This is a genomic window from Polynucleobacter sp. JS-Fieb-80-E5 (assembly GCF_018882015.1).
Lineage (GTDB): Bacteria > Pseudomonadota > Gammaproteobacteria > Burkholderiales > Burkholderiaceae > Polynucleobacter.
Map to the genome: position 1 here is coordinate 173015 of NZ_JACVPH010000005.1, position 56771 is coordinate 229785.

The 56771-nt window shown below is 44.4% G+C and carries 62 protein-coding genes (2 of these 62 running past the window's edge); 35 read left to right on the forward strand and 27 right to left on the reverse strand.

The annotated features are described in order from the left end of the window. The 4 genes from pufM to ICN44_RS09015 form a co-directional block, all read left to right on the forward strand. Positions 1-352, forward strand: the 3' portion of a protein-coding gene (gene pufM / locus ICN44_RS09000; RefSeq protein WP_216860498.1) for a photosynthetic reaction center subunit M. Its footprint begins 662 nt before the window's first position; only the last 352 of its 1014 coding nucleotides appear in the window; the start codon falls outside the window, past its left edge; the stop codon is at positions 350-352. Beyond that, positions 349-1416 (forward strand): photosynthetic reaction center cytochrome PufC, encoded by a 1068-nt coding sequence (gene pufC / locus ICN44_RS09005; protein WP_216860499.1) that lies wholly within the window; start codon positions 349-351, stop codon positions 1414-1416. The genes pufM and pufC overlap by 4 nt, the downstream gene beginning before the upstream one ends. 77 nt (positions 1417-1493) lie before the next feature. Continuing rightward, positions 1494-3011, forward strand: a complete 1518-nt coding sequence (locus ICN44_RS09010) for a phytoene desaturase (protein ID WP_216263612.1) — start codon at positions 1494-1496, stop codon at positions 3009-3011. Further along, positions 3008-4042 carry a phytoene/squalene synthase family protein gene (locus ICN44_RS09015; RefSeq protein ID WP_216263613.1) on the forward strand — a complete coding sequence of 345 codons (1035 nt, stop codon included), beginning with the start codon at positions 3008-3010 and terminating at the stop codon, positions 4040-4042. Before ICN44_RS09010 ends, ICN44_RS09015 begins: the two co-directional genes overlap by 4 nt. Positions 4043-4055: 13 nt before the next feature. Here ICN44_RS09015 and ICN44_RS09020 read toward each other — a convergent pair whose 3' ends face one another. The 5 genes from ICN44_RS09020 to ICN44_RS09040 all read right to left on the reverse strand — a co-directional run bounded on the left by ICN44_RS09020 (position 4056) and on the right by ICN44_RS09040 (position 9439). Further along, on the reverse strand, positions 4056-4769 hold the full coding sequence (locus ICN44_RS09020; RefSeq protein ID WP_255537547.1) for a carotenoid 1,2-hydratase: 714 nt from the start codon (positions 4767-4769) through the stop codon (positions 4056-4058). 158 nt (positions 4770-4927) lie between these two features. Further along, complete coding sequence (crtD, locus tag ICN44_RS09025; RefSeq protein WP_255537548.1) at positions 4928-6493, reverse strand: 1-hydroxycarotenoid 3,4-desaturase CrtD; 1566 nt, start codon at positions 6491-6493, stop codon at positions 4928-4930. After that, positions 6486-7172, reverse strand: a complete 687-nt coding sequence (locus ICN44_RS09030; RefSeq protein ID WP_216263615.1) for a spheroidene monooxygenase — start codon at positions 7170-7172, stop codon at positions 6486-6488. Before ICN44_RS09030 ends, crtD begins: the two co-directional genes overlap by 8 nt. A gap of 10 nt (positions 7173-7182) precedes the next feature. Beyond that, positions 7183-8598 carry a transcriptional regulator PpsR gene (ppsR, locus tag ICN44_RS09035; RefSeq protein ID WP_216263616.1) on the reverse strand — a complete coding sequence of 472 codons (1416 nt, stop codon included), beginning with the start codon at positions 8596-8598 and terminating at the stop codon, positions 7183-7185. Position 8599: 1 nt separating this feature from the next. Beyond that, entirely contained in the window at positions 8600-9439 is an 840-nt protein-coding gene (locus ICN44_RS09040; RefSeq protein ID WP_216263617.1) for a B12-binding domain-containing protein, read from the reverse strand. Positions 9440-9730: 291 nt separating this feature from the next. Here ICN44_RS09040 and bchF point away from each other — a divergent pair, with 291 nt between their 5' ends. From bchF to ICN44_RS09100, 11 genes are read left to right on the forward strand one after another with little or no spacing between them, the layout of a single operon-like run. Beyond that, the gene (gene bchF / locus ICN44_RS09045) at positions 9731-10405 is read left to right on the forward strand and encodes a 2-vinyl bacteriochlorophyllide hydratase (protein ID WP_255537551.1); all 675 of its coding nucleotides are present in this window, start codon (positions 9731-9733) and stop codon (positions 10403-10405) included. 21 nt (positions 10406-10426) lie between these two features. Further along, the gene (bchM, locus tag ICN44_RS09055; RefSeq protein ID WP_216263618.1) at positions 10427-11152 is read left to right on the forward strand and encodes a magnesium protoporphyrin IX methyltransferase; all 726 of its coding nucleotides are present in this window, start codon (positions 10427-10429) and stop codon (positions 11150-11152) included. Positions 11153-11160: 8 nt separating this feature from the next. Then, positions 11161-12603 carry a BCD family MFS transporter gene (locus tag ICN44_RS09060; protein WP_216263619.1) on the forward strand — a complete coding sequence of 481 codons (1443 nt, stop codon included), beginning with the start codon at positions 11161-11163 and terminating at the stop codon, positions 12601-12603. 56 nt (positions 12604-12659) lie between these two features. Next, the gene (gene puhA, locus ICN44_RS09065; RefSeq protein ID WP_215298533.1) at positions 12660-13430 is read left to right on the forward strand and encodes a photosynthetic reaction center subunit H; all 771 of its coding nucleotides are present in this window, start codon (positions 12660-12662) and stop codon (positions 13428-13430) included. Between the two features lie 24 nt (positions 13431-13454). Continuing rightward, positions 13455-14114 carry a photosynthetic complex putative assembly protein PuhB gene (puhB, locus tag ICN44_RS09070; RefSeq protein WP_216263620.1) on the forward strand — a complete coding sequence of 220 codons (660 nt, stop codon included), beginning with the start codon at positions 13455-13457 and terminating at the stop codon, positions 14112-14114. Then, positions 14111-14572, forward strand: a complete 462-nt coding sequence (gene puhC / locus ICN44_RS09075) for a photosynthetic complex assembly protein PuhC (RefSeq protein WP_215298531.1) — start codon at positions 14111-14113, stop codon at positions 14570-14572. The genes puhB and puhC overlap by 4 nt, the downstream gene beginning before the upstream one ends. 25 nt (positions 14573-14597) lie before the next feature. Next, entirely contained in the window at positions 14598-15692 is a 1095-nt protein-coding gene (acsF, locus tag ICN44_RS09080) for a magnesium-protoporphyrin IX monomethyl ester (oxidative) cyclase (protein ID WP_255537553.1), read from the forward strand. 4 nt (positions 15693-15696) lie between these two features. Beyond that, the gene (gene puhE, locus ICN44_RS09085) at positions 15697-16449 is read left to right on the forward strand and encodes a putative photosynthetic complex assembly protein PuhE (RefSeq protein WP_216263621.1); all 753 of its coding nucleotides are present in this window, start codon (positions 15697-15699) and stop codon (positions 16447-16449) included. Beyond that, positions 16431-17348 (forward strand): chlorophyll synthase ChlG, encoded by a 918-nt coding sequence (gene chlG, locus ICN44_RS09090; RefSeq protein WP_255537554.1) that lies wholly within the window; start codon positions 16431-16433, stop codon positions 17346-17348. The genes puhE and chlG overlap by 19 nt, the downstream gene beginning before the upstream one ends. A 10-nt stretch (positions 17349-17358) precedes the next feature. Next, on the forward strand, positions 17359-18714 hold the full coding sequence (locus ICN44_RS09095) for a BCD family MFS transporter (RefSeq protein WP_216263622.1): 1356 nt from the start codon (positions 17359-17361) through the stop codon (positions 18712-18714). A gap of 43 nt (positions 18715-18757) precedes the next feature. Beyond that, positions 18758-19960, forward strand: a complete 1203-nt coding sequence (locus ICN44_RS09100) for a geranylgeranyl diphosphate reductase (RefSeq protein ID WP_215294419.1) — start codon at positions 18758-18760, stop codon at positions 19958-19960. Positions 19961-20125: 165 nt separating this feature from the next. On the opposite strand, the gene ICN44_RS09105 is transcribed toward ICN44_RS09100, so the two are convergent. The 4 genes from ICN44_RS09105 to ICN44_RS09120 are packed head-to-tail and all read right to left on the reverse strand — an operon-like array spanning position 20126 to position 22905. Next, positions 20126-20689 (reverse strand): lipocalin family protein, encoded by a 564-nt coding sequence (locus ICN44_RS09105; protein ID WP_216263623.1) that lies wholly within the window; start codon positions 20687-20689, stop codon positions 20126-20128. A 28-nt stretch (positions 20690-20717) separates the two neighbouring features. Next, the gene (locus ICN44_RS09110; RefSeq protein WP_215283627.1) at positions 20718-21074 is read right to left on the reverse strand and encodes a hypothetical protein; all 357 of its coding nucleotides are present in this window, start codon (positions 21072-21074) and stop codon (positions 20718-20720) included. Between the two features lie 23 nt (positions 21075-21097). After that, positions 21098-21682: an NnrU family protein gene (locus tag ICN44_RS09115; RefSeq protein ID WP_112294359.1), complete on the reverse strand. Its 585-nt coding sequence runs from the start codon at positions 21680-21682 to the stop codon at positions 21098-21100. A gap of 26 nt (positions 21683-21708) precedes the next feature. Then, a complete protein-coding gene (locus ICN44_RS09120) occupies positions 21709-22905 on the reverse strand; it encodes a Coenzyme F420 hydrogenase/dehydrogenase, beta subunit C-terminal domain (protein WP_370624894.1) in 1197 nt (398 codons plus the stop codon). 125 nt (positions 22906-23030) lie between these two features. Here ICN44_RS09120 and ICN44_RS09125 point away from each other — a divergent pair, with 125 nt between their 5' ends. Next, positions 23031-23504, forward strand: a complete 474-nt coding sequence (locus ICN44_RS09125; RefSeq protein WP_216263624.1) for a glutathione peroxidase — start codon at positions 23031-23033, stop codon at positions 23502-23504. A gap of 42 nt (positions 23505-23546) precedes the next feature. On the opposite strand, the gene ICN44_RS09130 is transcribed toward ICN44_RS09125, so the two are convergent. From ICN44_RS09130 to pufB, 5 genes are all read right to left on the reverse strand, one after another. Continuing rightward, positions 23547-23702: a hypothetical protein gene (locus ICN44_RS09130; protein ID WP_158525978.1), complete on the reverse strand. Its 156-nt coding sequence runs from the start codon at positions 23700-23702 to the stop codon at positions 23547-23549. Continuing rightward, complete coding sequence (locus ICN44_RS09135) at positions 23699-23881, reverse strand: hypothetical protein (protein WP_112294362.1); 183 nt, start codon at positions 23879-23881, stop codon at positions 23699-23701. Before ICN44_RS09135 ends, ICN44_RS09130 begins: the two co-directional genes overlap by 4 nt. 239 nt (positions 23882-24120) lie before the next feature. Next, positions 24121-25533, reverse strand: a complete 1413-nt coding sequence (locus tag ICN44_RS09140; RefSeq protein WP_215294424.1) for a PucC family protein — start codon at positions 25531-25533, stop codon at positions 24121-24123. An 88-nt stretch (positions 25534-25621) separates the two neighbouring features. Continuing rightward, positions 25622-25825 carry a light-harvesting protein gene (locus tag ICN44_RS09145; RefSeq protein WP_215294425.1) on the reverse strand — a complete coding sequence of 68 codons (204 nt, stop codon included), beginning with the start codon at positions 25823-25825 and terminating at the stop codon, positions 25622-25624. Between the two features lie 15 nt (positions 25826-25840). Next, complete coding sequence (gene pufB / locus ICN44_RS09150; protein ID WP_112294365.1) at positions 25841-25984, reverse strand: light-harvesting antenna LH1, beta subunit; 144 nt, start codon at positions 25982-25984, stop codon at positions 25841-25843. A 490-nt stretch (positions 25985-26474) separates the two neighbouring features. Between pufB and ICN44_RS09155 the strand changes: the two genes are divergently transcribed. The 7 genes from ICN44_RS09155 (at position 26475) to ICN44_RS09185 (ending at position 32789) form a co-directional block, all read left to right on the forward strand. Beyond that, positions 26475-26714 (forward strand): hypothetical protein, encoded by a 240-nt coding sequence (locus ICN44_RS09155; protein WP_216263625.1) that lies wholly within the window; start codon positions 26475-26477, stop codon positions 26712-26714. A gap of 139 nt (positions 26715-26853) precedes the next feature. Next, positions 26854-28155, forward strand: a complete 1302-nt coding sequence (gene hemA / locus ICN44_RS09160; RefSeq protein WP_216263626.1) for a glutamyl-tRNA reductase — start codon at positions 26854-26856, stop codon at positions 28153-28155. A 14-nt stretch (positions 28156-28169) separates the two neighbouring features. Beyond that, positions 28170-30056 carry a 1-deoxy-D-xylulose-5-phosphate synthase gene (gene dxs, locus ICN44_RS09165; RefSeq protein WP_216263627.1) on the forward strand — a complete coding sequence of 629 codons (1887 nt, stop codon included), beginning with the start codon at positions 28170-28172 and terminating at the stop codon, positions 30054-30056. 11 nt (positions 30057-30067) lie between these two features. Next, positions 30068-30208, forward strand: coding sequence for a hypothetical protein (locus tag ICN44_RS09170; RefSeq protein ID WP_216263628.1), 141 nt, complete (start codon positions 30068-30070; stop codon positions 30206-30208). Between the two features lie 86 nt (positions 30209-30294). Beyond that, positions 30295-30747, forward strand: coding sequence for a TspO/MBR family protein (locus ICN44_RS09175; RefSeq protein WP_255537556.1), 453 nt, complete (start codon positions 30295-30297; stop codon positions 30745-30747). A 42-nt stretch (positions 30748-30789) separates the two neighbouring features. After that, positions 30790-32127, forward strand: coding sequence for an NAD(P)/FAD-dependent oxidoreductase (locus ICN44_RS09180; RefSeq protein ID WP_216263630.1), 1338 nt, complete (start codon positions 30790-30792; stop codon positions 32125-32127). 62 nt (positions 32128-32189) lie between these two features. Continuing rightward, a complete protein-coding gene (locus tag ICN44_RS09185) occupies positions 32190-32789 on the forward strand; it encodes an alternative oxidase (protein WP_216263631.1) in 600 nt (199 codons plus the stop codon). Between the two features lie 37 nt (positions 32790-32826). Here the strand turns inward: ICN44_RS09185 and ICN44_RS09190 are convergent, their stop codons facing one another. The 7 genes from ICN44_RS09190 to ICN44_RS09220 form a co-directional block, all read right to left on the reverse strand. Beyond that, positions 32827-33012, reverse strand: coding sequence for a hypothetical protein (locus tag ICN44_RS09190; RefSeq protein WP_216263632.1), 186 nt, complete (start codon positions 33010-33012; stop codon positions 32827-32829). A 217-nt stretch (positions 33013-33229) separates the two neighbouring features. Then, entirely contained in the window at positions 33230-34204 is a 975-nt protein-coding gene (locus tag ICN44_RS09195) for a tripartite tricarboxylate transporter substrate binding protein (protein WP_216263633.1), read from the reverse strand. An 18-nt stretch (positions 34205-34222) separates the two neighbouring features. Continuing rightward, positions 34223-35212: an acryloyl-CoA reductase gene (locus ICN44_RS09200; RefSeq protein ID WP_216263634.1), complete on the reverse strand. Its 990-nt coding sequence runs from the start codon at positions 35210-35212 to the stop codon at positions 34223-34225. Between the two features lies 1 nt (position 35213). Then, a complete protein-coding gene (locus tag ICN44_RS09205) occupies positions 35214-36185 on the reverse strand; it encodes a tripartite tricarboxylate transporter substrate binding protein (RefSeq protein ID WP_216263635.1) in 972 nt (323 codons plus the stop codon). Between the two features lie 21 nt (positions 36186-36206). After that, positions 36207-37367: an acyl-CoA dehydrogenase family protein gene (locus tag ICN44_RS09210; RefSeq protein ID WP_216263637.1), complete on the reverse strand. Its 1161-nt coding sequence runs from the start codon at positions 37365-37367 to the stop codon at positions 36207-36209. A 30-nt stretch (positions 37368-37397) separates the two neighbouring features. Further along, positions 37398-37880 (reverse strand): MaoC family dehydratase, encoded by a 483-nt coding sequence (locus ICN44_RS09215; protein ID WP_216263642.1) that lies wholly within the window; start codon positions 37878-37880, stop codon positions 37398-37400. A 12-nt stretch (positions 37881-37892) separates the two neighbouring features. After that, positions 37893-39107, reverse strand: coding sequence for a CaiB/BaiF CoA-transferase family protein (locus tag ICN44_RS09220; RefSeq protein ID WP_216263748.1), 1215 nt, complete (start codon positions 39105-39107; stop codon positions 37893-37895). A gap of 156 nt (positions 39108-39263) precedes the next feature. Here ICN44_RS09220 and ICN44_RS09225 point away from each other — a divergent pair, with 156 nt between their 5' ends. The 11 genes from ICN44_RS09225 to ICN44_RS09275 all read left to right on the forward strand — a co-directional run bounded on the left by ICN44_RS09225 (position 39264) and on the right by ICN44_RS09275 (position 48393). Next, positions 39264-40049: an IclR family transcriptional regulator gene (locus ICN44_RS09225; protein WP_216263643.1), complete on the forward strand. Its 786-nt coding sequence runs from the start codon at positions 39264-39266 to the stop codon at positions 40047-40049. Between the two features lie 36 nt (positions 40050-40085). After that, entirely contained in the window at positions 40086-40862 is a 777-nt protein-coding gene (locus ICN44_RS09230; protein WP_216263645.1) for an enoyl-CoA hydratase/isomerase family protein, read from the forward strand. A 126-nt stretch (positions 40863-40988) separates the two neighbouring features. Beyond that, complete coding sequence (locus ICN44_RS09235) at positions 40989-41786, forward strand: DUF455 family protein (protein WP_216263749.1); 798 nt, start codon at positions 40989-40991, stop codon at positions 41784-41786. Between the two features lie 9 nt (positions 41787-41795). Then, the gene (locus ICN44_RS09240; protein ID WP_216263646.1) at positions 41796-43694 is read left to right on the forward strand and encodes a radical SAM protein; all 1899 of its coding nucleotides are present in this window, start codon (positions 41796-41798) and stop codon (positions 43692-43694) included. A gap of 63 nt (positions 43695-43757) precedes the next feature. Further along, the gene (locus ICN44_RS09245) at positions 43758-44459 is read left to right on the forward strand and encodes a hypothetical protein (RefSeq protein WP_216263648.1); all 702 of its coding nucleotides are present in this window, start codon (positions 43758-43760) and stop codon (positions 44457-44459) included. After that, on the forward strand, positions 44435-45163 hold the full coding sequence (locus ICN44_RS09250) for a hypothetical protein (protein WP_216263649.1): 729 nt from the start codon (positions 44435-44437) through the stop codon (positions 45161-45163). Before ICN44_RS09245 ends, ICN44_RS09250 begins: the two co-directional genes overlap by 25 nt. A gap of 28 nt (positions 45164-45191) precedes the next feature. Beyond that, positions 45192-45845 carry a 7-carboxy-7-deazaguanine synthase gene (gene queE / locus ICN44_RS09255; protein WP_216263650.1) on the forward strand — a complete coding sequence of 218 codons (654 nt, stop codon included), beginning with the start codon at positions 45192-45194 and terminating at the stop codon, positions 45843-45845. A 36-nt stretch (positions 45846-45881) separates the two neighbouring features. Beyond that, positions 45882-46346 carry a 6-carboxytetrahydropterin synthase QueD gene (gene queD, locus ICN44_RS09260; protein WP_216263651.1) on the forward strand — a complete coding sequence of 155 codons (465 nt, stop codon included), beginning with the start codon at positions 45882-45884 and terminating at the stop codon, positions 46344-46346. Next, positions 46347-46805 carry a tRNA adenosine(34) deaminase TadA gene (gene tadA / locus ICN44_RS09265; protein ID WP_216263652.1) on the forward strand — a complete coding sequence of 153 codons (459 nt, stop codon included), beginning with the start codon at positions 46347-46349 and terminating at the stop codon, positions 46803-46805. It begins immediately after the preceding gene. Further along, on the forward strand, positions 46802-47746 hold the full coding sequence (locus ICN44_RS09270) for an LD-carboxypeptidase (RefSeq protein WP_216263653.1): 945 nt from the start codon (positions 46802-46804) through the stop codon (positions 47744-47746). Before tadA ends, ICN44_RS09270 begins: the two co-directional genes overlap by 4 nt. Further along, on the forward strand, positions 47743-48393 hold the full coding sequence (locus tag ICN44_RS09275; protein WP_370624895.1) for a heme-binding protein: 651 nt from the start codon (positions 47743-47745) through the stop codon (positions 48391-48393). The genes ICN44_RS09270 and ICN44_RS09275 overlap by 4 nt, the downstream gene beginning before the upstream one ends. Here ICN44_RS09275 and ICN44_RS09280 read toward each other — a convergent pair. Genes ICN44_RS09280 through ICN44_RS09300 form a run of 5 tightly spaced genes read right to left on the reverse strand, consistent with a single transcriptional unit; the run spans position 48390 to position 53947 of the window. Next, positions 48390-49277, reverse strand: coding sequence for a 23S rRNA (adenine(2030)-N(6))-methyltransferase RlmJ (locus ICN44_RS09280; protein WP_216263654.1), 888 nt, complete (start codon positions 49275-49277; stop codon positions 48390-48392). The two genes, ICN44_RS09275 and ICN44_RS09280, sit on opposite strands and share 4 nt — an antisense overlap. 6 nt (positions 49278-49283) lie before the next feature. After that, positions 49284-50075, reverse strand: a complete 792-nt coding sequence (locus tag ICN44_RS09285) for a phosphatase PAP2 family protein (protein WP_216263656.1) — start codon at positions 50073-50075, stop codon at positions 49284-49286. A 5-nt stretch (positions 50076-50080) separates the two neighbouring features. Continuing rightward, complete coding sequence (locus ICN44_RS09290; protein ID WP_216263660.1) at positions 50081-51340, reverse strand: glycosyltransferase family 9 protein; 1260 nt, start codon at positions 51338-51340, stop codon at positions 50081-50083. Positions 51341-51357: 17 nt separating this feature from the next. Further along, positions 51358-52401 (reverse strand): lysylphosphatidylglycerol synthase transmembrane domain-containing protein, encoded by a 1044-nt coding sequence (locus ICN44_RS09295; protein WP_216263662.1) that lies wholly within the window; start codon positions 52399-52401, stop codon positions 51358-51360. A gap of 49 nt (positions 52402-52450) precedes the next feature. Beyond that, on the reverse strand, positions 52451-53947 hold the full coding sequence (locus ICN44_RS09300) for a glycosyltransferase family 39 protein (protein ID WP_216263664.1): 1497 nt from the start codon (positions 53945-53947) through the stop codon (positions 52451-52453). Between the two features lie 47 nt (positions 53948-53994). On the opposite strand from ICN44_RS09300, the gene ICN44_RS09305 reads away from it, so the two are divergent. Next, entirely contained in the window at positions 53995-54792 is a 798-nt protein-coding gene (locus ICN44_RS09305; RefSeq protein WP_216263666.1) for a DUF3047 domain-containing protein, read from the forward strand. Between the two features lie 50 nt (positions 54793-54842). Here the strand turns inward: ICN44_RS09305 and ICN44_RS09310 are convergent, their stop codons facing one another. Then, positions 54843-56771 carry the 3' portion of a cation-translocating P-type ATPase gene (locus ICN44_RS09310; protein WP_216263668.1) on the reverse strand. It continues 339 nt past the right edge of the window, so the window shows 1929 of its 2268 coding nt (coding positions 340-2268); its start codon lies beyond the right edge, outside the window; its stop codon occupies positions 54843-54845.

The window sequence follows — 56771 nt, forward strand, 5'->3', positions numbered from 1 at the left end:
TGCAACCATTCTGGCAGTGAGCCGCTTTGGTGGTGAACGTGAAATTGAGCAAATAGTAGATCGTGGTACAGCCTCAGAAAGAGCTGCTTTATTCTGGAGATGGACCATGGGCTTTAATGCCACCATGGAATCGATTCACCGTTGGGCTTGGTGGTTTGCAGTCCTAACCCCTCTCGTTGGTGGCATTGGTATTTTGCTGACCGGTACTGTGGTTGATAACTGGTATTTATGGGCAGTGAAACACAACGTTGCGCCTTCTTATCCAGATGTGTTTGGCGTTCCAATACCTGACCCAGCTACCTCTGGCTTTGTCCCGCCTGCCGCACCTACCAACATAGGAGTTAAGCCATGAAGCAATTAAGAAAATTTCTGATATTGCCGGCTCTTCTTGCGAGTATTTTGCTGCTGTCTGGCTGCGAGCGTCCTCCAATGGAAACAGTGCAGCATGGTTTCCGTGGTACGGGAATGGATTTAATTTATAACCCACGCATATTGGCCGAACAAGCTGAGAAAAATACTGTTCCAGCCTCTTATGGGGCTGCTCCAGCAGATGGGCCAAAAGCAGGGGCTGTATATAAAAACGTGAAGGTACTTAATAATTTGAGCGTTGCTCAATTTACTTCATTCATGGTTTCAATGACCAGTTGGGTTGCTCCAGAGCAGGGTTGTACTTATTGCCATAACGCAGCAAACTTTGCTGACGACTCCTTGTATACCAAGAACGTTGCGCGCAATATGATTTTGATGACACAACGGGTTAATACTCAATGGCAAGATCACGTTGCTCAAACTGGTGTCACTTGTTATACCTGTCACCGGGGTAATAATATTCCTGAGCAAGTTTGGTTTAAGGAGCCTAAGCAGCAAACAGGTAACGGCCTTCTGGGTAATAAGGATGGACAAAATACCCCAGTGAGCGCTTCTGCGTATTCATCACTGCCGAATGATTACTTTGCTCAGTATCTCAGCAAATCTAGCAATATTCGGGTGCAGGGTAATACGGCGTTGCCAACTGGCAATAAGCACAGCATCAATGAGACTGAGTCAACCTATGCCTTAATGACGCATTTCTCAAAATCTTTGGGTGTCAATTGCACCTATTGCCATAACTCTCGTAACTTCTCATCATGGGAAGAGAGTCCTCCTCAAAGAGCAAAAGCTTGGTATGCGATACGAATGGCACAAGACATTAACAATAACTATATGGAGCCTATTCAGGGATTGTTTCCACCGCATCGTTTAGGTCCAATGGGTGATGTTGCTAAAGCCAATTGCGGTACTTGCCATCAAGGCGCTTATAAGCCTCTGTATGGCGTATCGATGTTGTCGGACTATCCTTTTTTAACTGGACCCGCTAAGACCCCTCAGAAATCAAAAGATTCTGATCCTCCGGCGAAATCAGTGGCAATGAAGTAATCTATAGCTTGTACTAACCAATAGCGTCATAGGAAGAATATGACGCTATTTTTTTATAGAAAAGTTGGTTTGAGGAAATGTTAAAAAAGGCTGACTTAAAGGAAGATGATGTTTCCACTGCTATTGTCATTGGTAGTGGATTTGGTGGGTTGGCTGCTGCTATCCGCTTGTCTTGCAAGGGCTACAAGGTCATTGTTTTAGAAAAGCTAGATGCCCCAGGGGGCAGGGCTTACGTCCACCATCGTGATGGTTATACCTTTGATGCAGGTCCAACCATTATTACCGCACCATTTCTACTTGAAGAATTATGGGAATTGTGTGGCAAGAAAATGTCAGATGATGTTGATCTGCGCCCAATGGATCCTTTTTATCGCATCCGTTTTGATGACGGTACTCACTTTGATTACACGGGTGATCCCGCCAGAATGCGCGCTGAAGTTGCTAAGTTTGCACCACAAGACTTACCAGGTTACGAGCGATTTTTGGCTGAGGCAGAAAAATGCTACAAGCTGGGATTTCAGGAACTCAGTTCAACAGCATTTGACTCGATTGGCGATTTAATTCGTGCAATTCCATCGATGATCAAGATGCGGGCTTGGGAGAGTATCTACAAATTAGTGGCACGTCATCTAAAGAACGACAAGATACGTCAAGTAATGAGTTTTCATCCACTATTAATTGGCGGCAATCCTTTTTCCGTTACCGCAGTCTATGCACTCATCAATTCCTTAGAGCGCCGTCATGGGGTTCATTCCGCGATGGGTGGAACAGGCTCTTTAATTAAAGGCATGGCTGGCCTATTGGCTGGCAGAGGGGTGGAAATTCGCCTGAACTCTGAGGTAAAGTGTATTGAAGTAGTTGATGGCAAGACTCAGGGAGTCACGCTTGCTAATGGTGAATTTATTCCATCCGATATTGTGGTCTCTAATGCAGACGCTGCTTGGACTTATCAGAAACTGATTGCACCAGAACATCGGAAAGTCTGGACCGACGCTAAGGTCAATAAGAGCAAATACTCGATGAGTCTTTTTGTTTGGTACTTCGGCACAGATAATCAGTATCCTGATGTGCCTCACCACATGATCCTGTTGGGCAAGCGTTATAAAGAGTTATTGACGGATATCTTTAAGAAGCATGTGCTCGCAGATGACTTTAGTCTGTATTTACATAGGCCAACTGCCACCGACCCATCTTTAGCTCCTGCTGGAGGAGATGCTTTCTATGTCTTGGCACCAGTACCCAATTTAGAGAGTGGCACAGACTGGGCTACAGAGGCTGAGCCCTATCGTCAAGCGATCGCTAAGTATTTGGATCAAAGTGTTTTGCCCGGGTTTGAAAAGCATATCAAAACATCCTTTTGTATGACGCCTCAAGACTTTCAGGATCGTCTCTTGTCAGTCAAAGGCGCTGCCTTTGGTTTTGAGCCACTACTACTTCAAAGTGCTTGGTTTAGACCGCACAATCGTAGTGAAGATATTCAAGGGCTTTATATGGTTGGTGCTGGCACTCACCCGGGTGCGGGTATCCCCGGTGTTTTATCTTCAGCAAAAGCATTAATGTCTGTAGTAGCTGAACCTAAAAAAGTGACTGCATGAGTCAAAATATTAAAGATCTTCAAGAGTGCGTCGCAACTATGCGAGATGGATCCAAGTCCTTCTTCGCCGCCTCCAGAATTTTGCCTCAGAGGGTGAGAGATCCTGCAACTGCGCTCTATGCATTTTGTCGGATTACTGACGATGTTGCGGATGCAGTAGATGCAGAGCCTGATGCAATTCCTAAGTTGCGTGAACGTCTTGATCGAATCTATCAAGGAACGCCAGACGACATTGCTGCTGATCGAGCCTTATCCATTGTTGTCAAAGAATTTGATCTTCCTATTAGCTTACCCCTAGCGTTAATTGAGGGTTATGAATGGGATACCCGGTTCAGAACCTATAACTCCTTAGAAGACTTATTGGACTACTGCGCTAGAGTTGCCGGCACGGTCGGAGCAATGATGTGCGTCATCATGGATCGTCGGGAGCCAGAGACCTTGGCAAGAGCTTGTGAGCTGGGTCTTGCAATGCAATTGACTAATATTGCGCGTGATGTGGGTGAAGACGCAGCTAACGGCCGTATTTATTTACCTTTGAATTGGCTTAGAGAAGTAGGATTAGATCCTCAAGTTTGGTTAAGTAAGCCTGAGTTTAATAAGCAAATTGCGAGCGTGATCGCGCGTCTTTTAAAGCATGCAGATGTTTTGTACTCACGTGCTGAGAGCGGAATTTCTGATTTACCCTGGGATTGTCGTCCGGCGATTCAGGCTGCTAGACTGATTTATGCAGAGATTGGTCGCCAGGTAGAAAAACTGAACTTGGATTCTATATCGACAAGGGCTTATGTGCCCTCCAAGAGAAAAGTGATTCTTTTAGCAGAAGCTTTTACAGCCATCTCTAAGATATTTTCTCGGAAGCTTGACGTAGATGCTGATAAAGCTATTCAGTATTTAGTAAATGCGGTAGTTGAAGTGCCGCATGAGAAACGCTTTGATGGAACGGCCCACGATCGTTTGCTATGGTTCGTAGACCTCATGGAGCGACAAGAGCGCCGTCGCAGTCCTCGCAAGAGTGGTCGGGCTCTACAGTAGTCATTGGAGTAAATTACCAGGTCTTGCGGGGCATTCTCCAGGGAAGCATGAATTGAGTACTAGCCAAAGTGAGCTTTGGCACGCTTAAGGTTTCATGAAACGACAATACTTTTTCTCCCAATAGTTCAGAATCTAAAACAGAGCGGGTATAAAAAGGAGTGTTTTCTAAAACCTTTTGGACTCTCAGAGTCTCAGAGTTTTGATTGCGCATATGTCCCTGAATTCCCCACATCGTTTTTGGAAGAGCTTGTCTTGGGGGAGGCTCAAAATGATCAATCGTTCCATTAGGGTTGAAAGTCAGTGCCAATAGATTTTCTTGAGCATTCTTTTCTCGCACATCATAGATTACTGAAGTTCTGCCGCCACTCATTTCTGCTCGTGACCAATCCCATTCATGAAAAGCTTCGCTGATAGGTTCATCACCTTCATTTGAGTCCAAATAAGCGTTGCCTTCCCATTGCAAGTCGGGAGAATTTAAGTTCACCTTGACTCGTGCCGAAGGAGCAAGAGGGCCCCAGCGATGTTTGCCGGCAGCATCTAGTGGTGTACTAAAGTTAAATAAGATATTGGGATAGAGTTCAACGGTACCTGCAATCTTTTGCCCAAAAGGTACTGCACGCTCTTGTATCTTAACAATGAGTTTGTTGCCATCCCAATGCAGACTGCTTGGACCAATCACAAAATCGGTAGAGTTTCGGGAGACTTGTTTTTCTCCTCGCTCAGTCATAGCCCAACGATTTTTTCCTGGGCTGTAGATGGCAACATTCAGGGAGCAATGATTTTCAGGATTAACTGCCGTGTTATTTCTTCTGGCCCAGGCATAGTAGGGTGAGAAAACGCTACCAACAAATGCAATCAGTACGATGCCATTCTTACCATCATCACTTAGAGCATCGATGTACCACCAGAGATAAGCGTTCTCCCCGACAGCTTGATCAAACCGAGGTGATCCATCAGGGTTGCGGCCGCCATTCGTCCCGATAGCGCTGCCATTGGCACTCCCGGACCCGGATGTACGCTGCCCCCCGCTAAATAAAGACCCGGAATCGGGCTTTGCGCTGAAGCTCGCCCAAAAGTTTCCATCCAGCCATGATTGGCTTGACCGTAAAGGGCTCCCCCCGTTGCTGGAAAGAGTTGATTGAAAAGAGAGGGCGTTGTGCGTTGACATATTGCGCTATCCAAGTCGATATTAAGACCACATTGTTGTAGAAGACTAAACGTTTCGTGCTCGCATGCTTCAATTTCCTGAGCATCGAATTCTGACTGATCACCTTTTGCTGGGGCATTGACTAGGCACAGCAGTCTTTGTGGTTTTGAGCTGGGTTGATATGCATCACCTTGATCTTGAGCGCATACATAAACCGTTGGCTTTTGGGGAAGGCGTTGTTTCTGGAAAATATCATCAAACTCAGCACGATAATCTTGATTAAAAAATACATTATGTCTGACCAAAGGAAAGCCATCTGCTTTGACATTGATTGACCAGGTCATTGCAGAAAGCGATCTTTTGGCAGCGCTAGGTGGTGTCATTTTTGCATTCAAAGATTGCTTGCTAGCTGGGTTCAGTAAACCCGTTTGAAGCGCAGCCAGATCACCATTAAAAATGACTGCTTGTGCTTGAATGTTTGTGCCGTCAGCCAATCTCACTCCACTAGCACGACCTTGCTCTATTAGGATTTCTTCGCAGGCTTGGCCAGTCATGAATTGGACACCTTTATCTTGCGCTAACTTCTGAAGGGCTTTGACTAGGCTGTACATGCCACCTTCAATTGCCCATACCCCTTGCGCCTCCACATCAGCAATTAACATTAAGGTAGCGGGTGCTTGATAGGGGGATGATCCGCAATACGTTGCGTATCTTCCAAAGAGTTGGCGCAATCTGGGGTCGTGGAAGTAGTCGCCGAGTGATTTCCATAATGTATTAAATAAGCCAATCTCGTACAAGACCTTGGATCCTGATATTCCAAGATCCGTAATCATGCCTCCGAAGCTAGGCTTTTCAGAAAGCATGTAGGGTTTCTCAAGTGCTCGATAGAGTTTGCGGCATTGTTGGGAGAATTGAAGAAAGCGATCTGCTTCCGCCGCAGAAGAAAACTCCTTAATTGCTTCAGCTGATTGATCCACATTAGCAAATAAATCTAGTCGCTCATCTTTGCTCCATGCATGACGGGCCAAGATTTCCAGCTTAGTAATCTTTAGTTCAGATTCTAAGGTAGTACCCGCTTTTTGAAAGAGCGCATCAAAAACCCAGCGCATGGTAAAGACCGTTGGACCAGAGTCTATCGGCGCAGGAGAGAGAGGGTCGCTAGAGCAATTTAATTGCCGAATCTTACCGCCTAGTCGATCCTCTTTTTCTATCAGAATGACTTCCACTCCAGAAGACGCCAGATCGAGTGCGCAACTTAAGCCACCAATGCCGCCACCGACAATAACGACTGGCAATTTAGACAAGGGTGCGACCTTTCCAGCTGCCATCTGCATCAAAAGGGATGTAGCGAGAAAACATGGATTCAGAAAAATAATGACCACTCAAGGACGCGCGAATTGCATTTTGATGGGCGCCTTGTCGGGCATATTGATCCATCGCCGCTTGAGATTCCCAAATGGTGAAGGTTGCCTGTCGAAAGAAAGGCGCTTCACCAACTCCGGCGGCAATAATGCAACCAGAAGATTGCTCAAGTGAGATTTCTGCTGCGGGTTGCTTGCGCCAAAAGGGAACGCAATATAGGGGCTTAATGGATGCTCTGGTAATCGATACGATTGGACCAGCAGAGGGCGCTTCAGCTGTGATGTGTGGAGCGAAGCCTGACCATTGACCTTTAATGGAATAGGCCTTCAGTTTGACTGAGAAAAAATCCTGAGCATGCGCCCTGTACCAGCGAATTAATCTAGAGGATTGGTAAAACTGCTCTAGGCTGGCTATGTCTTGAAAAACGCAAAAGAGTGCCTGATGGGTTCCGCTGGGATGAATCGAGAAGCCACCATTTTTGCCTGAACCCATATGTTTATAGAATTCCAGTCCTGGAGTCCTCCAGAGCCCTAGGCGGGCAAACATGAGTCTGAGAATACCGCTGATTTTTTTTGATAATTGGATATCAACCAAAACCATTAAGGCAACTTGGCCGTTCATTACGGTCTTTCTAATCAATAGCCTTAATGTCGCTTTCTACTAAGCCATATTTTCGCAGCTTAATATATAGGCTTTGACGTGATAAGCCTAAGATTTCAGAGGCTGAAACGCGGTTGTCATTGCTTAAGTCTAGAGCAGCTTTGATGCAGAGTTCCTCAATCAAGTCAGTTGTCTCGGTAAGGATGTCCTTTAGAGGAACTTTTCCAACCAACATTGATAATTCTTCAGAGCTACGCACCAGTTTTTTATCTATGCGTTTATCTTTATTTTCTCTCGAATCCATTTGTCTAAAAATCATACCTACACAAGCGCGTGGATGAGACACGGATACCGCTGAAATATCGACCAATTTAAAGCTGCTACCATTGTTGCTAATCGAGGAGATGCAGGATTGCGCACTAGCTCTTCCCTTGAGAGATTGCATCATCCGATCAAAATCTGCCGTTTCTGAGCCTAGATAATTTTGTATAGAGGTACCGATTAATTCTTGCTCACCCTTGGCACTACTTAACTTAATAAAAGCTTTATTGGCTTTTAGGATTAGGCCTTCCGGGGTGCAAACGACAAAACCGTAAGCATTATTTTCAATGGCCTTCACGGTTAAAGAGTCTGACTCTAATAAAAGGGCTGGTTGGGCGAGGTCCAGTGGCTTCAGATTCAGTAGTAAGTGGGGTTTCCCGCTATTGGTAAAAGAGCTTGCGCTGATATGAATTTTTTTGCCGCCAATAAAGGAGGTATTTAAGTCTCTAGACTCACCTATTTCGAGCATCTCTTGAAAAAAGCTGGTTACTCTACTGAGTTCATCGGCGGGTAGGAGCGATAGAAACGATCTTCCAATGCAATCATTTTTAGCAACCAGTAGTTGCTTGATAGCATTGTTATTCATCTCGACTATTGGGTAACCATCATCCGCTTGAAGAATAATGATGGATTCAGCGCCCATCTCAAAGATAGAGCGAAAGCGTTCTTCCAGCTGATTTATTTGCAGATAGTTTTGACTAATCTTTTTTTGAGCGACCACTAAATCTTGTTGTAGCTGAGAGATTTCTTCAAGATCCCTGCCAATCACAATAATTTTTTGATTCGACAGAGCCTTGATTGAAGTGCACATTATTGGCAATCCAGTATCTTTATAATTGCTGGAGAGATTAATTTGCCTAAATTTGGAAATATTGTCTCGGTTGGCATCGTCCAGCAAGTGCTGAACTTTTTTTCTGCTATCAGGCTCAACTACGTCCGACCATTTTTTCCCAATGAGGTCATCTGGAATATGCTTGGCTAGACTTTGTTTATGGGAGTAGATGTCTTGTATTGATCCAGAGTCATCCAATACAAAGGAGATGTCAGCGGATGCTTGCGCTAAATGGCTAAGCTCTTCACTGCTTAAGTTCTGATAGAGATTATGTGGTTGCTGTGAGATGGGCATCTTAATTTAGGCGAGTTCTTTGTGATAGCAGGTCAGAAACCCTTTTAATGGCCTCTTCTGCTGTGAGGGCACAAACGTCTGCAGAGCAGCTACTGACTAGCTCGGGTTTGAAGTCGAATAACGGACCACCCACCATCGTCAACACCTCTTTATTTTTTGAGACTCTTTTTATTTCTTTTAATAATGATTCCATTGTATCCCACTGAGCCTCAGTTGAGATAGAAATGGCAACTAAATCACAGGCTTGCAAGCGAACTCGATCCTTTAAATCGTCGCTAGAAATTTCAATTTCCACTGTTGTATTCCAGCCGGCGAGTTTGAAAAACTCACCCAACATTAAGATGCCTAGGGTGTGCTGTGATCCTGGCACATTAACAAGAAGGGCATTTCCCTGGAACTCACTGAAATTACTTTGATTTACAAAGATGGGGCTAAGCTGGTGAATCAGATTCTGAGCTCGCCCTAGGGCTAATGTAACCTCGGTAAAACTGTTTTCATCGTTCTCCCAAAGCTCTTGTAAACGCCTAGTAGACGCTGGGATGAGATTCACATAGAGGGAGATAAGAGAATGCCCCGATCTTTGCATCCGCTCTATGAAGGAGAAGCAGTCTTCTACTGGCCCATCTATGAGTGTTTGGCAAAAGTCGACAATTTCTGTCTGTTTTACCTCAATCTCACTAGCTTCTTCTCCATTCTGATCATCGGCAGAAAAAAGTTTATGCCCCATGAGCAAGCGAGGAATGATTTCAGATTCGATGGTTTTATTGAGCCACAGCATCATTTCTGCATTATCTAATTCGCCTAAATTAGATTCGAATGTTTTTTTCAGCGATTCCGACAAAGCACATCTCCCAAAGATGTAATTAGTAATACAAAGCAAAGGGTGCTGAACGCTCACCGAAAATTATGCTGCAGTGCAATAAATAATCCAGTTTGTGTCAAAAGGGATTACTTTGATCCGGTACCATTTAGCCTCCTTTTTCAGGAACTTGCCATAGGGAAAATACCAGTCTAGGGTTATCCCGAGGACTTTCTTTTCCTAAATACCGTAAACTTTCTGTGACACTTTTGGCTTTAAAAAGTGCGTTAACGATTGTCTTAAAGTTGTTTTAGAAAATACAGCAGACTGTGCATGCAAAAAACATATAAACCTCTTTACACCCCAGAGGAGAGGGTAAGAAGAGACCAAACTAAATGGACCCTGGTTCAGGGAATTTTAGCGCCCGTTCAATTCTTAGTTTTTTTAGTCAGCTTATATTTAGTTGTACGTTTTTTGTGGACAGGGGAAGGGGAGTCCGCGGCCAATATCTCCGTAGTGGTGAAAACTTTAACGCTCTACACCATCATGATTACTGGATGTATTTGGGAAAAAGTAGTTTTCAATTGCTACTTATTTGCGCCGGCATTCTTCTGGGAAGATGTCTTCAGTATGTTGGTATTACTTTTGCATACTCTATATCTAGTGGCTTTAGCAACGGGATACTTGGACCAATATCAATTAATGATTTTGGCATTAGCGGCATATGCTACTTATGTGATTAATGCAGGTCAATTTATTTGGAAGTTGCGGATGGCGCGCTTAGATCAAGAAAAGAAGCAGCGCGAATCTCTGATTGGCGCTGAGGCTATTCGCCTTGAAGCCGCTCAAGCGGCGAGTGTTTATAGCTCTCAAGCCACCTTAACCGGTTTAAGTGTGGAGGAGGCGGAAGAGTTGCATCGCAATCTAGTTCAAGGGACACAATTTTTTGGATTTATCGCAATCATTGCGCATCTCCTTGCCTATATATATTCCCCTTGGTTGAAATAATCTAAAAGACTCTGTTAACTAATGCAAAAAAACTCCTACACCCAAAAACGTAGCCAGTTAGAGGAATACTTTGACCGGACGGCAGTTGATGCTTGGGCGAAGTTAACTTCGACTGCGAAAGTGAGTGGTATTCGCGCCAAGGTCAGAGCGGGTCGTGAAGAGATGCGCCACCTATTACTTAGTTACTTGCCAAACGATTTGACTGGGCATCGAGTGTTGGATGCCGGCTGTGGCACGGGAGTGTTGGCAGCCGATTTAGCGAAGCGCGGGGCACATGTTATTGCGATTGACTTATCACCCACTTTAGTTGATTTAGCTCGCGAGAGAATTGGCAATGATTTTGGAACGGGATCTATTGAGTTTCGCTCTGGCGATATGCTTGATCCTGCCTTAGGTGAATTTGATCATGTTGTTTGTATGGATTCGATGATTCATTATCACCATTTGGATATTGCTGATGCTATGGCCAAACTGGCTGATAGAACTCGAGCCAATATCGCATTTACTTTTGCTCCCAACAATGCGGCACTGAGTACATTACTCACTCTTGGCAGCTTATTTCCGCGTAGTGATCGATCACCGTTTATCCAACCGATTTCGATGGATTCCCTCACCAGAACTTTTAGTCAGCATGATGGTCTAGTTGATTGGGCGCCAGTGAGCACCCAAAAAGTACAGCGTGCTTTTTATTTTTCACAGGCTATGCGTCTTAGTAAGAAGCAGGCCAATTCAAGCACAGTACGATAGAGATGAAAATGTTTACTCTGACCTGGCGCGGCAAAGAGCTATTTGAAAATTGGAAGCGAGTGAGTCCAAAATTCTTGCCTTTTGCTGATATCGCCACCAAAGAGTTGCCACTCAGTCGCCTCTTAAGGTTATCGCTATTTCAAGTTTCGGTGGGCATGGCAATGGTAATGCTCATTGGCACCTTAAACCGCGTGATGATTGTTGAGCTGCAAGTGAGCGCCGCTTTAGTTTCGATTATGGTTGCTCTACCCTTACTATTTGCGCCATTTAGAGCCTTAGTTGGATTTAAGAGTGATAGTCACAAGTCTTTCCTTGGCTGGCGCAGAGTGCCTTATATCTGGATTGGCTCCTGGTTGCAGTTTGGTGGTTTTGCCATCATGCCCTTTGCATTAATTCTGTTGTCAGGTGACACCACATGGCCTACTTGGTTTGCACAAGCAGCAACTGGGCTAGCCTTTTTATTAGTGGGTGCTGGTATGCAGACTACGCAAACGGCTGGCTTGGCTTTGGCGTCAGACCTCGCTGAACCTCAGGCCAGGCCTAGAGTAGTTGCGCTCATGTATATGATGCTGTTAGTAGGTATGGCTGTCAGCAGCGCCATCTTCGGCTATTTGCTTATTGACATTACACCTCTGCTGTTAATTCGCGTAGTGCAGGGTGTCGCTGCTACTACTCTGATACTCAATGTAATCGCAGTCTGGAAGCAAGAGCCTCGCCAGCCCCATTTAACAGCCTACTCAACACCAACCCCCAGCTTTAAAGAAACTTGGGCAACTTTTGCAAAGCAAGGCAAAGTGATGCGTTTCTTAGTGGCCTTGGGTTTGGGCACAGCGGCCTTTAGCATGCAAGATATTATTTTGGAGCCGTACGGCGCTGAAGTACTGGGTCTATCAGTTAGTGCAACTACAGTATTAACTAGCCTGACGTCCTTAGGCGCTTTAATCGCTTTTGGTTTCGCAGCCCGTTATTTAAATCGCTCTATTGATTCCTATCGCCTTGCTGCCATTGGCGCTCTATTTGGCATTCTGGCATTTAGTTGTGTGATTTTTTCCGAACCATTACTCTCCCCAACGCTATTTCGTTGCGGTGCATTTTTGATTGGCTTTGGAGGCGGTTTATTTTCCGTAAGTACCTTAACAGCTGCAATGAGTTTTGAGTCAGGTGGCATGAATGGTTTAGTTCTCGGTGCATGGGGTGCAGTACATGCTACCGCATCGGGCATTGCTATTGCAGCTGGCGGCGTAATACGTGATGGGATTTCTAGCTTAGCGACCAGTGGCTTGTTAGGGGACGGCCTGCTATCTACCGCTACAGGTTATAGCTTTGTATATCACATTGAATTTTATTTACTGTTTATTACATTGATCGCAATTGGACCTTTAGTCATCATGAACAAGCAGCCCATGATGAATGTTTCTCAGAAGTTTGGTTTAGATGAATTACCGAGTTAAATAGCGGCACAGTATGTTTTTTCACATTAAGCGTTATTGTTAAAAGGGAGAGCAAGATGGCAACCGGAGCAATTACAGAATATGTAGATGTTGCGCAATTGGTGCTGTATGCATTTTGGGTATTTTTTGCAGCACTGGTCTATTACCTTACTATCGAAAGTAAGCGTGAAGGATTTCCGCTGGAGTATGACATTCGAGGCGAGACGCGACGAGCTGCCGGCATAGCGGGTATGCCAGCACCGAAGACTTTTCATACGGAGTATTGGGGTGATGTAACCGTTCCAAAAGATGAGCCTTTGGAAAAAGTGGCCGCCAGACCTTCAAGCTACCTCAATGGTGCTCCTTTAGTCCCAACCGGAAACCCAATGCTAGATGGCGTTGGACCGGGTGCATTTACGAAGCGCGCAGACATTCCTGATATGACATCAGAAGGTCAAAAGCGAATTCTGCCTGGACGTTTACTCGGTCAATTTACGGTAGCCAAACAAGATAAAACGCCAGTTGGCATGGAAGTGATGGGCGATGATGGTTTGATCGCGGGCACCGTGAAAGAGCTCTGGATTGATCAGGCTGAAGTTGTGATTCGCTATTTTGAAATTGAAACCTTGCCAGAGTTTGGTAGCAGAAGAGTATTACTGCCGATCAATTTCTCACGAATTCATCGGGACTATATCAAGGTTGAATCAATTCTTGCCAATCAATTTGCTTTGGTTCCAGGATTAAAGAGTCAGGATCAAATCACCCTATTAGAAGAAGAGAAGATCATGGCTTACTTTGGTGGCGGCACCTTGTATGCAACACCTGAGCGTCAAGAACCCCTTATTTAAATTGCTATTCATTGAAAGTATTTTGTGAATCAAAAACCACATCAATCAGCAGAGTATGAGTTTGAGGCCGCCTTAGGGCTGCCAGAACCATTGCCACAAGACGAAGTGATCTTGTGGCAGGGCGCTCCAAATTGGATCTCTATGGCTAAGCATGTATTTCGTTTGCAGTGGCTTAGCTTGTACTTTGCAGTGATTGTGATTTGGCAAGCGATTTCAGTATTTAGTAGTGAGGGTGGCTTGGCCGAAGGATGGAGTAGCGTAGCGCTTGCCTTCTTCTTAGCTGTGATTGGTCTTGTGTTAGTTGGACTTTTAGCTTACTGGTCTGCAACGACGACTATGTATACCTTAACGAACCGTCGTATCGTAATGAGGGTTGGCATTGTTTTGACTGTGACATTTAATCTCCCTTATAAGACATTGGGTAGTGCAGATCTCAAGCTATACAAAGATGGAACTGGCGATATTCCGATGCAGATTGCTACCGAGGATAAGATTGCCTTCTTTCATTTATGGCCTCATGTACGTCCATGGCGTTTAGCTTCACCAGAACCTATGATGCGTTGCGTCCCTGATGCCAAGGCAGTTGCAACGATGTTGACAGAAGCTTGGACTGTATCTACCGGACTTAGCAAAATGGAAGTACTCGATGCTCAAGTGACACAAGTGGGAGCGCAGACGGCATGAGCGCTCCAGAAAGAAAAGATTTTTTATCGCCAGTAGCAAAAATACTGGTTGTCGATGTCATCGTCATCGTGCTCTTATTGGTATTTATTAATAGCCGCGATTTAAGTCAGGTGAGAGAACCGGATGCAGCGCCAGTTAAAGTCTTGCAGTTGCGCTTTGAAGATCGGCCAGATGGCTCGATTGCCGTCATTAATTACAAAACTGGACAGCAGATTGAGTCTGTTCAGGGTGAGGCAGGATTTATTAGGGGTACCTTACGCGGGCTTGCCCAAGAAAGAAAGCGTAGGGGCTTGGACAGTGGGCCACCCTTTGAGCTCATTTACAGAGCGGATGGTCGCTTGACTTTATCGGATACAGCAACGGGTCGCATGGTCGATCTGGAGTCTTTTGGGCCTACGAATGCGGGAACATTTTATAAATTGCTTGACCCAGTGCATTTAGCAGCAACAGTTAAATAATTTTTCTTTTTATTTGGAGTAGGAAATGAATTTAGATAGCGCAGAAAGTATGTTGCAAAGTCAAATCCCTGCAAAGGGTGAAATTAATGAATCTACCAAGATGGCATTGGAAGATGCTGTATTGAGCCCGCGCTTTTATACAACCAATTTTAAAGAGATGGATCGTATCAGCATTGATTCCTTGCGCCCGGAGTGGGATGCATTGATGGCGGAGTATGAAGGTGACAATAATCATGATCATTTTCAACGTCCTGCAGATATGGAAAAAGATTATTCCAATCTACACCCAGCTTTATATGACGAGTTTGTTGATTTCTTGATCAGCTCCATTACTTCCGAGTTCTCTGGTTGCATTTTGTATGCAGAGATCAAGCGTAAAGTCACTAATCCAGATATGCGCATGTTGTTCGGTTACATGGCTAGAGATGAAAGTCGTCATGCGGGCTTCATTAATCAGTGGCTCAAAGACTTTAATATCGGTATTGATCTAGGTTTTTTGGCGAAATCCAAGAAATATACTTACTTTAGGCCTAAGTTTATTTTTTACGCCACGTATCTCTCCGAGAAGATTGGTTACGCCCGTTACATCACCATTTTCCGGGAGATGGAAAGTCGCCCCGAAGTTCGCTTCCATCCGATCTTTTTATGGTTTGAGCGCTGGTGTAATGACGAGTTCCGTCATGGCGAATCCTTTGCGCTCATCATGCGCGCCAATCCTAAATTACTTCAAGGTGTTAATAAGTTATGGATTCGTTTCTTCATTCTCGCGGTATATGCCACGATGTATGTTCGTGACCATACCCGTATTGAGCTTTATAAGGCCATGAAGATTTCGCCAACGGATTATGACAAGAAGGTACTTTTTATTACCAACGAAATTATTAAGCAAGTCTTCCCAATTTCTGTGAATTTAGATGACCCCCGTTTCTATCAGTACCTTGAAGAGATGAGGGCGCTGTTCGAAAAGATGGATGCGTATAAAAAAGAGGGTGGCCTGGTCAACAAATTGAAGACTGCTGTTTTAGGTGCTCGTGCTGGCATTGTATTTTTGAAGTTGTATTTCATGCCGGTTCAAGACAACACCTTGCCCGCTGATGTTCGCATGATTCCTTCTTGGTAATTTGATGAGCATTGTTTGGCCCATCCTGTACTCCATTTTTATCTGGTGGTTTAGCACTGGAATTATTCTCTTGTTAAACCAACGACATCCTTCGACCTATAAAAATGCTTTTTGGATAAGTGGGATGGTTTTGGCTTTAGCTTTGGTCGGACTAAAAACCAGCGCCAATTTAAGTACGGTAGCTGGTGCTTATTGTGGTTTTACCTGCGCTATTTTAGTTTGGGGTTGGCAAGAAATCGGCTTCTTATTCGGCTACGTTACTGGTCCTCGTCGAGAGCCTTGTCCTGAGAATTGTCGGGGATGGCAGAAGATGTACTTTGCATTCCAGACTATTCAACATCATGAGATTGCGTTGATTATTTTGGCGCTGGCCGTGACTGTAATGACTTGGGGCGGTTCAAACCAGACCGGGTTTTGGACTTTTATGATTCTCTGGCTCATGAGACAGAGTGCGAAGTTAAATATCTTCTTGGGTGTTTTAAATCTTAATGAGCGCTTCCTGCCAAATCATCTGAAGTACATATTTACTTATTTCACCTGCAAGCCAATGAATCCATTGCTACCAATATCAGTCATTGGCGGCGCTCTCTGCGCAATTCCATTATGGCAAGCTGCGTTCGACCCGAATGCAAGTGATTTTATGGTTGCCTCGATGTCATTGACTGGTGCTATTTTGTCTTTGGCAGTCTTGGAGCATATTTTGATGGTGGTCCCATTTTCTAGTGAAGGCTTGTGGAAATGGGGGATGCGATCATAAATACGCTCACCATGCGCCGCTTTCCTGCGCCATCCGCAATTTTAGAGTTACTAAAACCCATTACTTGGTTTCCTCCAATGTGGGCCTTTGCTTGTGGAGTAATTGCAACTGGCGTTTCCTTTGAGGGGCGTTGGCACTTATTGATCGCTGGTGTCATTCTTGCTGGCCCGATGGTCTGTGCCGCTAGTCAGGCGGTGAATGATTGGTTCGATCGTGAGGTAGATGCTATTAATGAACCACAGCGTCCGATTCCTTCTGGTCGGATGCCGGGGGCTTGGGGTTTATATGTTGCCATTATTTGGACTGGCCTCTCACTCTTATTGGGTTGGTTAATTAGTCCCTGGGCATTTGTGGCAACACTGCTTGGTCTTTTGCTCGCTTGGTTCTACAGCATGCCGCCATTACGCTTTAAGCAAAACGGCTGGTTAGGCAATGCTGCTTGTGGCATCTCTTATGAAGGCTTAGCTTGGTTTACAGGCTCAGCAGTGATGATGGGAGACTTGATCCCATCCACCCCATCCATTCTGTTGGCGATTTTGTATAGCATTGGTGCGCACGGCATTATGACCTTGAATGATTTCAAGGCAATTGAAGGTGATCGTCAAATGGGGGTACTTTCTTTGCCTGTCCAACTCGGTGTTGCAGGAGCCGCTGAGAATGCTTGTTTGATGATGCTGGCGCCACAGTTTGGTGTCTTTGGCCTCTTACTGATTTGGGGCGCCTACTGGCAGGCTGGCGTTATTGTGCTGTTGATAGCCGGGCAGATGGTGATGATGCGCAATTTCTTACTGGATCCAGTCAAGCGTGCATTATTTCTGAGTGGTTTTGGGGTGCCATTGTTTGTTGCAGGAATGATGGTGAGTGCATTTGCAGTGGCAGGACGTTTCTCGGTCAATTAATCAGGCAACCATGAACACTTCCGAATCCACCTATCTCACTTGGCCTCAAATTGCACGGCTTGGTTTAGTCCAAGCGTCTTTGGGATCGATTGTGGTGCTAACTACTTCACTGTTAAATCGCGTGATGGTAGTTGAGCTAGCTCTACCAGCAATCCTGCCGGGTGCATTGGTGGCGATTCATTATTTTATTCAGTTAATACGCCCACGCATGGGTTTTGGCTCTGACCAAACTCGCAGAGCCACTCCATGGATTCGGGGTGGGATATTGGTGCTGGCTTGCGGTGGAGTTTTGGCTGCGGCTTCAACAATCTTATTGAGTAGCTCAGTTGTACTGGGTATTGCGCTGGCTACAGTTGCCTTTTTAATGATTGGTATTGGCGTTAGCTCTAGCGGCACTGCGTTATTAGTTCTTTTGGCGAAACGCGTGGAGCCTAAAAAGAAGGCTGCAGCTGCTACTTGCGTTTGGTTGATGATGATTTTTGGTTTTGCATTTACGGCCAGTGTCAGTGGAAAGTTTCTGACGCCATTTTCATTTGAGCGTCTATTAATAGTGTCATCAACTGTCTCTGTGATTGCTGTGGCAGTTACATTCTTGGCAATTTGGGGAATGGAGTCTCCAGTGTTGAAGGCCAAACAGTCAATCGCTAATGTAGTTGAAGCGCAGTCAGAAGTGACGCCTACCAAAGCAAACTTTCGTGAAGCCTTTGCTGAGGTTTGGAAAGAAGGCAGGGTACGTTCTTTTACCTGGTTTGTCTTTGTATCTATGTTGGCTTATAGCTCACAGGACTTGATCTTGGAGCCTTTTGCTGCGGTCGCATTTGGTTTTACTCCTGCAGAAACAACCTCCTTGTCTGGCATACAAAATGGCGGCGTACTTCTGGGAATGCTTACCTTAGCCTTTATTACAAGCAAGGCTAAATCTCAGACTTTAACTTCATTAAGTAATTGGACTATTGGCGGTTGTTTAGCTTCAGCCTTGGCAATGTTGGGACTTGTTTTATCGGGCCCTATTGAAAGCGTGACTTTCTTTAAGGCGGCTGTTTTCTTGTTGGGCATTTTTAATGGCGCCTTTTCTATTGCCGCTATTGGATCGATGATGCAATTTGCCAGCATTGGTAGCGCACAGCGTGAAGGTGTTCGTATGGGTATTTGGGGGGCATCGCAAGCGATGGCTTTTGGTTTAGGTGGAATTATTGGAACTGGCTTAAGCGATATCGCTAGGATTGTTTTAGGTGATCCTGCTTCTGCGTATGCTTTTGTGTTTTTCTTGGAAGGTGTTTTATTTGTTGTTGCTGCCTACCTGTCATTTCAGACACGTGCGCAAAAACAATCAAACGAACTATCAAAGCAATTGGTTGGCGTGTAATTTATCAATGATGAAGTAATGCACTCAATATATGGAGATCAGAATGAGTACTTTAGAAACTTTTGATGTCGTAGTTGTTGGTGGTGGCCCTACTGGAGCTACTGCTGCAAGTGACCTTGCCAAGAAGGGCCGAAAAGTACTCCTATTGGATCGGATGGGCCGAATTAAACCTTGCGGTGGTGCTATCCCTCCACGCTTAATTAAGGATTTTGAAATCCCTGATGAGCTTTTGGTCGCCAAAGCCAATTGTGCCAGAATGATTGCGCCATCAGATAAGGCGGTAGATATGCATATTGAGGGTGGCTTTGTAGGGATGGTCGACCGCGATAAGTTTGATGAGTTTTTGCGTGTCCGTGCTGCCGATGATGGAGCTGAGAGAAGAACGGGCATATTTGAGAAAATCACTAGAGATCAAGATGGAGTCTCAGTCATTCACTATGCTGTGCGTGGTAAGCATGGCTCACCTGACACAACCGTATCGGTACGTGCTAGGGCAGTGATTGGTGCCGATGGCGCTAAATCAGGAGTCGGACGCCAGGCCATTCCAGGTGCAAAGGATGTGGAATACGTCTTCGCCTATCACGAGATCGTTAAGGTTCCTGAAAACCCGCCAGCAGGTTTTGACGGTACCCGCTGCGATGTGTTTTATCAGGGCGCTTTATCCCCCGACTTTTATGGCTGGATATTCCCGCATGGTAATACCATGAGCATTGGTACTGGAACTGCTGATAAAGGCTTTTCCTTGCGTAGTGCAGTCACCGCTCTTAAAAAGCAGACTGGTCTTGAGAATGCTGAAATGCTGCGACATGAAGGCGCGCCCTTACCAATGAAGCCATTAAAGAAATGGGATAACGGTAGAGACGTAGTGTTGGCAGGCGATGCCGCTGGAGTTGTTGCTCCTGCTTCAGGCGAGGGTATTTATTACGGCATGTATGGCGGCAGAGTCGCTGCTGAGGCTGTTGAAGAGCTGCTCGTTACTGGTAATGGCAAGGTTTTGGCAAAAGCCCGTAAAAAGTTCATGAAAGAACACGGTACCGTATTCTTAGTTCTCGGAATCATGCAGCGTTTTTGGTACAACAACGATAAACGTCGCGAGCGCTTTGTCAAAATGTGTGAAGATAAAGATGTGCAGCGCTTAACCTTTGAATCCTATATGAATAAGAAGCTTGTACGCCGTGACCCTATGGCACACATAAAGATTTTCTTCAAAGATACCGCCCATTTATTGGGTTTTGCAAAAGTCTAAGCTGCAGTACCCATTAATTAGTCTTAACTACTGAAGGGAAGTAAAAATGAAAGATAACAGCGCAACAACTTTAAGAAATAAAACTGGAAAATTATATCTACTTGGCATCGTTGCATTTTCAGGCTTGATTATCGGAATTACCTTTATTAAATTTCTGTTTTCCGTTTAATTTTGGGGTGTCAGGCTCAGCTGCTCAAGACTGAAGCCGTTGTCATTTACTAGGCGATTCAGAAGCGCCTGATATTTTTTGGGCTCTACCGTCTTGGTGCGGGAGAGAATCCAGAGATATTTTCTTCCGGGGTCGCTCACAGCGGCCAATTGGTATTCGGGATCGATATCGATTACCCAATAATCTCCCCAGACCATGGGCAGAAACCCAAGCCATGCTGGTGCAAAGCGAACCTCTAGAGTGGGGGAGGTGGAGTCACCAATCTGTCTTGCGGTTCCAAGTGCCTCACCTTTTTCTCCATTCTCAAAAGTGCAGCGATTAGTAACGCTCACATTGCCATCTTCCTTGATCTTATAGGTGGCATTGGTATCGGCTATACATTTTCTTTGAAACCAATTTGGAAATTTGGCAATCTCATACCAAGTACCTTGATAGCGTGGCACATCGAGTGATGCAATAGTTTTGATGGGCTCAACTGGCTTTTGGCTGCCTTGTGCAATCGCTGTAGTGTGAATTAAGCTAAAAGCCAGTAGGCTAGTAATAGAATAAGTGATTTTCATGATGCCTCCAAAGAAGAGAATGTTTCGGCTATAAAGATTTTAGTTGGGTTGTACACGACGTAATACGCTCTTCAGAGTTGCGTAATTGAATCAACTCATTTCCCATTTTATTGATTTTAAGCTGCCCAATTTGTGGATTAAAACGCATGATGATTTGATAAAAATCTTTTACCTCTAAGAGGTTAATCTTGGATTCCTTACCTTCATAGTACATTGCTGCATCGAGCGAACCCTTAGTAATTTCAATCTTAAGGGGGCTGCCATTCAGCGAGCATGATAGCGACTTATTTTGACTTTCTATGGCCTCTATTTTTGGAGCTTGAGAGTCACATCCCCATAAAACCAGAGTCAACATGAGACCGATGAATCTTGATCTAGTGTTCATGTTGACCGATTTAAAGATAGCGCTCAAGATAGTTGGGCGAGAGGAGAGACTCCGATTAAGTATTGGTGCAACCCAAATATGAAAACTACCCAAAGAATTACCCCAGAAGCAATGGTAATCATCGTTGCCTTTGTGCTGATTTCAGCCTGTTGAGGCATATGAATAGGGCGCTTTCTAGCGGAACGAAAATCCAGTACAGCCCACAGTAAAAAAGACCCAAATAGGATGAGATCTACTAAGGTGCCATTGGATATCAAATGCGCAAGTGCCCAAACTTTAACTCCCAAAATCATGGGGTGCTTGAGTTTGAGGCGAATCGCATTATTTGAAGGCGAGCTTCCTGCTAGGAAAATAAATGCGACTAGGTTAAGCGCTAGAGCGATATAAATGAGTAATGCATTGGGTTGCCACAAAACTAGTGTGTTTTGCCTTGCTTGACCATAGCCAATCACCATGATGATGAATCCAACCAAGGAGACGATGGTGTACAAACCTTTCCATTTCACTTCGCCGATGCGATCAATCATATGATTGCGCCATGACTCTGCAAAGATGCGGCAAGAGTGGCTGGCTAGAAAAATAATAAGGCCGATGAGGAATAAAGCCATGGAATGCTCCAAAAAGAAAATGGGGTTTAGGGTTTATGAATTTCTTGTTCGTTTGGTTTAATTCCGTAAGGCTCTACTAATGGCCAAATATGTTTTGGAATCATGGAGCCCATTTTTGCAGGCTGCTCTCTTCTGAGGTGAAGCACTGTTTCAATTGCTTTCATTTCTACGCGCGTTCTAGCAAACTCCAAGCCACGCGGGCCGACTTTAGGCATCAACCAACCCACAATGGGTCTTAACCAATTCGGCATTTTTCGCAAAGGGAGTCCACCAGCGGCACGCTCGACGTTTTTCATGAACCCCACTACAGCTGAATGCCGTTTACCAGCGCTTCCCGGTTCGGAGGTGCGTACTTCATCTCCCAGTAAGCCTAGCAATTCTTCGCCGCGTTGATTGCGAACAATGAGCCATTGTTCGCCCTGGCCCCCCATATAGCCCACCGTGATATCAGACAACACATTGGTGTAGTCAACACAGGTGCGGCAGGTTAATGGAAAGAAATCATTTGGCAAGGTGGAAAGTGGCAATTGCAGAAATGGAATCTCTCTCTTCTTGCCATTTTTAAAGCGAACCTCTACGTGGTAATCCGCCCTAAATTCAAGATAGTTAATCTCTTCTGGCTCTGAGCTAATCAGCGACAAGAAGTGATGAAAGTTCTCTGTCGTTGTATTGTCTGAACAGGGTGTACCAATGACATACAACTTTTCTAGGCCAAGCTCTTTTTCTAGTGCTCTTAAGGCGTATACCTGGCAGGGGATACCAATAACCGCTATTTTCTTGTAGCCCTTGGCAATAGCTGGCTCTAAGAGAGAGAGCAGTGGCGCATATCCCATTCTCATGCCACGACATTTAGCCATATCAGCTGCTTTATCGATGATGATAGGCAATGGCTTCCAGCGATCGTTAGGGTCTTCGGTCATGGTCAGAATGGCATCAACTGCGCCAGTCTCCAATAAGCGTTCGCCAATACGGGTGGTAATGCCAGTCCACTGTGCGCCTGTGCTCGGATTTTTTAATCCTGCGCGGAGCATCTTGGTGAATGGACCAAAATGGAGTTCATCTGGTCGGTTAAGGTCTCTTGGCCTGCCGTGAACCTGAGTTTCTAATTCGGGGTACTTGGGCTTGATAAATTGGCAGGCATCACCACAGCGTTTTGGATTGCTGCTGCGAGAGATGCCGCAGTCAGTACACAAACTACGATAGGGTGCTGTGTCTGTTGTCACGCAAGCCTTTAATAATCTTGATAGTTTAAGGGGCAAAGCTATATAGCTAAAGCTTCATAATCCATTTATTATGAACTGAGTATAGAGTATTTGCAGACCACTTTAATCCTCTTGGAGAATGAAATATGTTGCCAAATATCCCCCTAAAAAGACTCAATGGAGCCCAAGAAAATCTGCAGGATTATGCCGGCAAAGTTCTTCTCATCGTCAATGTGGCCAGTCGCTGCGGGTTTACACCGCAATACCGAGATTTACAGAATCTCTATGAAGAAAATAAGGCCCATGGCCTAGAAATTTTAGGATTTCCCTGCAATCAATTTGGGGCTCAAGAACCTGGCTCAGCTGAGGAAATTGGACAATTTTGCAGCGCTAATTATGGCGTGACATTTCCGATGTTTGAGAAGGTGGATGTGAATGGTGACGGCACCCATCCCTTATACGCATATTTAAAAGAGCATGCTCCAGGCATTCTGGGAACTGCCGGTATTAAGTGGAATTTCACTAAATTTCTGGTAAGCAAAGATGGTGAATCAGTCACACGCCTTGCATCTGCAGATGGCGCAAGCAAGATGTCGGCTGCGATCAAAAAACTGCTGTAGTTTTAAAGTGGCCTGATGAGTATTACTTCAAGCAAGTAGTACTCACTTCTTTTTCTTCTGTTCGGAATCTAGCCATTCATTGACATCGGGGAAAGCGTCTTGCACCTCTCCCATAAATTCTCGGACCATGTAATAAAGGCCAGCAATTAATAGGCTGAAAACAAAGATGGATACGAGGAGTAATGTTGTATTACTCATTTTTTACGATTCAATAATGCGGATAATTTGAAATAAATCCCAAAGCAAAATATTGAGGGTACCCAAAGCGCCGTGAAGATAGACTGCTCTCGATCTTCGACCACAAACCATAAATAGGCCGAGGTAAAGAAAGAAATCACCACTGCCATGAGAATGAAGTAATCTGATTTTTTAAACATAGTCACTCCTTCACTTCGTTATTAAAATAGTCGCCAATTCCGTAGCCAATTGCGCTGAGGAGGCATCCTATGATAGCGCAGCTACCCAATACGCGAATGCCGGAAGAAAGGCCAAAAGCGAATATTTCTATAGAAATGAAGTCCCACAAGCCCAAGGTAATCAATATAAAACTAATGGAGCTGATGAAGAACCCAAAAAATATTAAAACCTTTTCAATTAATTGCGGTAACTTAGTCAATTAGGCTACCGATTCCACGGGCTTAGTGGGCCAAGTAAAGTTGGCCATTGCCGCTATGGTGATGAAAAGCAGGATGATTTCTAGTAGATAGACGCCGCAATATCCCGTTGCTGGACTATTGAGGTCGGCACCGAAATAATTTCTGGAGGCCATGCCTGCCAAAATATCCCGAAATATTCCTCCTACACCTACCGCAATTCCGGCGGCAGTTGCTTGTACAGCTCCCCAGGCGCCCAATGCTAAGCCACTTTGATTTTCAGGAGCGTATCTCATGGTGGCAGTTAAGGTTCCATGACTAAATAGCCCGTTTCCAAACCCAATCAAGACAACGCCCACAATAAAAATGAGTGTGCTGTCTAAAGGTGCAGCTACGATCACCAGAATGAATGCGGGAATACCAATCTTTGCACCATTGCTAGCCATCTTAAAAGGGTCGTAACCAGCACTTAATACTTTTGAGGCAATGCTAAAGCCAAATAAACAGCCAATGGCTAAAGTGGCAGTTAACACGGTAGTGGCGCTTACACTCATATTGAGTAATTCACCGCCATAAGGCTCCAGCAAGACATCATTCATGCTAAAGGCCATCGTGCCAAAGCCAACAGCAATTAAGCGACGAACGGCTTGCCCACCTTCTTTAAAGGTAGCCCAAGACTCTTTAAAGTTTTGCTCTCTTGCTACTTGCGCTCTAGCGCGCGCTTCCTCGCGACTTTCTTGTTTCCAAAGTGCGATAGCGTTCAAGATAATCGTCACCACAGCACTGCCTTGAATCACTTGTATTAAGCGCCCTGGACTGTACTCTTCCAGTACTTGACCAAAAATAAGTGCGCTACCAATCATGCCGATTAATAACATCACAAACATCAGACCAACAATATTGGGTTGTGCTTTCGGTGGCGCAAGATCACAAGCTAAGGCAAGGCCTACTGTTTGAGTGGTGTGAATACCAGCGCCAACAAATAAAAATGATAGTGCTGCAGCAGCTAATCCAATCCATGCAGGCGCTTCACTGGCATTGCCTGCACCTGCTAAGACCAACAAAGCAAAAGGCATGATAGCTAGGCCGCCAAATTGCACCATCGTTCCCATCCAAATATAAGGAACCCGACGCCAACCGAGGGCGGATTTATGAGTGTCAGAGCGAAAGCCAATCAAGGCTCTAATGGGGGCAAAAATAATGGGTAATGCAACCATGATTGACACCAATGATGCGGGTACGTGTAGCTCCACAATCATTACGCGATTTAAGGTGCCAACCAATAGCACGAGGGCCATGCCTACCGATACTTGAAATAGGGATAGCCTGAGTAATCTAGCGAGCGGTAATTCAGCAGAAGCAGCATCTGCAAATGGTAAAAAGCGTGGGCCTAAATTAGCCCAAGTGCTGATTAATTTTTGACTAAAACGATTCATTTAAAAACGAGTTTAACTGAGCGATGCAGAAAACAAAAAAAATAAGACCCAGATCGAGAGATCCAGGTCTTATGAGTCAAGATAAAACTTATTTTTGCGCTGATGGTGCCGTAGGCGCCGCAGCGACAGTACCAGCTTTAGTAGACTTACCGCCTTCTAAAAAAGCCTTCACCCAAGTTGTGTTATTAAGTAACGCCAAATGAACTGAAAAGGAACCAATTGCTACCGCACCCAAAAATAATGGGATACCAACAGTTGGCTTTACTACTGTCCACATTTTTCCGTAGATCATCTTAAGCTCCTTAAATTACTTCAACCAAGGTGAATAGATGTAAGCAAGTAAATGGGCGAGTGCTGCAATCATCCCAAAAAATTGCGTACCTTGAATGAGGTTGCGATGTAACTCTTCCGCTTCCTCAACACTCAGACCTGTAAGAGTGTTATTTGTCATAGCTATGTCCTCTCAAATCTAACTACGTCGTGCAAACCCACACGAGGGTAATTAACCTTCTTTACTACAAGGTGAATTCTATACCTATGTGTACAAAAAAATATACACTTTCATTAGTAATTTCCCTTACCAGTCAATGTGTTGCGGTGCAAAATAAAACTCTAATGGCCATGAACTTCTATGTGATTTAATACGTGCTGTGGCTAAAATCAGGGCGTTTAACAGCGGAATTGAGGTTTTGGTGAGTTATAAAAGTGGCCTTTTTAGTGCTTTAAAAACTATATTTGAGATTGCTTGTGCTGCAATTGGGTTTGCAATGGCTTTATTGTTTGCTAAGCAACTGGATTTGGGAAACGTCCCCGGAGTATTTATGGGGCTCATGGGAGCAATCTTCGCCTTTATTCTTGCCCAGGGCCTCACAAGCTTCATTTTTCGTATACTGAGAAGAGATTAATTCGGGGCTTAACCCCATTAAACACAAGGATAGGTCATGAATAAGCAAGCTGAATCAAACCCAATAGATGCCAAATTTAAGAGGACTATGCTTTGGCTCAAATTTGCCATTGTTATATTCCCAATAGCATTGCTTGGCCAGATCTGGATTCTGTATCAACAGTATTCCTTTACTAATCTCGTTTTTGTACTGATTACGGCTTTTGCCTTGTATTCCACCATCGTTTCATACAAAAAATTTAAAGCCTACGAGGCTGCCGCAAAAAACCAGCAATAATCGATTCATATGCGGGTTTCCCCTAGGTGGGAAAGTAGAAATAGGTGTCAACCTTAATTGACATATTGTGAATCTAGAGGAAGAATCATTTCATGATTTTTCTAGATCCAAACAAAGCTATTTTTAAATAGCCGCTCGTATGCAAATACTCAATCTTGGTGTGAACCATCACACGGCTCCAATCGATATTCGAGAGAGCGTAGCTATTTCTCCAGGAGATTTGCAGGATTCACTATTGGATCTTCGGAATTATTTAAGAGGTTCTCATTCAGAATTAGTACCAGAGGTAGCTATCTTGTCTACCTGCAATCGCATGGAGATTTATTGCGCTGCGAATGATGCTGCATATCCAAGTCATCATTTGGAGGAGCGTGCTTTTGATTGGTTGACTTCTCAAAAGCGTTTGCGCGGCGATGTATTAAAACCCTATATTTATGCTGCAAAAGAGGCGGATGCCATAAAGCATGTATTTAGAGTCAGTTGCGGAATGGACTCGATGGTTTTGGGAGAGACTCAAATACTGGGTCAAATGAAAAAAGCAGTTGAATTTGCAGATCAAGCAGGTACCTTAGGGATATACCTCAAGCCTCTATTTAATAAAACTTTTTCAGTTGCCAAAGCAGTGAGAGCAACAACCGATATTGGCAAGCATTCGGTTTCAATGGCTGGTGCTTCAGTGCGTTTGGCTGAAAGAATCTTTGGCGACTTAAGTAACTCAAAGATTTTGTTTATTGGTGCGGGTGAAATGATTCAATTGTGTGCTTCACACTTTGCCGGTAAAAAGCCAAAACAGATTGCAATTAGTAATCGTACCGTTGATCGTGGCCATGAAATGGCCAAGGTTTTTGCTGAAAAAGGTTTAAAAACAGACTCCTTTCCTTTGCAATCTTTGCACTCACGCTTACATGAGTTTGATGTAATTGTTTCCTGTACTGCCAGTTCATTGCCAATCATTGGGATGGGGCTTGTTAAAACAGCTTTGAAGGCCAGAAATAGCAGGCCAATTGTATTGATTGATTTAGCTGTGCCGCGCGATATAGAGCCAGAGGTTAAATCACTTAAGGATGCCTATCTTTACTCGGTTGATGATTTAGGCGGTCTTGTGAATGAAGGCCGCAATATCCGAGAGCTATCGATGGCCGATGCTGAACTTATTATCGATAATGGCGTGAATGAATTTTTTCGGACCTTGCAAAAAAGAACCTTGGTGCCAATCATTCAGTCCCTGCAGACTACTGCGGGTCGACTCAAAGAAATTGAATTGGAAAAAGCAGTGCGGCGCATCAAAAGGGGTGAAGATCCCGTTGAGGTTTTGTCTATCATGGCGGAAGCTCTGGCCAATAAATTTATGCATGCACCTATTAATGCATTGCAAAATTCACCCAATAATGAGATCGAAGATTTCAAACGAATTCTCTCTAGCATTTACCCACCAAAATAATGATGGCCTGAAATATGCTCCAGGTAACTAAAGTACTTCATACGATTAATTCTTCGCAGGACTTAAAGCAGCTTGAGCAGTCTGAGTTGCCCCAACTGACTGAAGAGTTACGTGAATTTATTCTTCAGTCAGTTGCTAGTACTGGTGGGCATCTATCTTCTAATCTGGGAACAGTTGAGCTAGCTGTTGCCTTGCACTATGTTTTCAATACACCGGATGATAGAATAGTATGGGACGTAGGTCATCAAAGTTATGCGCATAAGATTCTGACTGGACGCAGAGAGGGAATGCCTACCTTGCGTCAGTTTGGGGGCTTATCCGGTTTCCCTAAGCGCTCAGAGAGTGAATATGATGCTTTCGGTACAGCACATTCTTCCACTAGTATTTCAGCGGCTCTGGGAATGGCGGTTGCCAGCAAAGTCAAGGGTGAAAAGCGAAATGTAGTTGCCGTGATTGGAGATGGCTCTATGAGTGCTGGCATGGCCTATGAAGGGCTGAATAATGCTGGTCTTGACAAATCCATTCCCTTAATCGTCATTCTGAACGATAACGAAATGTCGATCTCTCCTGCTGTTGGAGCCTTGAATCGATATTTAGCAAAACTCATTAGCGGTTCAATTTATGGAGCCACTAAAAAGGGCTTGGATAAGATGCTTTCCTATACTCCGCCTTTGCGAGAGTTTGCAAAAAGACTGGAAGGTCATGCCAAGGGAATGATTGGTCCGGCTACCATTTTCGAAGAATTTGGTTTTGACTACTACGGCCCAATTGATGGCCATAATTTGGATGATCTGATTGTTACGCTTAGTAATCTCAAAAAGATTGCCCAGACTGATGGCCCACAATTTTTGCATATCGTTACCAAAAAAGGAAAGGGATATGAGAGGGCAGAGCTAAATCCAATTGCATATCATGGGCCCGGAAAATTTAATCCTAGCGAAGGTCTAAAACCTTCTGCCCCAGGTAAAAAAACCTACACCGAAGTCTTTGGCGAATGGCTTTGTGACATGGCAAGGCAAGATGAGCGCCTCATTGGAATTACACCAGCGATGCGTGAAGGTTCCGGCTTAGTGCAGTTTGAGGAACAGTTTCCCAATCGCTACTTTGACGTAGGAATTGCAGAACAGCATGCGGTGACCTTTGCAGCTGGTATTGCTTGTGAGGGTCTAAAACCAGTTGTAGCTATCTACTCTACCTTTTTACAAAGGGGCTACGATCAACTGATACACGATGTCACTCTTCAGAACTTGCCGATTGTTTTTGCAATTGATCGAGCTGGCATGGTTGGTGCAGATGGAGCGACTCATGCAGGCGTATTTGATGTTCCTTTTTTGAGATGCTTGCCGAACCTAGTTCTAATGACGCCATCTAACCAAGCTGATTGTAGAAATATGCTGACTACAGCATTTAGTTTGAATGGTCCCGCAGTGGTACGTTATCCACGAGGATCTGGAGTGGGCCCAGAGGCATCGCAGACGCTTGAGGTCGTTGCGCTTGGAAAAGGGAAGATTGTTCGCCAAATGAAAAATGAGGCAGCCGTTGATCAAAAAATTGCTTTTGTTTGCTTCGGCCCATTGCTATACAGTGCGTTAGAGGCTGCAGAGGTGCTTGATGCTACTGTTGCGGATATGCGCTTTGTCAAACCCCTAGATGAAACATTGCTCTTGGATTTAGCGAAAAATCATGATGCCTTGGTCTTTGTAGAAGATAGCGCAATTCAGGGAGGGGCAGGTAGCGCCTGTCTAGAAGCTTTGTCAGCACATAAAATTCAGATACCCACCTTACAAATTGGCTTGCCCGATGAGTATGTTGAGCATGGTGATGTGAATGTGCTCTTAGATTTATATGGGCTATCCCCTAAGAAAATTTTGACTAAAGTGCAAGAGCATTTTCAAATATAAGTATCTATTTCATGTTCAAGCAAGAAAAAAAAGAGCCTGTACGTTTATCAAAAGAACAAAAGTGGATGTATATCGGTAAGCCTGTTGCCATTATCTTTGGCACCCTCAACCTTTTCATCCTAGTATTTTTCTTGATTTACTATTACCTCTAAATACGGAGCCTTAAAAGAGCTCTGATCTTAACTAACCCCTTTTTGGTTAAAGGTTCATTAAAACAATGTTAAACAAAAGAATGGTCATGCCATTGGTCTGGGGTTTAACAGTGGCGATACTGGGCGGCTTAGCAACCGATTTGGGGCCTTGGTATCACGCTTTAAAAGAGCCGTTTTGGAAGCCTCCAGATTGGGCATTTGGCCCCATCTGGTCTACTATTTTTGTTTTGTCTGGCGTTGCCTGGGTAGGTGCAAAACATTTGACTTCAGACACTACTATTCTGAGTCGTTTAAATATTCTATTTTGGCTAAATGCTTTTTTCAATTTGCTATGGAGTATTTTATATTTTCGCTTTCAAAGGCCGGATTGGTCTCTGTATGAGTCCCTGTTTTTATGGCTCTCAGTCCTTGCTATATTGCTGACGATCAGAAAAGTCTCGACTAGATATAGTTTATATATGTTGCCGTATTTGCTATGGGTTAGCATTGCTATCGTTTTAAATTGGGATACGGTTCGATTGAATGGGCCCTTTACCTAAAAATACGACTAGTATGTCAGTAGTGTATATAAAGATGAATTCATGACCCAACAACATCGTATTGTGATCGTAGGTGGTGGCGCTGGCGGCCTGGAGCTGGCCACTAAACTTGGCGATCGATATCACACCCGCAAGAATGCCTCCAAGAAGGTATCGGTTGTCTTGGTGGATAAGAATCGCACGCATTTATGGAAGCCAAAACTACATGAAGTTGCAGCAGGCTCTATGGATATGGCTGATCAGGAGCTTGATTACATTGCACAAGCACACTGGCACCATTTTGGCTTTCGGCTAGGTGAGCTGATGGGGATAGATAGGGTGAACCGTCAGATTCAGGTGGCCCCTTTTTATGATGACTCAGGTGAATTGGTCACTCCACTACAAGCGATTCCTTACGACACCTTAATTATTTCTATTGGAAGCTTGACGAATGATTTTGGAACTCCGGGTGTTGAGCAGTACGCTCAAAGGCTCGAGTCTCTTGTAGATGCAAAGCGCTTTCATTTGCGCTTGGTGAATGCCTGTTTAAGGGCGCAAACTCAAACTCAGGCTTTAAAACCCCATCAACTACAGGTAGTGATTATTGGAGCTGGGGCGACCGGAGTAGAGCTAGCCGCTGAACTGCATCGCACAACACGTGCTATTATTTCTTTCGGAATGGATAGGGTAGATCCCGAGAAAGATCTGAAGGTAATTTTGATTGAAGCTGCTCCCAAGATATTGCCTGCCCTCTCTACAAGAATCTCAGGCGCTGCTGAAAAGTTGTTGACAGACCTTGGGGTGGAGGTAATGACCGGTGCGAAGGTCCAGCAAATACAGGCTGATCGAGTCTGCTTATCCAACGGCGTAGAGATCCCTGCGGAATTAATTGTTTGGGCGGCCGGGGTTAAAGCGCCAGATTTTCTGAAAGAGATTGGCGGATTAGAGAGTAATCATGCCAATCAATTGGTAGTATTCCCCACCTTACAAACCACTCGTGACCCCCACGTCTTTGCTATGGGAGATTGTGCGGCATGTCCATGGCCTCAAGCCAATAATGGTAAAGGCGGTATAGTGCCCCCAAGGGCTCAGGCAGCTCATCAACAAGCCTCGCATCTGTTCTCTCAAATCAATCAGATTATTGATGGCAAGCCACTGAAGCCCTATCAATATCGTGATTTTGGATCTCTCGTATCCTTGGGTGAATATAGCAGCGTGGGTAGCATGATGGGTGGTCTGATTGGCGGCAGTCTGATGGTGGAGGGTTTGTTCGCAAAGCTGATGTATATCAGCCTATATAAGCTGCATCAACTTGCCTTGCATGGCTGGGTTAAAGTTGCTCTGGACACTATTAGTCGTTTAATCCATCGTAGAACGCATTCTATCGTCAAGCTTCACTAGGCTCAGCAAACTTTCTCTTGAGCGAGTAGTATTTATGCATATCACAAGCTTAAGAGTCTCAAATGAGTCACTACCAACCCATCAATTTCTCCGATAGAGTAGCGCTTTTCTTTACCAAAAGTATGCGGTTTTTTGCCGATACTTTTTTCCAAAAAAGATATGGTCACCGCGCAGTAGTGCTTGAAACCGTTGCAGGTGTTCCTGGTATGGTCTCGGGAATGTGGACGCACCTGACGAGTTTGCGCAAGATGAAAACAGGTTACGGCCCTAAGATCCGCACTTTGTTGGCTGAGGCAGAGAATGAAAGAATGCACTTAATGACTTTTATTGAGATTGCAAAACCAAATGCATTTGAGCGCTTTTTAGTGCTATTTGCTCAGGCAGTCTTTTGGAATGTGTTCTTTGTGATCTACGTTTTTTTCCCACGAACCGCCCACCGCATTGTTGGATATTTTGAGGAGGAGGCAGTGTATTCCTATACAGAATATTTACGTGAAATTGATAATGGAACATTGCCTAATATTCCTGCGCCAAAAATTGCAATTGACTATTGGAAATTATCTGCAGATGCCACCTTGCGTGATGTCGTGATCGCGGTTCGGGAGGATGAGGCTAATCATCGGGATGTGAATCATGAATTTGCTAGCGAATACGATCGGTAGTGTAGAAACTCGACCCTTCTTATCTGGCTAATCTAGTCTATCTTAAGAAAACAAATAAGCCAGTCACCGCAATGAGTCCATATAGGAGCAAGTAAATCTTGATATCCTTAAAAACAATTTCTCTTGCTATTTTTTTGTATTTCAAGAGATAGAGGTGATAAACAATTGGTGAAATCAATATCACACCAAATTCCAGGATCAGCTCTAGTTTTACGCCAGTCATCTATTTAATGTATTTGCTTTTTGAGAATATTAAAAAAGCAACGGATAAGATGCCGATGGCAAATAGAAGAAAAGAGCCCGTTTTCACAAACACTAGAAAGCCAATAATTACCAAGCCAAACGCGAATAATCCTAATTTATCTCTGGACATTGAATCGTTTCCATAGCAATTTAATCCGTTCTTGAATATTCTACTTATACAAGTAGAGGCCACTTTTTTACTCAGCAGTAATACCAGTAAGGCGAATAATTTCTACCCACTTTTTGTTTTCACTAATCATATATTGCCCGAAACTTTGTGGACTAGAACTTAGCGTGATTGAATTCCCAGCCTCTTCAAAGGTAGTCTTGAGTGCTTTGTTATTTAGCGCCATAGTAATGCCTTGAAATAAAGTATCGATTTTGTCTCGAGGTGTTTTGATTGGCGCCCACATACCAAACCATGACTCCTGAATAGTCAGTTCATTCTTCATAACCTCGTTGAGCGTTGGAACATCAGGTAATTGCAATATCCGATTTTTACTTGTGACAGCAAGGGCCCGAACCTTACCTCCTTTTATTAATGGTACTGCAGTACCTGCAATTGGAAATGCAAACTGTGTATCGCCTCTAAGTAAGGATGTTGCAATTTCAACAGATCCTTTTAATGGAATATGAACTACCTTTAAATTGTTTAACGTTACAAAAGTCGCTCCCGCAATATGAGCTGATGTTCCAATTCCACCTGATCCATAGTTCAGACTTCCTGGATTGGCTTTGGCAGCAGCGATAACATCTTCAACTCGTTTGTATGGAGAGTCTGCTGAAACTACCATGATCGTTGGAAAGGAGTACATATTGCTTATAGGGGCAAAATCCGTTAAAGGATTAATTGAAATTTCAGGCTTAATAATTTTTTGAATTAATTGAATATTTGACCCCAGCAACAGGGTGTAGCCATCTGGTGTTGATTGAGCTGTAAATTGCGTTGCAAGCACGCCGCCAGCACCAACTTTATTTTCAATAATAACGGTTTGTTTAAAAGTGTCCCCTAGGTATGGCACCGATTGTCTTAGTTGAATATCGGGTCCACCACCTGCTGCGTAAGGACAAACTATTCTGATTGGACTGCTTGGAAAGCTGGTCTGGCCAAATGCTATCAGAGGGTAAAGACCAATACCAGGAATGGAAATTAAAAATTCTCGACGCTTCATAGTAACCTCAGCCTTTCTTTATTTGCCCATATCTATAACAATTCTTCCCTTGGACTCTCCTGCTAAAGTGAGATCCATGTGGTGCCCCAATTCTTCAAGCTTGATGACGTTAGCAATTTCTTTTAAATGAATGGGGCGATATTCGTTTGCAATCTTGCTCCAGATTTTTTGCCTTATATCCATCGGTGAGCCTGCATTAACACCAATTAAGCGGACTCCTCTGAGGATAAAAGGCAGCACTGTAGTTTCTAATTCTGCACCTCCAGCATTTCCAAAGGCGGCAATGACTCCATTGACTTGCATTACACGGGTAAGCCATGACAAGGTAGAGCCTCCAACAGAATCAATTGCTCCGGCCCACTGCGCTTTTTCAAGAGGTTTGAATGTGCTCCCAGACGAAAGTCTTTCAATAACTTCTGAGGCACCAAGATTTTTGAGATACTCAACCTCATTTGATTTTCCGCTCATGGCGGTAACTTGATAGCCTCTTTGCGCCAGCATATCAATTGCAATAGTTGCCACCCCACCGGTTGCTCCAGTAACGAGTACGGGACCATTTTGTGGGCTTAATCCATTAAGTTCCATCAAATCTAAAGCTAACCCGGCTGTATATCCTGCGACACCAATAGTAGCTGTCTCAAGCAGATCGAGACCATCAGGTAATTTCATAACCCAATCAGCATTTACTCGTGCAAATTCAGCATGACCTCCGTCATGATCAACCCCAATTCCACAGCCATTTACTAGCACTTCATCACCAGGCCCAAATCGTGCATCAGAAGATTCAACTACCGTGCCAGTAAAGTCAATACCGCTAACCCTTGGCCATGCACGCACGATATTATTAAGACCTTTTGAAACTAAAGCATCTTTGTAGTTAATGCTAGAAAATGCTACTTTGATAAGGACATTACCAGGACTTAACAAATCCAATTGAATGGGTTCAATTTTTCTAGTGATTACCCCATCAATTGCATGAATGCGAAAAGCTTTAAAGGATGTATTCATATTATTCGGCTTTGATATTGGCCTGCTTGGAAACTTGTGACCACTTAACGGTCTCTGCTTTGATGTGGTCGGCAAATTCAGTGGGGGTGCTGCCAATTATCTCAACCCCTTGTTTTTGGAGGCTCTCACGGACCTCAGGATCCTTTAAGGTGGTCTGAATAGCGGTATTGAGCTTCTCAATAATGGGGGCTGGGGTCCCGGTAGGTGCCAAAATGCCCCACCAAGAATAAGCCTCCATTGGATAGCCCAACTCTTTCAAAGTTGGAATATTGGGTGTTAGGCTTGATCTGGCCGGCATTGCAATCGCTATTGGCGTTGCATTACCTGACTTTACTTGAGCCATTACTGGGCCGTAATTATCAAAGCTTAGTTGAACTTGACCGCCGATGAGCGCAGTCGTTGCTTCAGAGCTTCCTTTGTAGGGGATATGCTGTAGATTACTTTTAGAGTCATTTTTAAAGAGCTCACCCGCAAGATGTGCGCTACTGCCATTTCCTGGTGAAGCATAAGATAAGCCATCAGGATTTGATTTCGATTTAGATATTAAATCAGGTACATTTTTAATGCTTGAATTACTGGGCACGAATATATAGACAGGTACTTTAGTAATCAGGCTGACAGGCTTTAGATCCTTTTGAGCATCGTATGGCATTTTGTCAAACAATGCCACGTTTGTTGCTAAGTTGGCTGTTCCCATCAATAGGGTATAGCCATCTGGAGACGCTTTAACGACCGAGAGTGTCCCAACTTGTGTAGAGGCACCAGGTTTATTTTCAATAATAATTGGCTGACCAAGTAATTGCCCTAATTTTTGACTCATTGCTCTGGCTGCAGAGTCAGTACCGCCGCCAGCAGCATAAGGAACAATAATTCTGATGGGACGATTGGGGTAATTTACGGTTTGCCCCCAAGTGGAAGCAGCGCTCATTAAATATAGAATAAAGAGAAGGATTGAGTGAAATTTGAGTTTCATTATTTTCCTAAAATGAGAGTATTAATTAAGTGAGAGTCCAGCATTTTTAAAGGTATTCCGAGCGATATTGAGTTGATGAATTTGACTCGTTCCCTCGTAAAGCCGGAATAAACGTACATCACGATAAAATCTCTCAATCGCATTATCAGAAATATAGCCATACCCGCCCAGCATTTGTACACACCTGTCAGCAACTCTTCCACACATCTCTGAGGCAAAATATTTACAGATAGATGCCTCCATAGCAACATCTTCTCCAGCATCTCGTTTGCGTGCAGTTTCTAAAACAAGTGCTTTTGCAGCATATATTTCAGTTTGACAGTCTGCAATCATTGCTTGTACAAGCTGAAAGGCTCCAATAGGCTTGCCAAATTGCTCTCTACTGGATGTGTATTTGACAATTTCGTCTAGCATCCGAATGGCAGGACCAATACAAAGCGCCGCCAAATGAATGCGTTGCTTATTCAATACCTTCATTGCTGTTTTAAAGCCTTCACCTTCAGATCCTATGAGGTTGCTAGCAGGAATACGACAGTTTTCAAAATATACTTCTGAAACTGGAGACCCCGCTTGCCCCATTTTTTTATAAGGATTGCCAACGTTGAGGCCCGGAGTATTTCTTTCAACCAAAAACGCAGAAACACCATTGGCTTTCGGTTTATTTTGATCTGTTCTAGCCATGACGGTAAAGAGGTCGGAAATAGGGGCATTGGTAATGAAGCACTTGACACCATTTAGGATATAAGAGTCCCCATCCTTTTTTGCTGACGTCTTTAAGGAGGCTGCATCTGAGCCTGCATCGGGTTCAGTAATGGCAAAGCAACCAGTGATTTCACCGCTAGCCAATCTAGGTAAATATTTAGCTTTTTGGAATTCAGATCCATCCGCCACCAGAGCTTCAGATCCAATTCCAGTGTTGGTGCCCACCCTCGCACGAAAAGCAACTGAGCATTGAGATAATTCCATTGCAGCTAAGACCAACTCCTCTGTAGTCATCCCAAATCCGCCATAAGTTTCAGGAATTGAAAATCCAAATAACCCAAAATTAGCCATATCACTTACGATATCGGCAGGCACTTCATCCAATAAGGCAACTTCCGCTTCAAGAGGAATAAGTTTAAGTTTGCAATATTTTTGTAAAGAATCTAAAAAAGAAGAGAATTCTTCTGGGTTGCGAATCATTTCATTTCCTTAATGGAGGGCTGAGGCATATTAAGCAGTTTCATTATTAAATTCTCCATAACGTCGACTTACCCACTCTGCGATTAAACAAGGCCGCTCCTTGCCCTCTTGCTCCATGGAGATATTCCAAGTAATTTGTACTCCACCTTTAAATGGCTCCAGTGACATTAAGGTGAAGTGGGCGCGAACTCTTGCATTAACCAGAACTGGATCGGTAAATCTCACCTTATTAACTCCATAGTTGATGGATAGGGTAACGCCTTCTATAAGTACGGTATCGATAAAAAATCGACTTAAAAGAGAGAGGGTTAAAAAGCCATGAGCAACAGTGACGCCAAAAGGAGATTCTTTTGCGGCCCTTGCAGGATCAACGTGGATCCATTGCTCATCACCACCAGCTTGGGCAAATAAATTAATACGTTCTTGAGTGATTACCTGCCAGTCGGATGGGGGTAGCTGTTTTCCGACCAAGTCCTTTAATTCATTTAGAGAGCCCAACTTAATTTTGTGCATGTAGCGATCCTTTTATATGACTTTGTCAATTTTTAATTGAGATATCTCTTCATCGCTCAAGCCTAGCTGAGAATAAAAAGAGGCATTGTGGGCGCCAGCCTTTGTGCCGCTATGAGGAATATGCTCGTCTACACCAGAAAAGCGCGGCACTATACAAGGTGCAGCTATGCTTCCAAGATCTTCATCTGGTAGTCTGATGATTGCTTTCCGTTCTTTAAAGTGTGGATCATTTAAGACATCATCGATTGCATATACCTTGGTAAACGCAACTTCATTCTTATTGAGAGCGTTTGCTAAGTTTTCAAAGGTCTGAGAAGAGCACCAGTCAGAAATAATGTGATCTATTTCATCTAAATTTTTGAGGCGCGATTGATTATTGGAAAATTTTGGGTTTGTTGCTAAATCAGTCATTCCCATCGCAACGCAGAAACGCTGAAAGATTGGCTCTGATGAGCCAACTACACTAATCCATACTCCATCAGATGTTTTATAAATATTAGATGGTGCGGTATATGTTGCGCGCGAACCTGTACGCCCTCTAATGTGATTTAGTTCTTCGTATTCAACCGCTAAGGGGTCAAGTAGACGCATCATCGCTTCGGTTGCTGATAAGTCTATCTCCCGCCCAATCATATTTTTGGATCTAGAACTCTCTACTAGAGCGGCTGTTATAGAAAAAGCTCCAAATAATCCGGCAACAACATCTCCTAATGGGTAATTCATATGCTGAGGCGGGCCGTCAGTCATTCCTGTTAGATGTGTAAACCCACTCATTGCCTCGAATATCCTTGCAAAGCCTGGTCGTCGAGCATAGGGGCCAGTTTGGCCAAATCCTGTGAGGCGAAGAACGATGAGTTGAGGGTTAGCCTGATGCAAGGTTTTAATGTCTAATCCCCATTGATCAAGGGTGCCGGTCCTAAAGTTTTCTACCAGTACATCAAAAGAAGGCAGCATTCTGAGAAAGATATCTCGTCCCTTTGGTTTTCGTACGTCCAGGGTTATACCTTCCTTTCCTCTATTTGTGACTTTCCAATATAGAGAATGGTTGTCTTTCATTGGAGCAAAGGTTCTTAAAGGATCATTACTGGCAGGAAGCTCTAATTTAGTCACCTCTGCACCTAAGTCAGCACAAAGAGTTGCTGCAAATGGGCCCGCAATGACTGTAGCCATATCCAAAATACGCAACCCAGCTAAAGGACCTTTATTGCTGTTAGGAGTTTGAGGCATGTTCATCTTCTTCGGTTTATTTCCTGAGAAATTCTATTGAATCAGAGCCCAATAAAGTTATTTGGATGTTTCGCCTAGCGAAACAGTTGTTAGAATATATTGAGATTTCATTCGGAAACAACGAGGATCTATTGATCTTGAGGGAGATGAAAAAGCATGATCGATCGTCAATTTGCAATTAATCTCAGCAGGGGGTTAGAGGTTCTAAGGGCGTTTAATCCAGCTGATCAATTATTGGGTAATCGTGAGTTATGCGAAAGAACATCTCTCCCTAAAGCAACGGTTTCGCGTTTAACGTACACGCTTGAGAAATTGGGCTACTTGCTCAAAGTTGATCGCTTACAAAAGTATCGACTTGGTCCTGGTGTTTTAATGCTCGGTTATCCCATGCTAGCGGGCATGGAGATTCGCCATTTGGCTCGTCCACATATGGAGAAATTGGCAACAAAAACTAAATGGACAGTTAATTTAGGAATGCTCGGTCGTCTGGAGGTCGTATATATAGATGCTATGCGTCTTGATCGCCGAAATTTTTTAAAGCCAGACATTGGTAGTAGTAGACCTCTTTTAACTACCTCGATAGGGCGTGCACTTTTACTGGCTTCATCAGAAAAAGATCGGGACTCCATTATGAATAGACTAAAAATAGCTAATCCACCTCAATATCGAAAAGACCTACAACACTTTCAGCGGGACAAGGCTTTCTATGAAAAGAACTTTTATTGCCTTAGTCTTGGTGATTGGGAGTCAAATGTATATGCCGTCTCAGTACCACTAAGAGTTGGAAGTACTGATGATCCCATTGTTGCGCTAAATTGCACTCTCAGTGGATCAACATTATCTCAGCAAGAGATTCATCAATTGGTGATTCCTCATTTACTAGAAGCAAAACATAATATTGAAAAAGATAGCGGAAGAATCTTTATCAGTAGAAAATATTAATTCGCATAAAACACATTTATCCATAGAGAGAACACGATGAATTATGAATGCATTGATTTAAAAATTAAGGATGGAGTTGCGCTCATTTTTCTAAATCGTCCAAATAAGCGTAATGCCTTGAACGATCAAATTAGGCATGAGCTTCTTAGTGCTCTTGACTCAGTTAGCCAAGATGAAAAAATTTATGCTGTTATTTTGAGCGGAAATGGAGCTAGTTTTTGCGCGGGCGGTGATATTGATGCAATGGCGAAAAGATTGGAGCTTCCAGTTGGAGAAATAGCCATCAAGGGATGGAGGCGTCACCAAGAAATCCAGCGAATGATGGCCCTTATTCACAATATGCCAAAGCCCATGATTGCAGCCGTGAATGGCGCAGCTTTTGGATTGGGTGCTGATTTGGCTTTAGCCTGTGATTTCATTATTGCCAGTGAAAATGCATCATTCTGCTGGTCTTATATTGATAGGGCTGTAATTCCGGATGGCGGGGGAATGTATTTCTTACCTAGACGAGTGGGACTGAGTTTGGCTAAAGATTTAATCTATTCGGGTAGAAGACTTGAGTGCGAAGAGGCAATTAAAGTGGGTATCGTAGACCGTTACTCTGCGTCAGGAGATTTGATGGAGGCCGCTGAGGGATGGGCGATTACATTCAAAGATAAGGCCAAACCTGCTCTGATGTTGGGCAAGCACATACTGAATAAAACTTTTGAGTCTTCGCTAGAAGAGATGTTTTCTCAAAGCAATATGGCTCTAGGCATTTGCTTTACTTCTGTTGAGCACCGTACATCCGTTGAAAACTTTCTAAACAAATAACTATGTACAATTACCCCCATAGATAACCAAGAAAATGAAAAATTTCAACGCCTCACCTTGCTCTATAGACGCCACTGGTAAGGTAATAGTTGTGTGAAAGTAGACGATATAAATCTGTTGTCACCCATACTTGAATTGCGTGCAGCTTCACTTGCAATCCTGGCAAGTGCTGATGTGCAAAACAAAGTAAGCAAACTACTCAGATTGTTTAATGAGTATCAAGAACAAGCAATCACATTAGATCTGACTCGTAAGCTTGATGTTCAGGGTATATCTCTGCCAGGTCGCCCGCTAAAGCCAGAGCTAGTTCTTCCCAAGCTGGTTCCCAAAAGAAGAATGGATACGCCTGAAGGTAGGGCGGGTTTATTGCATTCACTTGCACATATTGAATTCAATGCTATGAACCTAGCGCTAGATGCAATCTGGCGGTTTCCAGATATGCCCAAGGAATACTATGAAGATTGGCTGAAGGTTGCCAAAGAAGAGGCTTATCACTTTAGCTTAATAGACGAGCATTTACATGCGCTTGGATTTTCTTACGGAGATTTTCCTGCTCACAATAGTTTGTGGGAGATGGTTGAGAGAACGACTGATTCAGTTATTGCCAGAATGGCACTAGTACCAAGAACCATGGAAGCCAGAGGCTTAGATGCGGTGCCAGCAATTTGTGATCGCTTCAAGCAAATTAAAGAGTCTAGAGCGGTAGAGATTTTAGAAATCATCCTCAATGATGAAATTGGACACGTACTTATAGGTAACCGCTGGTTTAATTTCTTATGCGATAAAGATCGTCTTTCTCCGATTGCCACGTATCGAGAGTTGGCGATTCAATATCGAGCGCCTATTTTAAAAGCACCATTCAATATGGAGGCTCGTCAACAGGCTGGTTTTACATCTGAAGAGTTAAGCCTTCTTGGGTCATAGTCAATACATATGAAGGTATTAAGCCTCATTCCTCCAATGACTCAGCTCAATACGCCGTATCCTTCTACGGCCTATCTAACAGGGTTTTTGAGATCTCGTGACATTGATGCTGTTCAAGAAGATCTGGCTTTGGCTCTAGTGCTCAGTTTTTTTACGCCTGAGGGTATTGCAGAGATTCGTGCTGAAGCAATCAATATCCCTGAAGAAAATCGTAGTGCTAGTGTCAATTTTTTCTTGGACCACTTTACGGCTTATCAGTCTAGTATTGCGCCTGTGATTGCTTTCCTGCAGGGGCGCGATAGCACTCTGAGTCATCGCATCAATGCTCGAGGTTTCTTGCCTGAGGGGCCACGCTTTGCTTCTTTGGATGCATTTGACGATGAGGAGGCGGGCGATTCTTTGGCTTGGGCATTTGGCGCTTTGGGCTCTCAAGATCGGGCGCGTCATTTTGCAACCCTCTATCTCAACGATCTTTCAGATGTCTTGCGTGATGCCGTTGACGATCGTTTTGAATTCGTTCGCTATGCAGAATCTCTAGCAGGGAGTCAACCCACATTTACGCCTTTAGAGAGTGCATTGAACGCTAAGCCAACACTGATGGATTTACATCTGCAGAAGCTTACAAAACATACGATTAAAAAACACGATCCTAGTTTGGTGCTCTTATCAGTCCCTTTTCCGGGAGCAATGTATGCGGCCTTGCGTATAGCCCAAGTGATTAAAAAATCATATCCAGAAATCAAGATTGCTTTGGGTGGTGGTTATGTCAATACTGAGCTTCGAGAGTTATCCGATGCTCGCATCTTTGATTATGTGGATTTCATTACGCTAGATTCTGGTGAGAGACCGCTGCTTGCGTTGCTCGAGCACATTGGTGGCAAACGCTCTACCGAAAGATTGGTGCGCACCTTTATTCGGAATTCTAGTAATCAAGTGCAATATCTCAATTGGCAAGAACTTGATGTGCCTTTTGAAGAGGTTGGCACTGCTACTTGGGATGGGTTACCGCTAGATTCTTATTTATCTCTTTTGGATATGCTCAATCCGATGCATCGCCTATGGAGTGACGGCCGCTGGAATAAGCTGACTGTTGCGCATGGCTGTTATTGGAAAAAGTGCAGTTTTTGTGATGTGTCCCTTGATTATATTTCTCGTTATGAAACTGCTTCAGCGAGCTTGCTAGTGGATCGTATCGAGCAAATTATTGCTGAGACTGGGCAAACGGGGTTTCACTTTGTCGATGAAGCAGCCCCACCAAAAATATTAAAGGCTCTTGCTGAGGAACTCATTCGCCGTCAGGTGCTGATCTCGTGGTGGGGCAATATTCGCTTTGAGAAAACCTTCACCCCTGAATTGGCTGAACTTTTGGCTCAGAGTGGTTGTATTGCCATGTCAGGCGGCCTTGAAGTGGCTTCCGATCGCCTTCTCAATTTGATGAAAAAAGGAGTGTCAGTTGAGCAGGTAGCTCGAGTGACTAAGGGCTTCTCGGATACTGGTATTTTGGTACACGCATATCTGATGTATGGTTTTCCAACTCAAACAGTTCAAGAAACAGTAGATGCCTTGGAATACGTGAAGCAACTTTTTGAGAATGGTTGCATCCAAAGTGGATTCTTCCATCGCTTCACCTGTACAGTGCATTCTCCTGTGGGTCTGAATCCACAAGAATATGGCATTGAACTCGTTCCTTTGCCGGAAATTACGTTTGCCAAGAATGATGTTGCCTTTATTGACCCTACTGGGGTTGATCATGACGTCCTCGGCCAGGGGCTGAAAAAGGCAATCTATAACTATATGCATGGCGTTGGCTTTGATATGAAAGTTGAGTCCTGGTTTAAGGGGTTGGGGGTCACTATTCCGAAGACAACTATCCCAAATAATTTCATAGAAAATACCCTATACCAATAGCTAGCTTGCATGACCTAGAAGTAAAATTATTTGCATAGTGTTAAATGAATGTAGGAGAGAGAAATGAACTTATCACGCCGTTCTTTTATTGCATCAGCCGCCTTAGTGCCAGTTGCCTGTGGAGTTCCATTGGCCTATCAGCGGGGTACTCCAGTTGCACAGCCTAAACCTACTCCGAACGTGAGAGCTCCTCAGGTAGGCCAAGAGTGGACATATGTAAAGCGTGATGCTTTTGACGGCAAGACTCTGGGTGTCATTACCGAAAGGGTGGCTAGCCTAGGATCAAACATTGTGATTGATCGTACAGATGATAGCGGGGCAAGATTGCCTAGTGAGATCCAAGGCCCATGGGGGGTTGTTCAAACTGATACTGCTTGGCCGCGCGTGATGAGCTTTAAGCCACCAATTCCCTTGTGGCCTCAAGAGCTAAGCTCTAGCTGGAGTAAGCAGTTAAATACAAAATACAGTTTGGCTGGATATTCCGAGAACTCATATGGTTGGCAGGAATACATGAGCGCGCATGGCTGGGAGCAGATTACCGTGCCTGCCGGAACTTTTTTAACTTTGCGTTATCAAAACTTGATTAATTATGAGAGTAATGACGATAACAAGGTTAACTGCATTCGTAAGGAAACGATTTGGTTCGCACCAAGTATTGGTCGCTGGGTAGCGCGTGAGTCCTCTGGCTCATACATGATTCAGGGTCAATTGGGTATGCCAAATTTAGAAGATAGCTTTCAATGGCAATTAACTTCTTACAAGTAAAGACTTTGCGCCGTTTAATTTTACTGGCGCTACCTGCTTTTCTCATGGCGTGTGTTGCCTCTCAGCCTGTTCCCAAGGGAGTTATTGAGACACAGCCAATACCAACCCCTACCGTAAGAGCGCCAAAGGTAGGGCAAGAATGGGTCTACCAGGTTCGCAATGTATTTAATCAAGAGATTATTGACACTATTACTGAAAAAGTAGTTTCAGTAGGCAACGAAGTGCGAATTGCTCGTAAAAGCCTGAAGTCGGGATCGCTTCCCGATGAAATTCAATCTCCGTGGGGATTTGTGCTGCAAGATCCCCATTGGCAGCCACCGCAGAAATTTTCAAAACCCATTTCTCTATGGCCTCAGCAATTACAGATTGGCTGGAGTGAATTTTTTACTACTCACTACCAAGTCCCCAACTATCCTGATGGTAGTTATTACTGGGGGCTTAGTATGACTGTATCTCAATGGGAGCGCATTCAGACTCCGGCTGGAGAATTTACCGTTCTGCGGTTTCATAACGAAATACCTAATTTTGTCAGCAATGATCTATTTAGGGTTGGTAATGTGAGGCAAGAGGACTTATGGTTTGCGCCAGAAATCGGGCGCTGGGCTATTCGGCGTAGTTCAGGGCGCTACATTACTTCAGGTGTTTATTGGTCCAATGCCTATTGGGAGGACTACCTGGAGTGGGAGTTAATCTCCTGGAAGTAAGTAAAGCGCTTAAAATAGCCTTATCGTTATGTATACCGTAAAAGAACTATTTCCCACGCTTCAGGGCGAAGGTGCCCACGCTGGTAGGGCGGCAGTGTTTTGTCGCTTTGCTGGCTGTAACCTTTGGAGTGGTCGCGAAGAAGACCGCTCAACTGCCATTTGTCAGTTTTGCGACACCGATTTTGTAGGTAGCGATGGCTTGGGAGGCGGTAAGTTTGAAACTGCCATTTCCCTAGCGGATGCAATTGAGGCTTCATGGCGAAGTACTTCGGCCGGTCCTCAGCAGCGCTATGTAGTTTTTACCGGCGGCGAACCTCTATTACAACTGGATGAAGAGTTAATTGCTGCGCTTCACCAAAAAGGGTTTGCTGTAGCTATTGAAACTAATGGCACCATTAAAGTTCCCAAGGGAATCGATTGGGTATGTGTAAGTCCAAAAGCAGGATCTGAACTCATTGTTCTGCAAGCAGATGAGTTAAAGCTAGTGATTCCGCAAAACGATCACCAGCCGCTAGAAAAGTTAATGGCCCGTTTTGAGGGAATGGATTATCGCAATCGTTTCTTACAACCGATGGATAGCCAGAACCTGAAAAACAATACTGAATTGGCGGTAAGCTTATGTCAAAAACGTCCTTTGTGGAGACTAAGTCTGCAATCTCATAAACTCATTGGGATTCGTTAATATGAATCAGTTCAAATCAGAATACTTTAGTACTCAATGACCAATAAACAAGCCCCTATTTCCATTACCCGTCGTCTTGAGTTTGACTCAGGACATCGTATTCCAAACCATGATGGGCAATGTCGTCATCTTCATGGGCATCGTTATGCGATTGAAGTGACGCTGATTGGTGAAGTGGCAGAGCACCCCGGTAAAGCTGATGATGGAATGGTGCTTGATTTTGGTGACATCAAACGCCTAACTAACCAATACATCGTGGATCTTTGGGATCATGCATTTTTAGTCGCCAAGGAAGATGAGGGTTTAGTTGCTTTTTTGGCGAGCTTGCCAAATCATAAGACGGTAATCATGGATCACGTCCCTACTGTGGAGAATCTTGCTCGCGCCGCTTTTGCTATCTTGCAACCAGTGTTTAGCAAAGCATTTAGTGGTCGCCTCGAGCTTTCTGCTATTCGCCTTTATGAGACTCCCAATTGCTGGGCTGATGTTCGTCCTGTTTAAATGACGCAAGCAGAGCTTGACCAGCAATATATGCAGATGGCAATTGAGCAGGCTCAATTGGCAGCTCAGGCGGGCGAGGTTCCTGTAGGGGCGGTGTTAGTTAAAGATGGCAAGGTTGTTTCAAAGGCATTCAATAAACCCATTACCAATCATGATCCTAGTGCCCATGCTGAAATGCTGGCCTTGCGAGAAGCTTCACTAGCCCAAGAAAATTACCGCATCCCAGGAAGCACGCTTTATGTGACCCTGGAGCCATGCGCGATGTGTTCTGGCGCCATGCTTCATGCTAGGATTGATCGTGTAGTCTATGGCGCGCCCGATCCCAAAACGGGTGCTGCTGGCAGCGTAATAGACTTATTCGCCTCTAAGAAGATTAACCACCAAACTAGCGTAGAGGGTGGCATCATGAGTGAGGAGTGCGGTCAGTTGCTGCGTGATTTTTTTAAGGGACGACGTTGAAAGCCATTCACCTGATTGCTCCATCTGGAGCAAGTTTAGATAGCAAAAGCCCGCTGGCTGGCATCGACTGGTTAGGGCAACAGGGTAATGTCGTCCAAAATACCGATTGTGTGCGGCGAGTATATGAGCGCTTTGCTGGCAGTGACGAAGAGCGCCTTACTGAATTCAATAGTATTGCTAACTTAGATCCTCAGACCATAGTAATGGCTATGCGCGGTGGGTACGGTCTTCATCGTTTGCTTCCCGGGATTGAGTGGGATGCAATAGCAAAGGCCACTCAAAAGGGTTTACAAATTTGCGGTCACAGTGATTTCACAGTCTTTCAGTTGGGATTGCTTGCAAAGACAGGTGCTATTACTTTGGCTGGACCAATGTTGAATTATGACTTTGGGCGCCTAGGTGATGATGGTGCACCAGTGGTTCCAGATGAATTCATGTGGCAGCATTTCCAGACTGCAGTACAAGATCGCAAGCTCGATTGCCAGGTATCAATCCCACAATCTTTCTTGGGTGCTCAAAGTTCACGATCTCTCACAGGTTTTTTGTGGGGCGGTAATTTAACGGTATTAGCTGGTTTGGTAGGCACACCATATCTTCCATCTGCCAATCAAACCCAGGGCGGTATCTTATTCTTGGAAGATGTGAATGAGCATCCTTATCGAATCGAGAGAATGTTGATGCAACTTCTAGATGCAGGCGTCCTATCTAATCAGGGCGCCATAGTATTAGGTGGTTTTTCTGCATACCGCTTGTACGATAACGACAAAGGCTACTCACTCGAGCGGGCGATTGAAGCTGTTCGTAATCGCTTAGCAGAAGACATTCCAATCTTGACGGGCCTACCTTTTGGGCATCAGGCAAATAAATTAACATTACCTATTGGCGCCATAGCTCGCTTAGATTTCAATACAAGTGGGTTTGAACTGAAGGCGAAGTGGTGATTTTTTTTAACAATCATTTGGCCCGTCTTTTCTTAGATGGCATTTTAGTTTTAATTGCGCTTACCTTTACAGGAGCAGTAATGGCAACTGAAGAGCCGAAATATACTGTTCTTGAAAAAGAATCGCCTTTTGAAGTTCGATCATATGCGCCTATGCTGGTGGCTGAGGTTCAAGTTGAAGGGGATTTGGATAGCGCTTCCGGTCAAGGCTTTCGTTTAATTGCAGCCTATATATTCGGGCAGAATCAAGTTAGCGAAAAAATAGCGATGACGGCACCAGTGACGGTGGCCGATCAAACGATTAAGAGCGCTAAGATTGCCATGACCACTCCAGTTGGAATTGAGCCTAATGCTGGTAAATGGACTGTATCTTTTGTGATGCCTGCTGAGTACACCATGGAGACAATACCAAAGCCCACGAATTCACAGGTGCAACTACGTCAAATTCCCGCAATGAAAAAAGCAGTCATCAGTTTTACAGGGTTTTATAACGATCAAAAAGTGGCTGAAAAAACGCTCGAACTAGAGCAGTGGATCAAATCCCGCAATCTTCAAAGTGCCGGGGCTCCAAATTTCGCGCGCTATAACCCGCCATGGACCTTACCCTTCATGCGTCGTAACGAGGTCATGATTAACCTCCGTGACTAGTTCTTTGCTTCAAAGCTTTTTAGTAAGAACTGTCCACCGCCATTTATACCTAAAGCTTTAGTTAAGGTTGGTAAGGCCTGAGCCAGATGTTTTTCAAGAGTCCAGGGCGGATTGATGATGAACATGCCGCTGCACTGAAGGCGTCGCTCACCAGGTGCATTCTCCACACGCAATTCTGTATGGAGCCAAGAGCGATTATGGGCAGCCGCAATTTTTTTCAAACGATCGGGCAGGGCGATCGACTCTCTTCTGGAAATTACGGGATACCAAATAGCATAGCAGCCTGTAGCAAAGCGTTGTAGGGCTTCTTCCATAGCGGTCTCTAGAGAGCGATAGTCTTGTTTATCTTCGTAAGAAGGATCAATTAATACTAAGCCACGGCGACTTGGGGGAGGTAGCAAACCCTTTAGTCTGGCAAAGCTATTTTCTGCATAAATATCAATCTGTTTTGATTGTTTCAGCTCACCAATATTGTGGCGAAGGATGTCAATTTCTTTGGGATGTAGTTCAAATAACTTGAGCCGGTCTTGTTGGCGTAATAGTCTAGCCAAAATGAATGGGGAGCCAGGATAGGTCGTGAGCTGCCCAGCAACATTCTCTATTTCAACAAACTTTAAATACTCTTGAATACTTTCTGGCACCGGTATATTTGCAGTTACACAAGTTTCTACATATTGCATCAGACGAAAAATTCCACCATCTGCTTCTTTGCTCACAGCTGAGAAGCCATCTTGTAGGCTATAGATTCCTGCACCCGCGTGTGTATCAACAAGCATAAGCGCACCCGGTTTTTCTTGCAGATACTGAACCAAATGAATTAAGGTAAGGTGCTTCAGAATGTCTGCGTGGCTGCCCGCATGAAATGCATGTCGATAACTAAACATTCTGAATTATTCTGCCTTGTGAGGTGCTGGTGCAAATTGCGCTCTGACATAGAAGGCTAGAGTAGAAGCCACTATAGCAATAGATAAATATTGCAAAGGAAGATTTAATTCTAGATCCATGATTTGAGTGAGATGGGCATAAATTGCGACAACACCACCAAGCGCGATTAGATGTGTCCAGATTTTTCTTGGACCCAATTGATTTACTGGAAATTGATTAGCCATTAGTGCCCCGACCATGCCGCACCACATGCCAAAACCTGCTCCGCCTAAAACATCAGTGAGCCAGTGAGCCCCTACTGCATTACGTGAAAGGCCCACCAGTGCGGCCAATAAAAATAAGATAAGTAGTGGTGTGCGTTTCTCTTTGTTGGCAGAAAAATATAAAGCGCTCGCAATGGCAAATGCAGTTAGGGTATGCCCAGAAGGAAAAGCTTTATGTAGCAGGGCTTCGCCGATGCGATGAAAGCTTCCATCTATTAGTACGCCTGCTGGCCTTGGCAAATTAAATAAGCCTTTTAAAAGGGGGCTTGTTAATGCGGCCAATACACCGGCAAAAATTCCAGCAGTGAGCATTCTTGGTGCCAGTAATAGTAGCGGAAAGGCTAAAGCGAAAACACCCCAGCCATTACCTAAAAAAGTCAGCCAAGCCCAAAGAATATTTGGTAGCTGCTGCGTTAGTTGATTAATGAATAGGAAGCTGCTACTTTGAAGCTCGCCAAAGTAGATTGCAGATGCAAGTGCAATTGGCGCTAGTGGAATAAACCAAGCAAATTGAGGTATTGCCTTTTTGTTCATCCAGCTTAGCGAGCCTTTGCCTTGTCAGCATCTTGCAATTGCTTGATTACTTTGTCTAGGACATGTGGAACAGTGATGGCCTGCATGCACACATTGTCCTGACAAGGGGTTTTACGATGATTGGCAGCGCTCACGCAGGGCGAGCAAGCAAGATTGGCAGTGATCGCAATAGAATTGCCAACAGAGCCATAAAGTGCTGGAGTCTCCGGTCCAAAGAGAACAACAGTTCTCAGTGGTGTCACGGCTGAAAAGTGACCAGGACCAGAGTCGTTAGTAACCATGACATCTGATAGGGTGTACAACGGTGGCAGCTCAGCAAAGCTGACCTGTCCGGCAAAGTTCAATGCATTCTTAACATTAGCAACAGCGCGAACTTTTTCAACATACACAAACTCAGCAGGTGAGCCGGTAATCAAGATGAGATCATTTGGATATTGCTGATGAATTGCTTGAATCAGCTCAGAAAAACGTTGTTGCGCCCAACGTCGCTGTGGAAGTAGATCGCTTGCATTCGGATTGATCAGAATGAGGCGGTCTTTCCCCGGGGTGTAATTGATGCGGGCCTCTTTAGCCATTTTTTCAATACGCTCGCGCACCTTTTCCAGCACGCTTTGATTGATGATGGCTTGCTCTAGGCGTACTTCAGAATCCGGAATCTCAATCTTGCTAAATGGAACTTCAATTTTTTGGGCAAATGCCGCATGAATTAAAGATAGAAAATTCTTAGTAATGTGGATATGCGGGTTGTAGTGCACCTTGCGAGTGAGCATAAAGCCGCGCCACAAACCTTCACCATGAAAAATGTGATAACCGACGCGACGACGAGCGCCACACATACCAGTCAGTAGGGCGGTAAATCGAGAGAACAACTCTAGGTCAATGACGGTATCAATGCGGTGTTTGCGAGCAAGAACCAAAAAGCGCAGCGTATCCTTGATTAATCCGCCCAAGCTAGATGAGTCAATTGTGAAGATATTTTCTGGTTTAACAGTGTTGAGTAAAGTCAGGCTGGCGCGATTGCTTTTGAAGATCAAGAAAAACAATTCTGCTCCACGAGCTTTTGCATTACGCATTGCAGGGTCTACCAGAATGGCGCTGCCCATTTCTGAGAGTTCAATAAAGAGTAATTTTTTTGGAGTCTCTGGCCCGTGATTGAATATATTTTTTATGCGATCAATCAAAGCGATAAATGGGCTAACGATTGCACAAAGAGGTACGCCGACCCAATGATCAATCGCACGCATAGTGTTGACACTAATAGTCATAGTTTGGCTCTAAAAAATTATTTTCGTTTTAATAAAAAATAGGCGCCTGGTAGCACCGATAAAACAGTAATTGCTCCGTAGCTAATAGAGGCTAATACTGTTAGCGAGGGGTTAACACCCCATAAGGCCAGGACAGATGAAAGGGTGGCTTCACGCAAGCCCCATCCCGAAATACTAATTGGCAACATGAGCAACAGGCTGAGTGCAGGTAAGCCAATCATTAAGCCTTCGATAGGTGCATCTACACCGTAAGCCTTAAGACAAAAGAGTAGCGTCAAAATAGTGAGGAAATGAATGCCAATCGCCAGGCATGCTTGAGCAATATTGTTAGGCCACGCAAACGCTAGCTGGATACCAGGCATCGCGTTATTCATATTGAAGCGTTCTAAGAGTTTTTGCAGGAGTTGCTTGCTAGGCCCCCAGGCGAGTATCAGAGCAATCGCTACACCGGCTAGTAGCATGACTGCTATTACCGCGTAACCTAAATCTTGACCCCATGCTGCGAGGGTGGCGCCACCCAAAATCAAGCCAATCCCGCCTAGTAAATTGTTGCCCGCTAAACCAAGAAGGCGATCTACCAACACCATCGAAAAACTTAAACGCAATTTAGGGGTGGCATGCCCAAGGTCTACTGAGTGATGAAGTTCATCATCCAACTCTTTGGTTTCCGAGAGATTGCCGGTGCTGGTCAAATGCGTTGCAGTAATGGCGCGATAACTATCGCCACCCAAGGTACTAGGCAGACCTTGGTTAATGAGACCGCCTGTAAAGTAGAGGCCGATATAAGAGCGAATACGGCGGGGAAATCCCACTCTTTGCATAAACAAGCCCCAGCGATATCCGCCACAAATAAATGCCAACATCATGCTTGCTAGAGCCGCTAAGAACCATAGAGGCTGCATCTGAATATGGGTATCAAATAGTGAGCGCCAATCAATTCCACTTGTTGCTTTCCAAAGCAGAGCAACGGAGAGTAGAACGCGAATAGTAGGCCAAGCCTTCTTCAGAATGGATTTCCACCCCGATTGGCTCTTTGGGGTGGGTTGGGCTTGTGAACTCATAAGCGTAAGGATAATGCCTCGGGCGCCTAAGGTCTTGAATTTGGGGGAATTACTCCGCTTGACCGGGGCCTTGCCAGTGACTGCAAAGGCTAAAGTCAAATTTAGATAGAACTCGGCCAAATCGGACGATTTCTAGGCTATCCAAGGGCTCGCAGGCTTGGAATACTGATTTATTGCCCACAGGCAGAGGGTATGGCATTCCAGACCAGTTAATCAGGAGTACATTTGCTCCCTTTGGTAAATCCCCAAACCAGAGATCAAACTGATCCTGTCTTTGGTCTAAAACAAAAACTGGCGTAGGCGAAGCGTACCAAGCAGCTCGACTTCCTAAAGTCCAGTTTTGAACAGCAATGCCATTGGCTTTAGTGGCCTTAGCAAGGTCTGCTGCTTTTTGACCCGCGACTTTCCAGCCATATAAATCAGCAATTGGATTGGATTTAATTGGGGCCGAACTAATGCCTCCTGACAATACATATCCAAAGCCGATACAACATAAAGCAATTTGAATAAAAAATAAAATGCGAATCCAGTAACGATGTTGTGTAGCCCAAGCTTTTGCTAAACCAATTCCGGCAAATGGTGCGAGACAGAACCAAGCAGGTGAAGTCCAGTGAGGAAGTCCACCTCCACCAGAAAGGCTGGCAAAAATTGCGAATGGAATCAAAAAGAATCCAAAGAGCGCAAGTAATGACAGTTTTGTGGCATGCATGCAGTCTTTTAAAAACACAACAGAACCCAAGATGAAAAGAGGACCAAAGACTAGTATTTGAATGCCGATATAAGCACCCAGCCTGCGCCAGAGCCATTCTCCACCGCCACCATGGGCAAGTTGGTATTTGAATGAAATCCAATCGTTAGCCCAATTCCAATACAGGACGGGTGTGATCAACAGTAGGGCGCTTAGTGCAGCAATCCAAAAGCCTGCTTTCGTGATCCATGGTTTTCTTGATGTACTCAAAAATACCAATAGCAACGCAAGCGCAGTAAAAGCGGCCGTGTATTTACTTAAGCCAGCTAGGCCTAATAAGATGCCAGTAATGATCCAATCGCAAATACTAAATTGGTCTTTACTTAACCAACGTAAAGCCATCCACATCAGACCAAGACTTAATGGCGCAAGTAAAGTATCTGGTAGTAAACCGATTGCCAGAATGTGCAACATGGGTGCAGCGATAACTGTTAGGACCGCCATTAGTCCACATAAGTTTGCTGATGGCAGTGCACTGGTGAGATAGCCAGCGTTGCGCCCACGAATAAAGTGGTGCACCTCAACCGTAACTGCATAAACTAAGTAACAAGAGAGAATCCAAAGCATCTCTGGGATGATGCGAATGATGCCTTCAGAAGAGGTAAGCGCTACTAAGGGCCATTGAATCCAACCCACCAACGGCGGGTGATCAAAATAACTCCAGGCTAAATGTTGCGCATATAGAGCATAGTGGGCCTCATCAACTGAAAACTCTATTGAAAAGCCCAGAGCCAGGTGCACTACCGCGGCAATAAGGACGCAGATTACAGCCCAGCCAGAAGGTGATTGTTGACGCATGTAATGATTTTAGACTCACAGAGACCATTCTTTGGGACAATTAAGACATGTTCAAGCAAGCCCTCTCACTTTTATTCTTTGGTGCAGTCGTTTTTTTGACTGGATGTGCTGGGCTGAGCGGAGAATCTGTGCAAAACGAGGCAGGACAGGCATTTAATGCCGATCAATTGCCAGCACAAGAAGAGCTGCCCAAATTCTCGGCTGAAACTGCGCGGGCCGGCATGCCTAATGGTTGGAATTTTTACCGCATAGCACCCTTTAAAAAGAATACGGTATATCGCTTAGAAAACTATCAAGGCAAAACGGTGCTTAGCGCTAATTCCAAAACTTCTGCCTCTGGGTTGGCTGTCAAGTTACGCCCTCGTCAGGCAAGCAATTTATGGCTGCAGTGGGAATGGAAGGCTATCAACCCAATCGTGAATGCTGATAATGCGGATGCTTATGCAGATGATGCTCCGCTACGTATCTTGGTTGCGTTTGATGGCAATAAGTCAAAGCTATCTTTAAAAGAAAAAATGACTTTTGAGATGGCCAATCTCATAAGCGGCCAAGAAATGCCCTATGCCACATTGATGTATATCTGGTCTGGAAAGTCCCCTGTGGATGCCATCATTCCAAATGCGCATACCTCTCGGATCAAAATGATTGTGGTGGATTCTGGTTGGGATGGTTTGGATCAGTGGCACAAGCATCAGCGTGATTTAGCGGCCGACTATAAGCGTGCCTACGGTGAGAGCCCTGGCCAAGTCATTGGTATTGCCTTACTTACTGATACAGACAATACCAAATCAGAAGTGCGTGCGTATTACGGTGACATTGAACTCATTCGCAAGAAGCCAAAATAACTTACTTCCAAATAAGCAACAATCTGCAAGCAAGCAACGCTTGTTATGAATTAATGCGCAGGATGCCAGCGCTTGAGTAGTAGGGCGTTGCTAAGAACACAGAAGCTCGATAAGGCCATGGCGCTGCCAGCTAGCATGGGTGACAGATACCCCAGCGCTGCCAATGGAATCCCGGTGGCATTAAAGATAAAAGCCCAGAATAAATTTTGCTGAATCTTTTGCCAAGTCCGCTTGGAGATATCGATAGCATTCGCAACCAGAGTGGGATCGCCTCGCATTAAGGTAATGCCGGCGGCTTGCATGGCTACATCAGTGCCCGTAGACATTGCCATACCCACATCTGCAGTTGCCAAAGCAGGCGCATCATTCACGCCATCTCCTACCATTGCAACAAATTGACGTTCACCATCTTTCGATTGGAGTTGGCGAATAATTTCTGCTTTATTACTAGGCATAATTTGTGCAAACACTTCTTGAATGCCAATAGTTTTGGCAACACGATTAGCGGCGGCAATATTGTCACCAGAAAGCATTACTGCACGAATATGCAACTTATGAAGTGAAGTAACCGCCTCTTGAGCGTTATCTTTGAGTTCATCTCCAAAGGCAATGATCGCAATGGGTGAGGAAGGATTTTCTTGATTCATTAATACGGAGACAGTTTGGCCGGCATCAAAACAGGCTTGTGCCTTTGCAAGTATTGCGGAGTAGTGGGGGCTGCCTTCTAACGATGCAATGCTTTGTAGGTTCAGACTAAGGCCCAGGAAAACGCCAGCGCTTGGCCTGCCGCTAATGCCAATACCGGGCAGGGCTTTGCTGTCTGATGGAGTAATGGGATTTAAGCCCTTTTGTTTAGCGGCTTCTAGCAGTGCTTTCGCAAGTGGGTGTTCACTACCGAGTTGTAAACCTGCAGCACTCGCGAGAATGTCATCTACCGCAAATGAATCACCAAAAGGGATAATCTCCAGCAGTCTTGGTTTGCCAATGGTGAGGGTGCCTGTTTTATCAAAGGCCACTACGTTTAAGCGATGCGCCAACTCTAATACCTGTGGATCTTTAATGAGGATTCCAAAACGTGCTGCAACGCCAGTTCCTGCCATGATGGCTGCAGGTGTTGCAAGACCCAGCGCACATGGACATGCAATCACGAGAACTGAGACTGCGCGCAGTATGGCGACGGATGCAGAGTCCAAATAAAACCAGTTCGCTAATCCAGTAATGAATGCAATCACAATTACGCTAGGGACAAAAATTGCACTCACTTGATCGACTAATTTTTGTATAGGTGCTTTTTGAGTTTGCGCATCTTCCACTAAAGAAATAATTTTTGAGAGAACGCTCTCAACGCCTACTGCCTGGGCCTCAATCACCAATAGTCCTTCCCCATTGAGTGAGCCGCCAATGACATTTTCACCAAGATGCTTTTTGACGGGATCGCTTTCTCCGGTGAGGAGGGATTCATCAACATGGCTGTTACCAAGTAAGACGATTCCATCTACCGATATACGTTCACCTGGCAACACTAAGACGCGATCTTTAGGGAATACCTGATCTAGAGGAAGATCTCGAAATTGGTCTAATGCAGAGTTCTCACTGATAACAATATTGCGCTCGATGACTTTGGCATGTTCAGGCCATAACTTTTGCAAGGCGCGTATTGCTTCACTAGTTTGTTGCTTGGCTCTGGCTTCTAACCATTTACCAAGCATGACCATGCAGATAATGACGGCTGATCCTTCAAAATAGAGCTCGTGACTTGCATGGGGTGATGCAATCATTTGATACACGCTTAATCCGTAGGCTGCACTTGTGCCGAGCGCGACTAATAAATCCATATTGCCAACACCTGACATCAGAGATTTGAAGCCTGCTTTATAAAAGCGCCATCCTAAAAAGAATTGCACTGGAGTCGCAAGTAATAGTTGCCATGTCGGTGAAAGTGACCAATGAATGCCAAAAGGCATGAGCAACATGGGTAA

Coding starts and splice junctions, on each gene's coding strand:
- pufC (WP_216860499.1), top strand. CDS start 349: ATGAAGCAATTAAGAAAATTTCTGATATTGCCGGCTCTTCTTGCGAGT.
- ICN44_RS09010 (WP_216263612.1), top strand. CDS start 1,494: ATGTTAAAAAAGGCTGACTTAAAGGAAGATGATGTTTCCACTGCTATT.
- ICN44_RS09015 (WP_216263613.1), top strand. CDS start 3,008: ATGAGTCAAAATATTAAAGATCTTCAAGAGTGCGTCGCAACTATGCGA.
- ICN44_RS09020 (WP_255537547.1), bottom strand. CDS start 4,769: ATGACTGAGCGAGGAGAAAAACAAGTCTCCCGAAACTCTACCGATTTT.
- ICN44_RS09030 (WP_216263615.1), bottom strand. CDS start 7,172: ATGAACGGCCAAGTTGCCTTAATGGTTTTGGTTGATATCCAATTATCA.
- ppsR (WP_216263616.1), bottom strand. CDS start 8,598: ATGCCCATCTCACAGCAACCACATAATCTCTATCAGAACTTAAGCAGT.
- bchF (WP_255537551.1), top strand. CDS start 9,731: ATGCAAAAAACATATAAACCTCTTTACACCCCAGAGGAGAGGGTAAGA.
- bchM (WP_216263618.1), top strand. CDS start 10,427: ATGCAAAAAAACTCCTACACCCAAAAACGTAGCCAGTTAGAGGAATAC.
- ICN44_RS09060 (WP_216263619.1), top strand. CDS start 11,161: ATGTTTACTCTGACCTGGCGCGGCAAAGAGCTATTTGAAAATTGGAAG.
- puhA (WP_215298533.1), top strand. CDS start 12,660: ATGGCAACCGGAGCAATTACAGAATATGTAGATGTTGCGCAATTGGTG.
- puhC (WP_215298531.1), top strand. CDS start 14,111: ATGAGCGCTCCAGAAAGAAAAGATTTTTTATCGCCAGTAGCAAAAATA.
- acsF (WP_255537553.1), top strand. CDS start 14,598: ATGAATTTAGATAGCGCAGAAAGTATGTTGCAAAGTCAAATCCCTGCA.
- puhE (WP_216263621.1), top strand. CDS start 15,697: ATGAGCATTGTTTGGCCCATCCTGTACTCCATTTTTATCTGGTGGTTT.
- chlG (WP_255537554.1), top strand. CDS start 16,431: ATGGGGGATGCGATCATAAATACGCTCACCATGCGCCGCTTTCCTGCG.
- ICN44_RS09095 (WP_216263622.1), top strand. CDS start 17,359: ATGAACACTTCCGAATCCACCTATCTCACTTGGCCTCAAATTGCACGG.
- ICN44_RS09100 (WP_215294419.1), top strand. CDS start 18,758: ATGAGTACTTTAGAAACTTTTGATGTCGTAGTTGTTGGTGGTGGCCCT.
- ICN44_RS09105 (WP_216263623.1), bottom strand. CDS start 20,689: ATGAAAATCACTTATTCTATTACTAGCCTACTGGCTTTTAGCTTAATT.
- ICN44_RS09110 (WP_215283627.1), bottom strand. CDS start 21,074: ATGAACACTAGATCAAGATTCATCGGTCTCATGTTGACTCTGGTTTTA.
- ICN44_RS09115 (WP_112294359.1), bottom strand. CDS start 21,682: ATGGCTTTATTCCTCATCGGCCTTATTATTTTTCTAGCCAGCCACTCT.
- ICN44_RS09125 (WP_216263624.1), top strand. CDS start 23,031: ATGTTGCCAAATATCCCCCTAAAAAGACTCAATGGAGCCCAAGAAAAT.
- ICN44_RS09130 (WP_158525978.1), bottom strand. CDS start 23,702: ATGAGTAATACAACATTACTCCTCGTATCCATCTTTGTTTTCAGCCTA.
- ICN44_RS09135 (WP_112294362.1), bottom strand. CDS start 23,881: ATGTTTAAAAAATCAGATTACTTCATTCTCATGGCAGTGGTGATTTCT.
- ICN44_RS09140 (WP_215294424.1), bottom strand. CDS start 25,533: ATGAATCGTTTTAGTCAAAAATTAATCAGCACTTGGGCTAATTTAGGC.
- ICN44_RS09145 (WP_215294425.1), bottom strand. CDS start 25,825: ATGATCTACGGAAAAATGTGGACAGTAGTAAAGCCAACTGTTGGTATC.
- pufB (WP_112294365.1), bottom strand. CDS start 25,984: ATGACAAATAACACTCTTACAGGTCTGAGTGTTGAGGAAGCGGAAGAG.
- ICN44_RS09155 (WP_216263625.1), top strand. CDS start 26,475: ATGAATAAGCAAGCTGAATCAAACCCAATAGATGCCAAATTTAAGAGG.
- hemA (WP_216263626.1), top strand. CDS start 26,854: ATGCAAATACTCAATCTTGGTGTGAACCATCACACGGCTCCAATCGAT.
- dxs (WP_216263627.1), top strand. CDS start 28,170: ATGCTCCAGGTAACTAAAGTACTTCATACGATTAATTCTTCGCAGGAC.
- ICN44_RS09170 (WP_216263628.1), top strand. CDS start 30,068: ATGTTCAAGCAAGAAAAAAAAGAGCCTGTACGTTTATCAAAAGAACAA.
- ICN44_RS09175 (WP_255537556.1), top strand. CDS start 30,295: ATGCCATTGGTCTGGGGTTTAACAGTGGCGATACTGGGCGGCTTAGCA.
- ICN44_RS09180 (WP_216263630.1), top strand. CDS start 30,790: ATGACCCAACAACATCGTATTGTGATCGTAGGTGGTGGCGCTGGCGGC.
- ICN44_RS09185 (WP_216263631.1), top strand. CDS start 32,190: ATGAGTCACTACCAACCCATCAATTTCTCCGATAGAGTAGCGCTTTTC.
- ICN44_RS09190 (WP_216263632.1), bottom strand. CDS start 33,012: ATGACTGGCGTAAAACTAGAGCTGATCCTGGAATTTGGTGTGATATTG.
- ICN44_RS09195 (WP_216263633.1), bottom strand. CDS start 34,204: ATGAAGCGTCGAGAATTTTTAATTTCCATTCCTGGTATTGGTCTTTAC.
- ICN44_RS09200 (WP_216263634.1), bottom strand. CDS start 35,212: ATGAATACATCCTTTAAAGCTTTTCGCATTCATGCAATTGATGGGGTA.
- ICN44_RS09205 (WP_216263635.1), bottom strand. CDS start 36,185: ATGAAACTCAAATTTCACTCAATCCTTCTCTTTATTCTATATTTAATG.
- ICN44_RS09210 (WP_216263637.1), bottom strand. CDS start 37,367: ATGATTCGCAACCCAGAAGAATTCTCTTCTTTTTTAGATTCTTTACAA.
- ICN44_RS09215 (WP_216263642.1), bottom strand. CDS start 37,880: ATGCACAAAATTAAGTTGGGCTCTCTAAATGAATTAAAGGACTTGGTC.
- ICN44_RS09220 (WP_216263748.1), bottom strand. CDS start 39,107: ATGCCTCAAACTCCTAACAGCAATAAAGGTCCTTTAGCTGGGTTGCGT.
- ICN44_RS09225 (WP_216263643.1), top strand. CDS start 39,264: ATGATCGATCGTCAATTTGCAATTAATCTCAGCAGGGGGTTAGAGGTT.
- ICN44_RS09230 (WP_216263645.1), top strand. CDS start 40,086: ATGAATTATGAATGCATTGATTTAAAAATTAAGGATGGAGTTGCGCTC.
- ICN44_RS09240 (WP_216263646.1), top strand. CDS start 41,796: ATGAAGGTATTAAGCCTCATTCCTCCAATGACTCAGCTCAATACGCCG.
- ICN44_RS09245 (WP_216263648.1), top strand. CDS start 43,758: ATGAACTTATCACGCCGTTCTTTTATTGCATCAGCCGCCTTAGTGCCA.
- ICN44_RS09250 (WP_216263649.1), top strand. CDS start 44,435: ATGGCAATTAACTTCTTACAAGTAAAGACTTTGCGCCGTTTAATTTTA.
- queE (WP_216263650.1), top strand. CDS start 45,192: ATGTATACCGTAAAAGAACTATTTCCCACGCTTCAGGGCGAAGGTGCC.
- queD (WP_216263651.1), top strand. CDS start 45,882: ATGACCAATAAACAAGCCCCTATTTCCATTACCCGTCGTCTTGAGTTT.
- tadA (WP_216263652.1), top strand. CDS start 46,347: ATGACGCAAGCAGAGCTTGACCAGCAATATATGCAGATGGCAATTGAG.
- ICN44_RS09280 (WP_216263654.1), bottom strand. CDS start 49,277: ATGTTTAGTTATCGACATGCATTTCATGCGGGCAGCCACGCAGACATT.
- ICN44_RS09285 (WP_216263656.1), bottom strand. CDS start 50,075: ATGAACAAAAAGGCAATACCTCAATTTGCTTGGTTTATTCCACTAGCG.
- ICN44_RS09290 (WP_216263660.1), bottom strand. CDS start 51,340: ATGACTATTAGTGTCAACACTATGCGTGCGATTGATCATTGGGTCGGC.
- ICN44_RS09295 (WP_216263662.1), bottom strand. CDS start 52,401: ATGAGTTCACAAGCCCAACCCACCCCAAAGAGCCAATCGGGGTGGAAA.
- ICN44_RS09300 (WP_216263664.1), bottom strand. CDS start 53,947: ATGCGTCAACAATCACCTTCTGGCTGGGCTGTAATCTGCGTCCTTATT.
- ICN44_RS09305 (WP_216263666.1), top strand. CDS start 53,995: ATGTTCAAGCAAGCCCTCTCACTTTTATTCTTTGGTGCAGTCGTTTTT.